This is a genomic window from Chryseobacterium barbadense (genome assembly GCF_042849955.1).
Classification (GTDB): domain Bacteria; phylum Bacteroidota; class Bacteroidia; order Flavobacteriales; family Weeksellaceae; genus Chryseobacterium.
This window is the reverse complement of sequence record NZ_BAAFHL010000010.1, coordinates 1-57,671: the sequence shown is the minus strand read 5'-3', so window position 1 is coordinate 57,671 and position 57,671 is coordinate 1. Positions and strand designations below refer to the sequence as shown.

The window sequence follows — 57,671 nt, the reverse complement described above, 5'->3', positions numbered from 1 at the left end:
CATTGAAATTTCCTTCCAGTTACCGTAATCTGTATCAATTGCTGTAAATCCTTTATGTTGAAGATTACGAATAACAGATGTCTTTCCGGTTCCTGACATTCCCGTTAAGTAAATACGCTTCATTCTGAATCTGTTTTTTTAAATATAAGAATAAAAATGGGTCACAAATGATCATCCCGTAATAATTATTATATTTTACATTGATACATTGGAAATTTTCTATATCTTTGCACTCTTAAATATTTAACCGGGACGAGTTCCCCTAAAATTCAAACATTATGTCAGTAAAAATCAGATTACAAAGACACGGTAAAAAAGGTAAGCCTTTCTTCCACATCGTGGTTGCAGATTCTAGAGCTAGAAGAGATGGTAGATTCATCGAAAAACTAGGAACTTACAACCCAATTACTAACCCTGCAACTATCGAGTTGAACGTTGATTCTGCTGTACAGTGGTTAAACAACGGTGCTCAGCCGACTGATACTGCCAGAGCTATCCTTTCCTACAAAGGAGCCCTTTACAAAAAACACTTACAAGGTGGTGTTGCTAAAGGTGCTTTTGATGAGGCTGAAGCTGAGAAAAGATTCAATGCTTGGTTAGAAGCTAAAGAATCAAAAGTTCAAGGTAAAGTGGACGGTTTAGCTAAAGCTCAGGCTGATGCTAAAAAAGCGGCTCTTGAAGCTGAAGCTAAAGTAAACGAAGCTAGAATTGCTGCTGCTGCACAAGCTGAAGCTGATGCTAAAGCTGCTGAAGAAGCTGCCAACGCACCTGCTGAAGAAGTTGCTGAGGCTACAGAAGAAGCTCCGGAAGGAGAAGCTCCTGCTGCTGAAACTGAAGAAAACACTGAAGCTTAAGAATTAACCTGTATGCGTAAAGAGGATTGCTACTTTTTAGGTAAAATCACACGCAGACATGGTCTTTCGGGAAATGTTATTCTGAAACTGGATACAGACCAACCCGAGCTTTACAATAAACTGGAATCAATATTCGTTGAAATCAACGGATTATTGGTTCCTTTTTTTATTGAAAAATCATCATGGAGCAAATCTGATGCTCTGAACATTTTCTTTAAGAATTCCTCTGAGGCCATGGTAGATCAGGTTTTAGGGAAAAATGTTTATTTACCGCTTGCCACATTACCTAAACTTTCCGGGAAACAGTTTTATTATCACGAGGTGATCGGTTTCACGATTCTTGATGAAGAAAATAATAACTGTGGTGAAATTGAGTCTGTAAACGATCAGACGGCCCAGCATTACTTCCTATCCAGATTAAACGGAAAAGAAATTGTGGTTCCGATCATTAAAGACTGGATCCTTGAAGTGAACAGAGAAGAACAATTCATCAAAATGCAGCTTCCTGAAGGCTTGATGGATGTATTTTTAGTTCCTTCCAAAAAAGACGAATAAATATTCTTTTTTACTGTTCACCAATTGCGGGTAACAAATATTCCTGTACAATTGTATCCACTTGTGAATGCGCATAAGGCTTATTATATGCTTTTGCTGTGATGACCATCACGAGAGGTATTTGGGTAAATACAATAATTTTATTTCCTCCGTTTCCGCTTGACTGATACGTTTCAAAAGTCTTGTTTTCTACAGTATACACTTTTCTCCAAAACAAATATCCATATCCGTCAAAGTCTTTTTTATCCGCAAAATAATTGGTAAATGTTTTTTTTATCCAACCCTTATCGAGAATGTTGACATCATTCCAGATTCCATTATTTTTATACAGCTGTCCGAATTTTGCAAAATCCAAAGCGCGCATACGTAAACCACCTGCTAATGAAGGCTTTTGCTGAGGTGTATATTGCCATTTATAACGAGTAATACCCAATGGATGAAACAATTTTTTATAGGCAAATCTTTCTAAGCCTTCAGGAACGGATTGGTCAAGAATATCTCCGGTGACAACTACTCCGGCTGTAAAATAATTCCAGTTTTTTCCGATTTTATCTTGTGTCATGGGCAGATCTAATGCAAATTTTACCCAATTATCGGTAGGGTACATATTTTCTTCATTTCCGGGAGAATCATTGTTATTGTCGTTACCATCAAAGCCAGAACTCATTGTCAACAGGCTTTTGATAGTAACACTATCTTTTTTGAAAGAATAATTTTTGAATTGTTTTAAATTATAAAATTCCTTCAGGATTTGATTTTCATTGTTGAGATAACCTTCTTTTATGGCAATTCCTATGAGAGCCGAAGAAAAAGATTTGCCTACAGATCGTGTATCCTGCAAAGTGTCTCTTCCGGAATGATTAAAATATTCTTCCAGAATTAGTTTGCCGTTTTTTATTACAACAATTCCTGTAATATCACGGAATCTGTTTTCTGCAATTTTTTTATTTAAAAGTCTTATCTTTTTTTGGTCAAATTTATCTTTAGAAACCTTCCATCCACTGTTTGGCTTTATCTTTTGAATGGCAATTTGTTGCTCGGAAATATTTTTTTGCGGGACGATTAATCGGATTTCTCCCTCTGCAATGACGTTCCCGGTTTTTAAAACTGTTGTTTTTAAATAAGGCCTGATTTCAATTCTCAGAATATGATTTCCTGCTTCTAAAGCATCAATCCCACCATTGGCAAGATAGAAACGCATCCATAAATATCTTCCCCATGAATCTTCATTAGCAGTACTGATAAAAGGAACCCTAAAACTGGTCTTAAACTTTTTATTCTCCGCATTTCCCGCACCTGGGTTTACATTTTCTGTATATATTAACTTTCCATCAACGTAAAAATTGAACTGGTAATTTCCTTTTTTAAGAAGTTCGTCGGTAGTTAAAGTAGTATCCAGCTGATGTAAATAATTGACCAAAGAGTTGTCCAGAAAAATACGGATATCAAAATCTCTATCTTCTCTGAAGGTCATGGTGTCTAAAAGATCAGACTCTTTTAAATTTTCCAGCGGAATAGAATTATTTAAAAAAACAATCTTCCGCAAATGGTTTTTCTGAACAGGATTTTCTATTTCCTCAGGAGTAAGAATGTTTTGACCTGAAGAAAAAACAGAAATTAACATCAAAGCAATAAGTAAAATAGATTTCATTTCAAATTTGATCTAAACAAAAATAAAAAGCTATTTCCAGAAAAAATAGAATGAAATTAACATTTTACCTGCCTCTTAGAATTTGTCGGTATTTCAATGGTGTTAAACCCATATTTTCTTTAAAACAGCGGATAAAATGACTTTGATCAGCGAAACCGCACTCAATGGCAATATGAGTCAGGGATTTGTCTGTGTTGAGAAGCGTCAAAGACTTTTCAATTTTCAGTTTTCGGATATAAGTTCCCAAATTACAATTGAAATACTTTTGAAAATCTCTGCTCAAATGCATCGGATGAATATCCAGAGTTTGGGAAAGATCTAATAAATTCAGTTTTTCCGTAGCATTTTCATGCAGGATTTCTTCAATCTGTTTTGCCCATGCCGGTTTCTTTTCCCGGAGCCCGTTTTGATCTGAAAATTGACTGAAAACATATAATAAAAGCTGATTAAGAGATATTTCTAAAGAATTTCCACTCATTTTTGCTTCCCGGAAAAGCTGGTAAAACAATAACTTTACATCTGGATTTTTGATAGTAAAGCTACCTTCTTTATACTTTGTGATTTTAAATTTCTCAAACCATTGCTCTGAAATTTCAATATGAAATCCTCGTGTAAAAATATCAGGTTTTATGTTGTAATGCGCATCTTGCCAATGATGGTAAAGAAGACTTCCGGCGGAACAATCATAAACTTCTTTTTTATTTCCTTCGGTCATATTTCCCTGGAGCAGAAATGTGAAGTAAGCATTCTCATGGTAATGCCAGTCGACATAAGGATGAGTGTATTCAGTATCCGTAATGGTAAGGCCGTCCAAACAGATGGTTTCATTGGTTTGTCCGAAAAATTCACCATTACGAAGATTTTTCATTGTATTTTTTGTTTTAAATTTTCAATCTGTATATACATTCTGTTGAAGAATTTTTTCCTGTCCCTGTTTCCGGCGGTGTTTAGAGATTTGCAATTTTTTATTTGATGTTCAAAGTAGCTGAGTGTTTCCCTACAGGTTCTGGCATCGTTGATCAGGATATATCCAAACATATTGGAAGGTAAAGCGAAAAGTGACTGTTTCGGATGATGAAAAAAGATATCATTGGAAAGGTGCATCAGCTCGTTTTCATACAAATGAAACTTTGGATTATTTTCGGTTTTCTCTTCCATATATTCTATCAATTCTTTTACTTCTTCCAGAATAATATTAGCCTCATTTTTCAATAAAAGCCCGGTTTCATAATAAAATAAAATCTGCTGCAAAATACTGGAAACCGTCATGTCATTCCACAATTCCACAACATGTTGTGCTTCATATTTTTCCCTTAGTTTTTTGGTGTTGAGTTCAAAATTGGGAGGAGAGAATTGCAAAAAAGGGATAAAAACCTGCTTTGCATTAAGCAAATTCATCCAGACATAAATCTTGAAACGGGAAAGTAACGTATCTGAAAGTGTATAAAAAAACGGAATATCTTTCGCGGAATAATAAATAGTCATTCCATCAGAAAGAGGCAGATTTTCGAATACACTAAGATTGTTTTGAAAAAAAGATTGTAAATCTTCCACATGGGTTACAGCGCTGGTTTTTTGAACTAAAATCTGATGGTCTGATGTGATAAACTGATTGAGCGAGATCTGGTAATATTTTGCCAGTTCCAACGCTTCCTCAAAACTGAACTTTGCCTTCAGAGAAGTTCTTCTATGAGCTGCATCATAGCTTATATTAAGAATATTAGCAATTTCGTCATTCAAAGATTTTTCCCCGATTCTTCTCCGGATCTCTTTAAGCAGAAGTTCCTGATGCATGTTTTGTGATTTTCACAAATTTACTCAAATATTTTAATTTTTTTCCGCATTCGGATTTGTGTTTTCTACAGATACTTTTGAAAAAGAATTTTTAAAATAGTAAGCTATGAAAACAAAATTTTTATTCATCATCGGTCTTTTATCCAGCTTCTTAGTGTTTGGACAAGACAGTTTGCAGATGGCCCGACAAAAAACGCAATTTATTGCTTTTACCCCTTTAAAAAATGAAATAGAAAAAGTAAATGGACTGACGGTAGGGCTAGGTTTTGATCCAAAATATTCTCCTAATACCCAACCCAATTTTCAAAAGGTAAATGGACTGAATCTGGATATAAATCCCTTGGGGTTTTTAATCTGGATGTTTTATGATCCTTCAAGAATTGCCTTTAAAGAAGCCTATTTACAGGTTAATGGAATTAACATTTCCGCTGCAGGATATGTAAGAGGGGTTAATCATAACGGAGTCAGCCTTTCCATGTACAATTATGGAAATACAATGAACGGTATATTGGTTTCTGCCATTACAACGGATATAGAAAAAGGAAACGGAGTTTTAATTTCCGGATTAGGGATTTCGGCAAAAGAATTGAAAGGATTGAGCATTTCTATATTCAATGATGTCAATATCCTAAAAGGGATGCAAATTGGTTTTCATAATAAAGCAACAACGGGAAAGGGATTACAGATTGGAATTGTAAACAAATCGGACAAGCTTAGAGGGTTACAGATCGGATTTTGGAACAAAAATGGAAAACGCACTTTGCCTTTCGTTAATTTTTAGATTATGAAATCAGTTATTGCACTACTGCTGTTTTGTGTAAGCTTATCTGCACAGGACGCAAAAAAAAGGAAAAATACTGAAAGTTCTCTTATAGAAGCAGGTGGTTATCTCAATTTCAATGATTTTAAAAAGCAACGGAATCCGGGATTTTTTGCAGGATATTGGTACAGATATCCTACTGATGAAACTGGAACGCATCTGGAAATTGGTGGAACCTTTGGGTATAGTAAAAGCCTTTATGATTTCAATTATGGTAAAGATGGGCAGTTCTACCCTGTGCGTTCAGAAGAATTTATCCTTAATCTGGGAACACGTTTGGTAAAAGAATATTCATGGAAAAAATATAAAGTTGAATGGGTAAATGAGCTCAGTTTTCATAATCTATTCTTCAGTGATAAAGGAATTCCCGAGGATGAGCCTGTAAGAGAGGAAGATGATAATACCATTTATATTGATACCCATTCCACCAGCGTAGCTTCATTGAAAATAGGAGAGGGAATACGTTTCTGGAAAAATAATATAGGACTTGGAGTTCAGGCTTCATATATGCCGTACCGCCTTTGGTATAAGCAAACGGTACCGGAAAGATTCAATTCTTTTTCAATAGAAGTAAACCTGAATATTAAGTTTTAGATTAAATAGTTGATGCATAATTTTAAAACGACAGCGTAATTTCATCATTGCGCTGTTTTTTTGTAACTTTGCGGACATTAATTTTTACACAAAAATTTATCATCAACACATGAAAAAGCGAACCATTAAAGAAATCCTACAGGATTACAAGAAAGTATTACATCATGACATTACGGTTTACGGTTGGGCAAGAACATTCCGTGCCAATCGTTTTATAGCACTTAATGATGGTTCTACGATTAATAATTTGCAGATCGTTGTTGATTTCGAAAATTTTGACGAAGAGATGATCAATAAAATAAGCACGGCTTCTTCTCTTAAAGTCGTGGGTGAAGTGGTGGAAAGCCAGGGAGCCGGACAAACCGTAGAAATCGTAGCTAAGAAAATTACGATTTTAGGAGATAACTTTACGGATGAGCTGCAAAGTACCATTCTCCAGCCTAAAAAACATAGTTTGGAAAAGCTTCGTGAGCAGGCGCACTTAAGATTCAGAACGAACTTGTTCGGGGCTGTTTTCAGAGTACGTCATGCCGTTAGTTTTGCCATCCACTCATTCTTCAACCAAAGACAGTTCTTCTACATCAATACTCCGATTATTACGGGGGCAGATGCGGAAGGAGCAGGAGAAATGTTCGGAGTTACGAACTTTGACCTGGATCATATGCCAAGAACTAAAGAAGGCGCAATTGATTTTACGCAGGATTTTTTCGGAAAGAAAACCAACTTAACGGTTTCCGGACAGCTTGAAGGAGAAACTGCAGCAATGGGATTAGGAAGAATTTATACATTCGGTCCTACATTCCGTGCGGAAAATTCCAATACCACCCGTCACCTTGCTGAATTCTGGATGGTTGAGCCGGAAGTGGCCTTCAATAATCTTGAAGATAACATCGATCTGGCGGAAGATTTCCTGAAATATGTAATTCAGTATGTTTTGGACCACTGTAAAGATGATTTGGATTTCTTAGACAAGCGTTTTGCAGAAGAGCAAAAATCTAAACCTGAAAAAGAAAGAGCTAAAGAAGGCCTTATTGAAAAGCTTCAGAATGTAGTGGCAAAACGTTTCATGCGTGTAAGCTATACGGAAGCCATTGAAATCTTACTAAATTCTAAGGAAAATAAAAAAGGGAAGTTCCAATACCCTGTCGAAAAGTGGGGTGCTGATCTTCAGTCTGAACACGAAAGATATCTTGTGGAAAAACATTTCGAAAGCCCGGTAGTGCTGTTTGATTATCCTAAAGAGATCAAAGCATTCTATATGAAGCTTAATGAGGATAACAAAACGGTTGCGGCTATGGATGTACTTTTCCCTGGAATCGGAGAAATTATCGGGGGTTCCGAAAGAGAAGCAAGATTAGATGTATTGAAGCAGAAAATGGCAGAAATGCATGTAGATGAGCACGAACTATGGTGGTATCTTGATACCCGAAGATTTGGTTCTGTACCACATGCAGGTTTCGGTTTGGGACTAGAAAGGCTGGTTCTTTTCGTAACGGGAATGACGAACATCAGAGATGTGATCCCTTTCCCGAGAACACCTAAAAATGCTGAATTTTAAACCATAAAAAAAGCCTTAAAACATTGTTTAAGGCTTTTTTTGTTTATTTTCCAATAGTTTATTACTATATAGAAGAAAGCAAAAATCATGCTAAAAGTTATTTTTCTCGAATAAATTTATTAAATTCGTAGAATATGTTATGTTAAAAACGCAAATAGGGATATGCTTAAACAACACTTACAACTCAAATTAGGACAGAAGCTGGCGCCTCAGCAAATCCAGTTGATGAAGCTTATTCAGCTTCATACCCTGGAATTTGAAGAGGAATTGGAAAGAGAGTTAGAGGAAAACCCTGCTTTGGAAATTGTAAAGGAAGATTCTAAAGAGGACGACTATTCTTCCCTTGAAGATGCCTATCAGGACGAAGGAACAGAAAGCATTGAAACTGATTTTGATGTAAACGAATATTTGTATGATGATGAGCCGAGCTATAAAACGGCATCCAGCAACTATTCTCCTGATGACGAAGAATTTGATAATGAAAGCCTTTTAACTGAAGGCCAGTCTCTGTATGATTATCTGATGGAACAGATCCATCTCGTAAATATCAGTGAAGAAGATCTTAAAATTGCCGAATATCTTATCGGAAACCTTGATACTGACGGATATTTAAGAAGGGAGATCAAATCTATCGTTGATGATCTGGCTTTTTCACAGGGGGTGTATACCACTAAGGAAAAAGTTGAGGATATATTGGAAAATTATGTACAGAAACTTGATCCTGCAGGAGTAGGAGCAAGAGGTTTGCAGGAATGTTTGTTGCTGCAGATAGAGAAAAAAGTAAGCTCGGATAAAGCTATTTCTCTTGCTGCCAATATTCTCAGACATCAGTTTGATGCTTTAACGAATAAGCATTATAATAAAATCATCCAGAAATATGACATTGAAGAAGATGATCTTAAGGATGCCCTGGATGAAATTTCAAAATTGTCTCCAAAAGTAGGCGGTAATTTTGATACTCAGACGATTACCATCAACCAGGAAATTATCCCCGATTTTGTTATTCAGGTGAAAGACGGGCAGGTAGTTCCCTTGCTGAACAGTAAAAATGCACCGACTTTGAGAGTTTCAGAAGAGTATAAAGATATTTTATCAACGTATTCTCATGATAAAAACTCTGCGGAACACAAGCAGGCCGCCTTATTTATCAAGCAAAAACTGGATGCGGCCAAATGGTATATTGATGCCATTAATCAGCGCCAGAATACCTTATTGCAGACTATTACCGCTATTGTTAAGTTTCAGAAAGACTATTTTATTACCGGTGACGAGAAATCCTTAAAACCAATGATCTTAAAAGATGTTGCGGATATCACAGGATTTGATATTTCTACAATTTCAAGAGTGGTAAAAAGTAAATATGCAGATACCCCTAACGGAATTGTTTACCTGAAAGATCTATTCTCAGATAGTTTGACCAATGATGATGGAGAAGAAGTTTCTACAAAAGAGATTAAAACCCATCTTCAGGAAGTCATCAATAAAGAAAATAAGAGAAAGCCCCTTACAGATGACGCATTGGTAGTGATCCTGAAAGAACAGGGATATAATATTGCCCGAAGAACAATTGCCAAATACAGGGAACAGCTTAATATTCCGGTAGCGAGGCTTAGAAAAGAACTCTAATCATCATAAAAAAAGCATTTCAACCGAAATGCTTTTTTTATTTATCTAATTTTGAAGAGTATCTATTTCCTTAAGCTGCTTCAGATTCTTATCAAGCTTTCTAAGAATAATTCCGTAGACTAACCTGTAATACACCCAAACCAAAACAACGCTTAATCCGGTGCTCACCACAACCAGAATCAGAAAACGGGAAAGTGTTGAATTGGTCAGTTCAATATTCTGTGCATTCAAAACGTAAAAAACAAATGACACCAGAATGGTTGTAAATGCAATAAGCAAAATGATATTGGTGAAAATAAAAGCATTGACCGTTTTTTTGAATCGTATGATGTTGATGATAAATTTCTTAAGGTTTTCTTCAATCTTGATAGACTTATAATTCTGGTAAAATTTATAGACAAAATAAGCCGTTACGGATAAGCTTAAAATTTTTAAAGCTACAGATATGTCATTAAAAGTCTGCTCCAGCTCCGGAGTATTTTGGGCGCCCAGTTTTTTTAAAATACTTAAAAAGCTGTTGGAGTCTTTATCCTGTATAAGATAGAATAACCCTACAACAGTAAAGAATAAAAATTCTGCAACACTGATCCAGAAAATATATTTTACATAGTTGCGCGATTTCCGGTTCAGCATCTGTAGAATTTCATTGTCATCGTACTTCTGCTGAACAGGCTGTTCCTGCCACGTTTTCTTAAAGCTGTCTAAATCAAATTCAGGCATATTTTTCCATCTGTTCTTTAAGGGTTTTCTTTAATCTGTTCATTTTCACACGTGCATTTACTTCGGTGATTCCGAGGTTTTCTGCGATATCCTTGTAAGGCAAATCATCCAGATACATCATTACGATAGCTCTTTCCACATTAGGGAGCGTTTTGATCACGGTATATAATAAAGAGATCTGCTGTTGCTTCTCATCATCATCTTCCACAAAATCTTTATGGTTAATATCGAGTTCATTTGTTGGAAGGCTCTTGCTTTTTTTTCTGAAAAGAGTAATGGCTGTATTAAGGGCTACACGATACATCCATGTAGAAATTTTTGAATTTCCTTTGAAAGAATCATAGCTTCTCCAAAGCTGTAAGACAATTTCCTGGAAAAGATCTTCCTCATCTTCCAGGGAATTGGTATACAAACGCGATACTTTAATAATCAGTCCCTGATTATCCTTAATAAGCTGCGCAAATTCTTTTTCTCTAGAAATCAATATGGATGTATAATAATTGCACGAAGATAATAAATTAGTCGATATGGTGTTGTGATAATTTAATGATGTGTTGATAGATGAATGGTCAAATGTGCAAATCACGGTATGATTACATCCCATATCACCACATCATCATATTGCTATATTGCCAAAATTAAATCGTATCTTTGCACCCGCGAGAAAATCGGCTTGTTGATTCCTGTTTCGGCAGGGGTAGGAAAGTCCGGACACCATAGAGCAGCAAAGCGGATAACATCCGTCACCCGTGAGGGTAGGACAAGTGCAACAGAAAGCAAGTACAGTTCGGCTGTAGTGAAACCAGGTAAACTCTTTGTGGTGCAATGATAAGTATATCGGTTCTTTTCAGCAATGAAAATAGGAGCTGCTCGCTCTGAAAGCCGAGGGGTAATCAGCTCAAGTTTTGCAGCAATGTAAAACGCAGATAAATAACAGGCGCTTCCTTCATGGAAGTACAGAATCCGGCTTACAGATTTTCTCGTATTTTTTAAGCAAAAAGTCAGAAGCTGGATGCTGAAGGTTCAATGGCATAATATAACTTCCGACATCCAACTTCCAGATTCCAATAATACTATTCACTTTCCAATTGCTGCTTAGCCTTCTGTAAATCCTGTTTGTCCTGACTGGAGAGCTGAGGATATTTCAGATTCATTTTTTCTAAAGTATCAATAATGATCTGAATGGCGGCAACTCTGGCAAACCATTTATTATCTGCAGGAAGAATATACCAGGGAGCATATTCTTTGGATGTTTCGTTAATGGCGGTTTCATATGCTTCCATATACTTATCAAACAAAGCTCTTTCCGGTAGATCACCCATGGAAAACTTCCAGTTTTTTTTCTGTTCATTGATTCTGTCTAAAAACCTTTGTTTCTGCTCCTTTTTGGAAACATGTAAAAATATCTTTACTATGGTTGTACCATTTTGGGAAAGGTGCTTTTCAAAATTCCTGATGCTTTCGTATCTGTTTTCCCAGAACTGATTGTCGAAATCCTTTACGGAATCCCATGTTTTTTCACTTAAATTATATTCGGGATGAACCTTACAGACCAAAACACTTTCATAATGGGATCTGTTAAAAATACCAATCATCCCTTTCTGAGGTAAAGCCAGATAATGCCTCCATAAAAAATCATGGGAATATTCTTTGGTGCTCGGAGCTTTAAAGCTTGTCACGTTACATCCTTGCGGGTTTACTCCACCAAAAACGTGTTCGATAAGACTGTCTTTCCCTGCCGCATCCATAGCCTGCAGAACAACCAGAAGAGACTGGCTCCCGTCAGCATACAGCTTTTCCTGCAGTTCACGTAGCTTTTCTTTTTCCCGGATCAGTAATTCTTCTCCTTCTTCTTTAGTAAGCCTACCTTCATATTCTGTGGAGGTTTTGCCTATTGAAATTTTTCCCTTTACCAGGAAGTCATCAGAAAAGTTAGTATCCATATTTTATTTATTTGAATAAATGTAATAAAAAACCGGCTCTCCTGAGCCGGTTTTTTTATTTTTTCAAAAAGTAGAGCTTATTTTGCGGCAGCTACTTTTTTAGCTTGTTTGGCAGCTTTCTTTTCAGCCTTGGTAGCAGCCTTTTGCTCTGCAGGAGTTAGTGGCTTAGGTTCAGGAGCATTAGCATCTACAGTACCTTTAATGTAGATTACGCTTCTGTTGTTGGCCGGGTCGTTAGAGAAAACTTCTATCATTTTATTGAATCCTCCGTTGATAGCCGTGTTATATCCAACTTTGATCTTAGCAGACTTTCCTGGCATAATAGGATCTTGGCTGAATTCAGGAGTTGTACATCCGCAAGATGGTTTTACATTGGAAATAATAAGAGGCTTATCACCAGTATTCGTTACGGTAAAAAATCTTGTTCCATCAGCATTAGGCTTGATAGTACCATAATCATAAGTGGTTTTATCAAAAGTGATGGTTTGTGCAGATGCAATAGCAAATGTCCCAAATAGTGCAATTCCTGCAATTAATTTTTTCATATTCTTGAATGTTAATATGTTTGTTAGATAAATTTTGAAAAACAAAGTTAAAAATTATTTTAATTCATACTTGAAATTTTTTTTCTTTAAGTATTTTTGCAAATTGTAAGCCAAAGAATTAGAATTTATGCAGATTTCAGAAAAGTACAATCCACAGGAAACTGAACAAAAATGGTATAACTACTGGTTGGAGAATAAGTATTTCCATTCAGAGCCAAACGACAAACCGCCATATACCGTTGTAATTCCTCCGCCAAACGTTACGGGGATCTTACATATGGGGCATATGCTGAACAATACCATTCAGGATGTTCTGGTCCGCCGTGCAAGAATGCAGGGCTTTAATGCCTGTTGGGTTCCGGGCACAGATCACGCTTCCATTGCTACTGAAGCTAAGGTGGTTGCCAAACTGAAATCAGAAGGAGTCAACAAATCGGATATTACCCGTGAAGAGTTTTTAAAACATGCATGGGAATGGACGGATAAATACGGAGGAACCATTCTTGAACAGTTGAAAAAGTTAGGCTGTTCGTGCGACTGGGACAGAACCCGTTTTACCATGGAGGATAAACTTTCCGAGCAGGTAATTAAAAGCTTTGTTGATCTATATAACAAAGGTCTTATCTACAGAGGATACAGAATGGTTAACTGGGATCCTGAAGCCAAAACCAATATTTCTGATGAAGAAGTAATATTTAAAGAACAGAACGGGAAATTATATTTCCTTAAATATAAAATTGAAGGTTCCGAAGAATTCCTTTCGGTGGCAACTACGCGTCCGGAAACGATTTTCGGGGATACTGCCGTTTGTATCAACCCGAATGATGAACGATATGCTCACCTGAAAGGTAAAAATGTAATTGTACCTATTGTGAACAGACTGGTTCCGATTATTGAAGACGAATATGTGGATATAGAATTCGGAACGGGAGCTTTAAAAATTACTCCGGCACACGATACTAATGACTATGAGATCGGGCAAAAGCATCAGTTAAAAATGATTGATGCTCTGGATGATGATGCCAACCTTAACGAACACGGATTACATTATGCAGGAAAAAACAGATTCGAGGTTAGAAAACTGATCGCAAAAGAGCTGGAGGAAAAAGACCTTTTACTAAAAGCTGAAGATTATGTAAATAAAGTAGGAACTTCAGAAAGAACAGGAGCAGTCATTGAGCCTAAAATTTCCGTTCAGTGGTTCCTGAAAATGTCTGAAATTGCTAAACCTGCGTTGGACGTGGTAATGGATGATGAGGTGAAATTCTATCCGGAGAAGTTTAAAAACATCTATAAACACTGGATGGAAAACATCCGTGACTGGAATATTTCCCGCCAGCTTTGGTGGGGACAGCAAATTCCTGCCTATTATTATGGAAGTGGAGATGAAGATTTTGTTGTAGCTGAAACTAGAGAAGAAGCTTTAGATTTAGCTAAAGAAAAAACAGGAAACCAGCAACTGACAATCGACAACCTGAAACAAGACCAAGATGCTCTTGATACCTGGTTCTCTTCATGGTTATGGCCAATGTCTGTTTTCGATGGATTACTTAATCCTGAAAATAAAGAGATTAATTATTACTACCCGACTTCTGACCTGGTAACCGCCCCGGATATTATCTTTTTCTGGGTAGCCAGAATGATCATGGCAGGATTGGAATACAGAAAAGAGGTTCCTTTCAAAAATGTTTACTTCACAGGAATTGTAAGAGATAAGCAGAGAAGAAAGATGTCCAAATCCTTAGGGAATTCACCGGATCCATTGGAATTGATGGAGAAATACGGAGCGGATGGAGTTCGTGTAGGAATCTTATTGAGTTCTGCGGCAGGAAACGATCTTCTTTTTGATGAAGAGCTTATGCTTCAGGGAAGAAATTTCATGACGAAGATCTGGAATGCTTTCCGCTTGATCAACATGTGGAACCATGAAGATAAGTCTGCTAATTCAGCAGAAATACAAACTATTGAATGGTTTGAAAATCAATTGAACAAATCAATTACTGAAATCAACGATCAGTTTGATAAGTTCAGAATTTCCGATGCATTACATTTAATTCAGAAATTAGTTAAGGACGATTTCTGTGGTCTATATCTTGAGGCGATTAAACCCAATTATGGAGAAGGCATTTCTAAAGAAGTTTATAACAGAACAATTATTTTCTTTGAAGAATTAATGAAGCTGCTTCATCCATTTATGCCTTTCTTAACGGAAGAATTATGGCAATTGATCGCTGAGAGAAGTACAGACAATGCATTAGTGATAGCTCAACAGAAAAAAGCTGGGGAATTCAGTGAAGCAATTATTAAAAACTTTGAAACCGCAGAGGAACTGATTTCAGGAGTTAGAAATTACCGTCAGACCAAAGGTATCTCGCCAAGGGAAGCGGTTGAAATTTATACCAGTGCTTCAGAATTTGCCAATGAGGCAGTTATCAGAAAGCTGGCCAACGTTTCTGAAATTCATTTTAGTGAAAAAACAGATAAGCCAAGCTTCACGTTCCTTGTGGGATCAACTGAAATATCCATTCCTTTAAGTGAAAATTTGGATTTAGGAGAGGAAAAGCAAAAAACAGAGGAAGAATTAAAATATTTGAAAGGTTTCCTGATTTCTGTTGAAAAGAAGCTTTCCAATGAAAAGTTCGTGGCCAACGCAAAACCTGAAATTGTAGAAACAGAGCGTAAAAAACAAAAGGATGCTCAGGATAAAATTGCCATTTTGGAGGAGAAACTGAAAACTTTGTAAATAATAATTTTTTGTCGGAATGTCAGGCTGAGCGGAGTCGAAGCCTTTTTGAATAATGAATCAATATTTTGTATACATGTTTAAATGTTCCGATAAGTTTTATTATACTGGTATTACCAATGATATTGAAGCCTTTTTCAACATCAGTCTGGAAAGTTTCCTGAAAGTTATACATACAAAAGAAGACCGGTTGAGCGAGTCTTCTTTTGTGAATTTAATAATGTAACTCAGGCTATTTCATTTGAAAGACAATTGAAAGCCGGAGCAGAAATAAAAAAGAAGCTATTTTTAATGACAACCGGGATAAACTAAAAGATAATTCAGTTTGTCAAAACAAAAGTCAATTCAGTAATTTTGAACAAGATAAAAATAAAAAGGCTTCGACTCCGCTCAGCCTGACAACAAAAAAGACTCATCAATCTCAATGACACACATAGAAAACATAAAGAAACTATTTTCCAAAAATTTTGTAGAAAGTCCGTTACTGGAAAGTTTTGAAGTAGGGAAAATCTATCTTTCCAGTGGAAATCTGGTGGCCTGTGATCCTTTGATCACCAATGATATGAAACCCTTTTCTACATCATTTCCAAAAGGGGATTTTCCTGTTTTATTGCACAAGGAGAGAGAAAGTAATTGTGTAGCATATGCCGAAATCATTTTCAGCAATACTGAAATTGCTGAATGGAAATTAGCCACTACAGAAGGGCAGAATACGAAAGATCTGGTAGAAGGAGAGGTATTTGGATACCCTGTAGAGAGCGGAATGGGGTGTTTCATGGATGCGGATACTCAAAATAGTCTCAATGAGCTTGAAAAAAAGCTGTATCATCGTAAAGGAGTTGACTTTATGGGGATTTATGAAGAGTTTTTCCATGACTATTTTTTTGACGAGAACGGAGCCATTGATCAGTATGCCTTTTTAAAGCCTGCAAAGGACCATCCGGGAACTATTTTTGCTTTTGAAACCGGATATGGTGAAGGTTTTTATGCAAGCTATATCGGGTATGATAAAAATGCTGCACCAGTAAAAGTAGTGACTGAATTTATTGAAATTAGTTAATTAAAGTTAATTTTTTTTGAAAATATGTTCTGTTTTTTAAATTTGATAAACATTAAAACACAATGAATTTCTCATCGGAACAACCCAAAATTATTGTTGTAGGCAGCTCTTCTATTGATCTGGTTCTGGAAACAAATAAACTCCCGTCACCTAATGAAACGGTTTTAGCGTCAAGCTCGGAAAGCTATTTTGGAGGTAAAGGAGCCAATCAGGCTGTAGGAACGGCCAGACTTGGAGCGAGTGTGTATTTTATCGGGTGTGTGGGAATGGATCCCCTGGGACAACAGATTATGAGAAATCTGGTGAATGAAAACGTGAATGTGGGATTTATCTATGAAACAGATAAAGAAGCTACGGGAACCGCTTATGTAACAGCTTTTAACGGAGATGCCGTAATAGTAGTTGTTCCGGCAGCCAATAAATGTTTAACAACAGACCATATAGAATCTGCAGATAAGTATTTTCAAACATCTGATCTTGTTCTGGTTCAGTTAGAGGTATCTTTGGATGTTGTGGAATATACCATAAAGAAGGCTAAAAAATATGGTAAAAAAGTAGGGCTTTATGCCTCACCTGCTGTAAGGCTTACTGCTGAAATTCTGGATAACGTGGATTTTGTCGTAGCCAAAAGTACAGAACTATATACTATTTTCGGAGAAGAGCAGAGAGAGGACGTTTTAAGAAAATATTTCAATAAAGTATTTGTAAGAGATGACACAAATTCCACCATTTATTTTGATGGGACAGAAATGAAATATTTTAGAAATGACAGCGATAAAGCTGTATATAAAATGGGAATGGGAGATGCCTTTACATCCGGATTTGCAGTGGCTTTGTGTCATGATAATTCCTTGGAAGAATGTGTGAAATTCGGAAATGAAGTATCGGCAAGAGTTTCTGTGAAAAAAGGATCCCAGACAGGTCTTCCAAGACTGTCGGATTTCTTTTCTTAAGCTATTTAATACATATCGAAAATCGAAAAGTTAACCTAAAAATAGAAGTAAAATTTCCACTTTTATAGTGGATTTTTCTTTTCTTACTATGGAAAAACTTATTCTTACTACTCAGGATCATGTTTCCTTGGCTGCACATCTCTTTCCGCCGAAAATTGACCATGAGAAAATATTACTCATCAATTCCGCAACGGGAGTGAAGCAGCAGGTGTATTTTTCGTTTGCGAAATTTTTTGCAGAGAAAGGATTCACGGTTATCACCTATGATTATAGGGGAATAGGACTTTCAAAACCGGAACAGATGAAAGGCTTTAATGCCTCTATGAGAATTTGGGGATCGGAAGATTACAAAACATTAACCCAATACATCAGAACCCGTTTTCCAACACATAAAAAGTATTGTTTAGGGCATTCTGTAGGAGCTCTGATCTTAGGAATGAATGAAGATTCCAAAATGTTCGATGAATTTGTTTTTGTAGGAACCCAGAATGCATTTGTGGGAAATTTGAAGTGGAAAACAAAAATTGAAGCCTACCTGGGTTTTGGATTAGCCCAGCCTTTAGCTACCCAATTATTGGGGTATTTTCCCTCGCACTGGTTTGGTTTAGGAGAAAGTCTTCCAAAAAATTGTGCCTATGACTGGAGAACCTTAATTTTGAATAAGAAATCTACCAACGGCTTACTGGAAAAAATTGATGATTATTCCAAGGATCTCACTCAGAAAGCATTCGTGATCAGAGCTGAAGATGATGCATGGTTAACTGAAAAAGGAGTGAAGAGCCTGCTTAATGATACTTATCCCAATTTAAAGCCAACTTACAGGCTGGTTCGGGTTTCAGAATCAGAAAAAGGAGAAATCGGACACGTTAATTTTTTCAGGAGCTATAATAAAAAACTTTGGGATATTATTTTAAATGAATTGATACAATGAAGAATTTGATTGATAACACCGTAGAATTTGTAAAAGAAAAATTAGAAGGAGCAGAAGCGGGGCACGACTGGTTTCATATTGAAAGAGTATGGAAGCTCTCTCAAAAAATCGCCGTGACTGAAAGCTGTAATCTGGAAGTAGTGGAACTTTCCGCATTGCTTCATGATATTGCTGACCCAAAGTTTCATGGAGGTGATGAAACCGTTGCCTTAAAAGTATCCCGTGAATTCCTCGAAAGCCAGAACGCTTCTGAAGACAGTATTGAACAGGTTTTGTTTATCATCAAAAATATTTCATTTAAAAATAGAAGCGAAGCGCCTCAAAACCGTCCTATAGAGCTTCAAATTGTTCAGGACGCAGATCGCCTGGACGCGATTGGAGCCATTGGTGTTGCAAGGACCTTTAATTTTGGAGGTTTTAAAAACAACCTGATGTATCACCCTGATATTGAACCGAAGCTCAATATGTCCAAAGAAGAATATAAAAAGTCCAATGGAACAACCATTAATCATTTTTATGAAAAGCTCCTTCTGCTAAAGGATTTAATGAATACAGAAAAAGGAAAAGAAATGGCAGAAGACAGACACCGTTTTATGCTGAATTTCCTGGATCAGTTCTACAAAGAATGGAATGTTGACTAGCCATTCCTCGAAAAGCTGCCAAATCAGTATATTTGCACTATGGGATTAATTGTTTTTGCTCTATTTCTGTCGTTAGCTTTCTCTCTTCTTTTATCAAAAGTAAAACCGGGAAGAGGCGCTAATTGGGCAAAATTATTTCGCATTGCTTCCGTGATCGTATCTATTTCAGTTTTCACGTATTGGTTTATCAAGAAAAGTGCAGAGGGAGTTGTCAATAACGCGGTAGGTTTACAGGTGATTAATACACTTCCCCAAACACTCGATTTTTACGTCATTACCATTAATGATCAGGACAGCAGTGGGATTTTGGATGTCAAACATATCGGGAAAATTCGTCCGGAGCATTACAGGGTTGAATATCTTAAAATGGATACCTCGGATGAATACTGGATTTCAGGTTACCTGGGTAAGAAAAACCTGGTGTATTTTTCTCAGCATTCCGTTCCTAATAAAAATATAGATCAGATTGTTGAGGTTCAAAACTATATCAATCAAAGCGCTAAATTATCAGATAAAGCAAAGAAACAGGTTGAAACCTATAATAATCAGAACATTAAACTTGGGGTTTGGGTCACTTTAGACTTTTTGTTGCTGTTTCTCAATGTGGTTTTATTGCTGAGAAGGAAAAAATAGGCTATCCGTTAAGATAGCCTTTTATAATAGGAATGCACTTTAAAATAGAGTTCCGGTACCTCCAGGAGCCATCTCCGGAACTTTCAGATCGGTTTTCCACTCTTCGTTCATCTTTTGAATAAAATGGGCGGACAACAAAGGAGACGCTTTTTCAATATTTTGATGTACAAAGAAATACAGGTTCTGAAGCCCTTCTTTTTTCCATTGTGTTAAACGCTCCAGCCAATCATTCAACCTGTCATAGTCACTTTCTGCATTAGCGCCTACGTAGCGGATAAAGGCGTTGGGGGTGGTGAGGCGCATATGAAGCATATCTCTTCTCCCTGCCGTATCTACTATAATATTGGTAATATTATTAGCTTCAAAAAGTTTACATGTTGTATTGAAAATATCTTCATCGGTAAACCATTCCGTATTTCTGAGTTCTATGGCCAGAGGGATTTCTTTAGGCCAGTCTGTTACAAACTTTTCCAGCCTGTCATAATCCTTAGGTTTAAAATTATCATGAAGCTGAAGGAAGACCATTCCCAGTTTATCTCCGAAATTCATAACGGAAGTCGAAAACTGGGTTACCGGTTCCGTAACGTCAATCAACCTTCTGAAATGAGAAACCGTATTGGTGATTTTTGGGAAAAATTTAAAATTATCAGGAGTTTTTTCTGTCCAGGTTACCACTTGTTCAGGAGTTGGCATTCCGTAGAATGTAGCGTTTAATTCAATTGAATTGAACTGTGTGGCATAATAGGTTAATTCGTCTTTGGTTCCTTTAGGGTAAAATCCTTTTAGATCGGTCTTATTCCATTTGGCGCACCCGATGGAAATATTTTCCAGTCCCTTTTTATTCCGGCTGAGAATCTTTTTCGTTTCGGAATGGTCTTTAGGTAATGTAAAATCTATTTGAGAGGGATCTTCTACTTGTCCGAATTTCATATGTCAAGGATTAAGAATTAAACTGTTTAACAAATATAAAACAAAAACCATAGAAATTTCTATGGTTTTGTAGTTTAAACATGAATTCAATAGTAGAACAATTAAAAAATTATTTAACTGTCGGAGTGATCATTTTATTGGAAACTACAGCATATACGCATCCGGTGGTTTTAAGGTTCACCGTAATGGTAGCCGGAATAGATCTGTAAGCGGTATCACCGTATGGTTCAACGATTTTTCCGCTTGAATCAGTTACTGTTCTTCCTTTCACGGAATACGTCATGGTTGCAGTTCCTGTAAATCCGCTGGACGGAGTAAAAGTAACAATCCCTGTATTCGTGTTGAAAGTCCAGGTTCCCTGTGGAGTAACTTTTTTGCGGTATAAAGTCAGGTCTGTTTCGCTGTTTTTCGCAAAACTGAATGTTTTATAGTCAATATTGTTTTTGCTTCCAGTAGGTGGTGTTGTAATACTGATCGGGCCTTTGTAAGCAATATCATTATCAAGAACAGAGATATGAACCGGCTGATTTTTACAGGTTGATGCTACATCATCATTAGAAACAGCGGAGTAAGGCAACGTTAGTTTTACATTTCTGATGATGTGCTGTTGAAAAGAAGCACCAGTTGCTGCCGCAAAACCTAATTTCAGCACAGAAGGAACTGTAGCATTTAAAGTTTGCGCAGTAGGAGCTCCTTCTACATCGGAATTATTGAAATCGGTAATCTGAGGATTAGCATTTTCAGTATAAGGAACCGATGTTTTATAATGATAATAATTGATAATATTTATAGGAGTTCCATTAACTGTGGTCTGCATATCTACTTTAACATCAAAGCCATCCGTAGTTGTGGGAGTCACAAAGTGCGGAATCAGGTCTAAAAATACTTTTCTGAATTCACCGCTTCCGTTTCTAAGATCGAAAGTTGAAGATAGAGTATTGGTGGTATTGGCATAAGTCCTGTCCGACTGAAGCACTCTTCCTACTGTTCCCGTATTGCTTAACGTGGAGCGGGTAACTAGAACGGGATACCCTGTGTAGCCTAATCCTAATCCTATGGAGCTGTTGATATTGGCTCCCATAGCCCCTCGTAATGTTATATAGCTGGTTGACGTAGTCCATGAACCTGCAATTCCATTAATTCTTGATTCTCCTTGAAAACGTTTGGATTTGAAGTTACCGAACTCATCCAGGGCAATTCCAAGATAGGCACCTGTTAAACCCGTTTTTCTAGAGCTTGAATACAGATCTTTCGCCCTGTTATAAGAATATCCTAAACCTGCTCCCGGTGCACCAATGACAGGATTCGCAACGGCTCCATCATATAAGAAAAATGATAATCCATCTCCATAAATGCCACCTAGCGGTGTTCCTCCTTTCATATCATATTCAAATTCTACGTGTAGTCCGTTAACAGAAGTGAATGTTCTACCGTTAATAAATAATCCTCCGAACTGGGACAAGCTTGCAGGTGTAAGTTGAACTCCTGTAGCTGTATGAGATGCATTACCCTGAAGAGTAAGTTCCGGTGCCCCAGAAGCATTCATCAATGAATTTGAGTAAGAATAAAATCCATAAATACTGGCTACCTCCGTACTGTCAGTCTGGGCTTTGAAGCCATTAGAAAGTAGCATCAATAACAGGCTTATCAGTGATAGCCCTTTATAATTCGTTTTCATACTCCTTCTATTTTACGACAAAGACGATGTTGATAAATGAAGCTGGAGTAGCGTTAGAAAGGACATCATAATTCAATACCCCTGTATCACTAATACTATTAATTTTAAATACCGTTGAATCATAACCTGTTACATAATAATATAGATCTGATGCATTAGGAAAGAAGGGGATTGCAGCCGGGGCTGAGGTACTTCTTGCATTAGCCGGAACATTCGCAAACTGGTTTTTATACAGAGTATATAAATCTTTTGTTTGCCCGGCACTTATCGTTGAAGTGTCAAAAACTACACTCGGCATATAGAAAAACTTAGCCACATAAGGAGAAAGGCAAGACCAGTTCGGAGCTGCCGGAGTACCTATGTTCTGACTAATACATTTTCTATTGGTATCGAAGATAACTAATCCTGTTGCCGGATTGCTTACAGAAGCTAAATTGCTTATTCTAGGGAGTAATACCCCTTTTGATGTACTGGAAACATCTAAAATTGCACTCGTGTCAGGGGTGGTTGTGTTAATACCTACCTGAGCGGTAATAACATGCGAAGTTATTACCAAAATTAATACAATAATTTTGTTCATCCGAAATAATTTTTTGTTGTGTGTGCAGGATACTTAACAAAATTTTTGCCAAATTCTGAAAGTATTCCTTTGTGTTCTTTGTGTATGCAAAGGTATGAAAAATTGTATTTTAATATTTATCTGAATTTTGTAAAGTATTGATCATTAGAAGAGCGGGAATGTTCTTTTTGTAGTGTTCATAATGGTTTAGTGAGGAATATACAGTTTTAAATAAGGAACCATAACTTAAAAAATAGAAAAAAATCTATAAATTTTTCATGTATTTGTAAGTAGGACGTTAAAAAAAGGCCACAAGACTGCAGCCTTTTTTACTATTTATTCTTAATTATTGCCCCAAATAGACAAAAATATAGGCAGATAAATATTGAGGCTCTAGATTTATTGGGGTGTTTGATCCTCCTGTAGAAACTGAGAAGCTGTGGATATGTGAACCACTACTGCTGGTAGTTGAAGTCTCAGAATCATTGTCTACAACTGTTCTATTGCTTCCTCCTTCCACACTAGTGGTTATACCACTTGCTCGGTCATTATAAGTATGGCTGTGATTACCTGAAACAGATGTTGTTGCATTATAGGTAATATTAGGAAGATTGGCCTGAGTAAGAGCAACTGATGTACTACCGCCATTGTTGCCTAATACCTCAGAGCCTGTTTTGGCTTTTAAGTATCGGTCTGCGCTATTAGGCAATGATGTTGAAAACCCTAAAGAAGCAGCTGCGGTTTGAGCAGTTGCAGGTAAGCTGGATAAAGCCCTTCCATTCAAAAGATACCATCCGTCATGATCTGTAGCAATGCTGCTGTATTTAATATCTCCCGGATCAGGAAGCTGTACTTCCAGTCTGTTCCAGGATGTTCCGTCATTATAATAGAGCCCCGGAGTAACGCCTGTTAGAGGAGTAGCTGATGAAGTTGCCGTATTATATACTGTCATGCCTGCGATATGGCTTGGTAAAGGGCTTGCGTTATTGGTTGCTGTAAGCGCTACTTTAGGCATTAAGAGTCCCTTATTCTGATTTTGGGATTGCAATTCTAAAATAGCCTGTGTATTGGGGGTAGGAGACGACTGGGCTCCATCAATGATCATTACTTGTGCTTTTCCCCAGATGCATAAGGCAAATAGAAAGAAAATATAATGTGTTTTTTTCATTTTTTGATGTTTTTATTTTCCTAAATAAATGAAGTATTGTACTACCATATGTTTTGGATATTGTGAAATTGGGGCATTGCTCCCTCCGCTGGAAACAGAGAAAGTATGACTGTGGTCACCTGCAGCCTGGGTGGTTCTGGTTTCCGTACTAATCGTTCTTGTACTGGTTAAAGCCCCTGCATTATAGTTCCAGTAATTTGCTCCTCTGTTGGTATATGTATGGGTGTGTGCACCGTTAGAAGAAGTATTTCCGGTAAATGTCAGGTTGGGTAAATTAGTTTGGGAAATAGAATAAGAGTTGACTCCGCCCGTTGCTGCAAAAGATTCCGAGGTATTTTTTCCCTTTATCATTCTGTCGCTGGAATTAGGGAGATTGGTGCCAAGACCAATACTGGCCGCATTAGCCTGAGCTGTCGCCGATAGCGTTGAGATGCTTCTTCCGTTTAATATATACCATCCGTCGTGGTCTGCATTGATCACACTTGATTTTATATCACCGGTTCTCGGAAGATCATTATTAATAGACATTAAAACCCACTTTATACCGTCATTATAGTATAATCCGGGAGTTACATTATTGGGAGACGTTCCTGCTGTTGCAGTATTATAAACCCACATCCCTTCCACATGACTGGTGAATGGAGCAGGGGATGTTATAGAAGTAAGAGCGACTTTGTTCATTAATAAGCCCTTATTATTGCTGTTTATTTCAAGCACAGCTGAGGCAGATGGAGCAGTTGTTCCTATACCTACTTGCGATTTCAATGCCGTAAAACATAATAGCCCGGCACATATAGATAAAAATTTTGATTTCATAACCTAACTTCCTAAATAAATGAATACGTTTGTAATGATGTGATTAGGCTCGAAGCTCACAGGTGAGCTGCTTCCGCCTAAAGAAAAACTAAGCGTATGGGTGTGTGCACCCGTATTGCTCGTAGTGTCATTCACGTTGGCTGCATTGGATATAGGATTATTGACTCCGCTGGCTGCAGCAGTGGTAGTAGTAGGGTTATCCGTATAATTATGCGTATGGCTGCCGGTAGTGTTTGTCGTTCCTGAAAACGTTACATTAGGCAAGTTGGCTTGTACAAGAGTAAAAGTATCTGCACCTGAGGAAGTTCCTATATTATCAGTTCCGTTAGTAGTCTTTAAAAACCTGTCAGAAGCATCAGGCAGATTGGTCGTAAACCCTAAGGCTGTTGCTCTGCTTCTCGGATGGGTCGCTAAAGTAGTTATTGCCCGGCCGTTTAAAAGGTACCAACCGTTGTGATCAGTGTTTTGAAAGCCGTTTTTAATATCCCCTATTTTAGGGGTTTTGGTTGTTAGCTTCACCCATGATGTCCCGTTATTATAATAAAGACCAGGAGTAACCCTATTAGCAGCTGTACCCGCTGTTGCAGTGTTGTAAACTATCATTCCTGCTACATGAGCAGATAACGGATTAGACAGGTTTGTTGCTTGAAGAGCAATTCTGGTAAGTAGAAAACCTTTGTCATTACCGGAACTTTCCAAATGTAAAATACTTTGTGGATTAACGGTTCCCGAAGAATTGGAGACCCTGACCTGAGCATTTGCTGAAAAAAAGGATGTGAATAAAACCAATGCCATGATTTTATCACCGTTAATGAACTTTTTCATAACGTTGTTCGAAATATTTTTTTTGTGTTGTGCAAGGCAAATGTATAAAAAAATTATATTAAAAACATAATCTCCGATTGATAAAATACTGGTACGTACTGATTTGTGGGTGAAAAAGTTTTTGTTTTTTTCTCTGTATCCATAATGGATTGATGAAAAATAAACTATTATAGATGAAAAATTAAAATTTTATTAAAAAGCTTAATTCATGAAGAATTTTATGTTTTTTTGAAGAATGCAAATGATATAGATCAAAGAAAATAAAGAAACCTGCAACATATTTGCAGGTTTCTCTTGTATATAATTAGTTTATTATTTTATGCCTCACAGCTTGAACAAGAAACAAAGTTCACCATCAGTTCTTTAGATACAGAGGAACTTCTCTGGTAATACAATGTCTTAACTCCTTTTTTCCAAGCTTCGATGTAAAGGTAATTCACATCTTTTACAGGCATCGTTGATGGAATTTGTAAGTTCAAAGATTGTGCCTGATCAATATATTGCTGTCTTTGGGCAGCCTGGGAAATAATTTCCATTGGCGAAATCTCTTTGAACGTTTTGAATACTGCTTTTTCCTCGTCAGTAAGTTCGGTTAAATGCTGAACGGAACCATGATTCAGCATGATTGTTCTCCATGTTTCTTCATTATCAAGCCCCTTTTCTTCCAATAATTTAGCTAAGTACTTATTCTTGCGCATAAAGTTTCCTTTAGCCAAGCCTGCTTTATAGTAATTGGACGCAAAAGGCTCAATTCCCGGAGAAGTTTGCCCTAAAATAGCGGAACTTGAAGTGGTAGGAGCGATAGCCATGGTAGTGGTGTTTCTTAATCCGTATCCTTTCAATAATTCAGGTTCACCATAAATATTGGCCAGCTCTCTTGAAGCCTGCTCAGCCTGTTCTTTGATATGTCTGAAAGCTCTTGCGTTGAACTGGGTTGCTTCAAAACTTTCAAAAGGGATCATATTTTTCTGTAGATAAGAATGATATCCTAAAACTCCTAATCCAAGCGCTCTGTGACGCATTGCGAAATTTCTTGCACCTTGTAGGTAATAATTTCCTTCTGTTTTATCAATAAATTCAGATAAAACAGCATCCAGGAAGTAAATGGCTAGTTTTACCGCGTTGGTATCCTTCCACTCATCGTATAGTTCAAGGTTCATGGAGGATAAGCAGCAGATAAATGATTCTTCCATAGAAGAAGGCAGCATAATTTCCGAACAAAGGTTACTTGCGTTTACAGGCAATCCTAAGTCTTTATAAACCTGTGGCTTATTTCTGTTCACATTATCGGTAAAGAAAATATAAGGAAGACCTTTTTGCTGGCGGCTTTCCAATACTCTTGCCCAAACTTTACGTTTTTCCATATCGCCATCTATCATATCCTGCATCCAGTAGTCCGGAACGCAAATTCCTGTAAACAGGTTTTGGATTGGGCTTCCGATATCTTTGATAGATAAGAATTCTTCAATATCTCCATGGTCAATATCCAGATAAGCAGCAAAAGCACCTCTTCTTACTCCTCCTTGTGAAACCACGTCCATTGCCGTGTCAAACAGTTTCATGAAAGAAACTGCTCCTGAAGACTTTCCGTTATCCGTTACGGCAGTTCCTCTGTTACGAAGTTCCCCAAAATATCCTGAAGTTCCCCCTCCGATCTTTGTCTGCATGATGACTTCACCCATTTTGTGGGTAATGCCTTCAATGCTGTCCGGAATATGAACGTTGAAACAAGAAATGGGTAGTCCTCTTTGAGTTCCCATATTCGCCCAAACCGGAGATGAGAAGCTGATCCATCCTTTGGTGATCATTTCTTTGAAAGCCGGTTGTAATTCGGGCTTGTATAATCTTTTGGCAGCTGCGGTTGTAATTCTGTCGATAGCTCCTTCCACCGTTTCTCCTTTCAACAGATATCCTCTGTTCAGCATTTGCTCAGACTCTTCATTGAGCCACCATATATTTGTGTTTTGCTCTTCCATAGTTGTTTATATTTTCGAATTCCTGAATGTGTTGTTACCCAAGAATTTTGTTTTTATATTGATTGTAAAATTTCTACTTTGTGGGAACCGTTTAATCCGCTTTCGTCTCTTAATCTCTGAAATTCTTTAAAAGACGGGACATTCAGAACCTCATGTTGAACCTCTTCATTGATGTAGTTGGAATAATGTAAAAAAGTAACACCATCTTCCTTCAGATAAACCTTATATTCAAAAGTAGACTGATCCAGTTTTTCAAAATCGTCCAGGAACTTCTGAATATTGACTTTGTTTTCTGAAACGAATTCAGGGTTTACGGTGTATGTTACCACTACATTAATCATATGATCTTTTTATCTTGGTTGAATTGTCATTCCGGGGAACGATGAATCTCTCTTTAAGTATTTAGATTCTTCACTTCATTTTATTTCGTTCAGAATGACATTCTGCTAATACTGTCTGCTTTGACGCTCGCTTCGCTCGCGCCCTTTATCCATTAAAACAAATCGTTTGCTGTAATACTCTTATCGTGCTTCGTATAATCTACAGGTCTTTTGGCAAAGAAATCATCCAAAGAGTTAGCAAAAACTTCCTCCTCAAACCAAACCATTGGACGGTATTGCTCCGGAGAAACGTTATAACGAGTTCTCATGTTGATTTTCTTCAAGCTGTCATCAACACGGTATTTCATGAAGTTTAATAAATCTTCTTTTGAGAAAACGCTTAATTCTCCTAATTCGAAGATCCAGTCAAGGATTTCTCCCTCTAATTCCACGGACTGATCTACTAAAGTATAGATATCTTCGATATCAGAATCAGTTAAAAGGTCAGGTTGCTCTTCACGGATCTTGTTGATCAGATAAATTCCTGCATTGGCGTGGATTTGCTCATCTACAGACGTCCATGCAATAATGTTAGACACATTTTTCATGTATCCTTTAAATCTTGTGAAAGAAAGGATAATGGCGAATTGTGAGAAGAGGGATACGTTTTCAATCAGGATACTGAATAATAAAAGAGAAGAAACATATTCTTTAGGTGTTGCAGAATTCGCATGTTTAAGAACATTTGAGAGGAAGTCAATTCTCTTTTTTACGGCAGGAATTTCCACCACGTTCAGGAATTCTTCGTTATATCCTAGAACTTCTAATAAACGGGAATACGCTTCAGAGTGACGGAATTCGCATTCCGCAAAAGTAGCGCCTAATCCATTGAATTCAGGCTTTGGAAGATGATTGTATAAATTCCCCCAGAATGTCTTTACAGACACCTCAATCTGTGCAATGGCTAAAAGGGCATTTTTCACAGCATGTTTTTCATGGGGTTCCAGCTGTGAATGAAAATCCTGAACATCTGCAGTAAAATCCACTTCCGAATGTACCCAGAACGATTTATTGATCGCTTCTACAAATTGAAGAACCTCAGGATATTCAAATGGCTTGTAACTTACTCTTTTATCAAAAATTCCCATACTAAACGTGTCTTTAAAATTAAATAATTAGATCAATGTGGATAACGTTCAAAAAATAATTAACAATTTGATTTGTTGTAACTTATGTGTGGAAGTTTTTCACAAGAAAGTGTTTTTATTTTTTGTTGCGTGCAAGCACAAAGTTAGAAAACCAGAACTGATTTTGAAAGAGCTAAACACTAAATGGTTGAGTTTTAACCGTAAAAGTTTTCCACATTTACATGAAACTTGCTCTGACATGGACTTACGCATCATTATGGGACAAAAATAAATAAAAATGATGAGTTAGAGTTAAACGATATTGTATAAAATGCTATAAACAAAAGGATAATTTATTAAACACTAAATTGATTAAAGAAATTTTTATTCTTCGTAACAAATTGAAAATATTTTCTACTTATATGGATATAAAAACATACATCACTTAATGTTAGTAATTCAAGATTTACATAAATCATACGATACGGGTAAAAGTAAGCTGCACGTTCTCAAAGGAATTAATCTTAATATTTCAGAGGGAGAGTTTGTTTCTATTATGGGAAGTTCCGGTTCCGGAAAATCAACTCTTCTTAATATTATCGGGATCCTGGATGAAAAAGATTCAGGAACGTATGAACTGGATGGCGTTCCTATCGAACATTTATCCGAAGTGAAAGCAGCGGAATACAGAAGCCAGTTTTTGGGTTTCATTTTCCAGTCGTTTAATCTGATCGGATATAAAACGGCGTTGGATAATGTTGCGCTTCCTTTATACTATCAGAATGTACCCCGGAAAGAGCGTAACCAGAAAGCGATGGAATACCTGGAAAAAGTAGGACTCGCTCAATGGGCGAATCACCTTCCGAATGAGCTTTCCGGAGGCCAGAAACAAAGAGTAGCCATTGCAAGAGCTTTGATCACGAATCCAAAAGTGGTTTTAGCCGATGAACCTACAGGAGCATTGGACTCTAAAACGACTCATGATATTATGAAGCTTCTTCAGCAGATTAATAACGAAGGAAAAACAATCATTGTGGTAACCCACGAACCTGATGTTGCAGCACAAACCAAGAGAAATGTTGTTTTAAAAGATGGTATCATTGAAAGTGATGAGTTTATCAAGCAGGTAGTTTTGTAAGAATTTGAAAAATTTGATAATGTGTTAATTTGAAAATTTAAAGCTTTACTTCATGAATGTTTTAATCTTTGAATTTTTCAATCATTTAATAATATAAATTATGTTTGACCTTGATCGTTGGCAGGAAATATTCAGTTCTATCCGCAGTAATGTATTGCGGACGGTGCTTTCAGGGTTTACGGTAGCTTTAGGATTATTTATCTTTATTGTCCTTTTCGGTATCGGAAAAGGATTGCAGAATGCATTTACCGAAGGCTTTGCCAGAGACGCCCAAAACCTGATCTCCATTTTTACGGGAAGAACTACACTGGCCTATAACGGGCTTCAAAGTGACAGGGTAGTTACCATGGATAACGACGATTATGATTTTCTGGTGGGAATGGATAAGGAAAAAGTAGGGTATTCCTCTCCAAGATACCAGGCGAGCTTACTCGTGAAATATGGAAAAGAAAGCGGAACTTATCAAATCAATGGAGCAGATACAGAGGAAAAGTTTATTGAAAACAGAAAGCTTCTTGAAGGACGCTATCTTACCCCCACAGATTTAGAAAGAAAACAGAATGTTGCGGTTATCGGCAGAATGGTGCAGCGGGATTTGATTAAAAACGGAAGTCCGGTAGGGAAAGATCTGGATATTAACGGGACCATGTTTAAAGTGGTAGGTGTATTCTCTGATGATGGAGGAGACTGGGATGAAAGACATATCACCGTTCCGATTACCACTTTGCAGCAAATGAAAAAAGGTTCAGACACGGTGAGTACGGTATATATCGCTTATAACGAAAATATGACCCCTCAAGAAGCTATAAAATATGGAGACGAGCTTAAAAACAGGCTGAAATCCAGAAAAAATGTTTCTCCGGATGATGAAAATGGTGTAAGAGTGTGGAATAACGCACAGAATATGAATGACACATTTATGTTTCTGGCTGTCATCACTGCTATTGTGACATTCATCGGACTTGGAACTTTATTGGCGGGAATTATCGGGATCAGCAACATCATGGTATATATCGTTAAAGAAAGAACGCAGGAAATTGGGGTGAGAAAGGCAATTGGTGCAAAACCTAAGAGTATTGTTGCTTTAATTGTCCAGGAAAGTGTTCTGATAACAGTAATTTCAGGATTTGTAGGAGTAGGTCTGGGAGTGTTAGCATTGAATTTAATAGGAGACAGTCTTGAAGAGTTTTTCATCAAAGATCCCAATGTAGGCTGGGGGACGATCTTCGCTGCTTTTATAGCTTTGGTTTTCTCCGGATTGATTGCGGGATTTGTTCCGGCATACAGAGCTTCAAAGATTAAACCGATAGAAGCTTTAAGAGTAGAGTAAATTGGAAATGTGGAAATGAGATAATTTGAAAATTGAACTAAGAATTGATGACAGTTCGCCATTCACAATCACTCATCATTTATAACTTATAACTTAGAAAAGTGAACATTATATTCAAAAAAGATACATGGCAGGAAATTTATTATTCATTGAGGAATAATAAACTCCGTACATTCCTGACGATGATCGGAGTGGGATGGGGAATGTTCTTATATGTAAGTCTATTGGGGGCCGCGAAAGGAATGGAAAACGGTTTTGATAAATTGTTTTCGGGATTTGCCACCAACTCTATTTTCCTTTGGGCGCAGAATACGTCCATTCCTTATGAAGGGTTTCCAAAAGGCAGACAGATGCACCTGCATTTATCCGATATGGAAATGCTGAAAAGAAAAGTTCCTGAAATAGATTATATTTCTCCACAGAATGCAAGAGGAAGCTTTACGGGAACTCCGGGAGAAGCCATGTCCAGAAATGGAAAAAACGGAACGTATTCCTTAAGCGGAGATTATCCCGTAGGAAACAAAATTTCAGAAAAGAAGCTGATTTTCGGACGCTATATCAATGATGCGGATGTTTCAGGAAATAAGAATGTAGCCGTTATCGGGGAAGAAGTATATAAAAATTTCTTTGATGCTAAAAAGAAAGAAAGCCCACTTGGGAAATCCATTAATATTAAAGGAATCTTCTTCAATGTCATCGGAGTTTTCAGAGTGAAGAAAGGAGGAGGCTTTGAAAATGATCAAACCGTATTCATTCCACTTTCCACTTATACCAAAATGTATAATGCGGGAGACCAGATCGATATGTTTGCTATTGTAAGTAAACCCAATGCCAATGTAGACAATGTGGAAGAAACTGTAAAGCTGTCATTAAAATCGAAGAATAAAGTTTCCCCGGAAGATACCAATGCTTTTGGAAGTTTTAATTTGGGAAAAGAATTTAAAAAATTAACCGGATTTTTAACAGGAATGCAGCTTCTGACCATTATTGTGGGAACCTTAACGATTCTTGCGGGGGTTATTGCCATTTCCAATATCCTTTTGATCACAGTAAAAGAAAGAACCAAAGAAATAGGGATCAGAAGAGCGTTAGGCGCCAAACCTGCAGAAGTGAGAAACCAGATTTTGCTGGAGAGCGTTGTGATTACACTCTCCTCCGGATTGCTCGGATTTATCTTCGGGATTTTTGTTCTCATGATTTTAAGTGCACTTACTCAAAACCAGGATTCATTTCCATTCTATAACCCTACCGTAAATTATGCAAACGTATTTGCTGCCATGGCGGTGATGGTGGTCTTGGGGTTGATTATCGGGATGATTCCGGCGCAAAGAGCCGTTAAAATAAGACCTATTGAAGCATTAAGAACAGAATAATTAGATAATTAAAGACTGAATGACAATAATCTTTTAATCTTTTAATTTTAAATCATTTAAATAAATAAACTAGATATATGAAAAAGAAATTCACTTGGAAAAAAGCCATTTATATCCTCTTAGGGCTTTTATTTGTAGTGGCATTATTCTCAGGAATCGGATATCTGATTAAATCCAATTCCAAAGAGAGTGAGGCTTTCCTTACCCGTAAACCTACCATTCAGAATATGGATGATAAGGTAATGGCTACAGGAAAAATTATCCCCAAAGAAGAAATCGAAATAAAGCCCAATATTGCAGGGATCATAGATAAAATTTTAGTGGATGAAGGAGATAAAGTGACGGCAGGACAGCTGATTGCAACAGTAAGAATCATTCCTAATATTGCTGATGTCAACAATGCACAGCAGGAAGTTCAGAATGCCCAGCTTCAAATCAGCAACGCCAGAATGAATGTAGGCAATATGCAGAAGCAATTTGAGATGCAGCAAAAACTATACACTCAAGGGGTTATTTCCAAGCAGGAATATCTGAACTCTCAGCAGCAGCTTTTTTCCCAGCAGCAGTCTTTGAAAAACGCCAATCAGCAATTGCTTACCGCACAAAAAAGATTACAGATCGTAAAAACCGGAGCTACCCCTGAATTACAGGGATTAGCAACCACTCAGATACGCTCCAAAGCTTCCGGAACCGTTCTTGAAGTGCCTGTGAAAGTAGGAAGCCAGGTCATTGAGGCTAACTCTTTCAATGCAGGAACTACTATTTGTTCCATTGCAGATTTGAATTCATTGATTTTCCAGGGGGAAATTGATGAAGCTCAGGCAGGAAAATTAAAGCAGGGGATGGATATGAACATTGTGATCGGAGCCTTACAAAACAAAAACTTTCCCGGAAAGTTAACGATGATTGCTCCCAAAGGAAAAGATAATAACGGAACCATCAAATTTCCTGTGGAAGGAACCGTTTTCAATCCTAATAATGAATACATCAGAGCAGGATTCTCTGCTAACGGGGAAATTGTTTTAAGCTCTAAGAAAAATGCTTTATTGCTTGATGAATCTCTTGTTCAGTATGAAAAGAAAAATGGTAAAGACGTTCCTTTCGTGGAAGTGAAGCAGAAAGACGGTAAATTCAAAAAAGTATATGTGAAGCTTGGAGCCAGCGACGGAATTAATGTACAAATACTTCCTGGTTCCGGAATTGATAAAAATTCTGAGGTGAAAGTATGGAACCCATCCGATAAGGATAAAGAAGAATTGAAAGAAAAGAAAAAATAGTAAACTAACACTATACATTCAAATTTAAATCCCGGGAATTTTTCTTGGGATTTTTTTATTTTTAATCCTGAAATTAATGACCATGAAAAAAAGTGCAACCCTCTTATTCCTCTTTATTATTGCAAAATTCGTTTTGCAATATTCCCTGATCAGCCCTGAGTATGAACTTCATCGTGATGAATACCTGCATATTGACCAGGGCAATCATTTAGCTTGGGGATATCTGTCGGTTCCTCCTCTAAATTCCTGGTTCGCCTGGATCATTATTAAATTGGGCGGTTCCGAATTTTGGGTGAAATTTTTCCCGGCTTTGTTCGGAGCTTTAACAATTGTAGTCGTCTGGAAGATCATTGAAGAATTAAAAGGAAATCTGTACGCTCAGATCTTAGCCGCAACCGGAATTTTATTTTCAGTGCTTCTCCGTCTCAATATGCTCTTTCAGCCCACCTCATTTGAGGTTTTGTGCTGGACATTCATTTACTATTCACTTGTCAAATACTTCAATACCGAAAAAGTAACATGGTTGTACATAGGAGCTGCAGTTTTCGGATTCGGTTTTTTGAATAAATATAATATTGCCTTTTTACCTTTAGGATTGATTCCGGCTCTTTTGTTGACGAAGCAGAGAAAAATATTTTTACAGCCTCACCTTTATGGAGCCATATTGATTGCTTTCATGATCATTTTGCTTAATCTGGTATGGCAATATAACAACGGTTTTCCGGTAATCCGCCACATGAAAGAGCTTTCAGAAAGACAATTGGTAAATGTTAACAGGCTGGACTTCATGAAATCACAGATTTTGTTTTTCTTAGGCGTTGTTTTTGTAATTATTGCCGGTTTTTATGCCCTCGTTTTTTACAAGCCGTTTGGTAAATTCCGGTTTCTGTTTCTCGGATATGTTTTTACCATAGCTTTGTTCTTATTTTTTCAGGCTAAAGATTATTACGCCATAGGATTATATCCTGTATATATTGCTTTTGGAGCAGTGTATCTGGCCTGCCTTCTTGAAAAAGAAAAAATGAAAATCTTAGAACCGGTCAGTATTTTAATTCCTATCCTGTTGTTTTTACCTTTGTATAGTGTTGCTTTCCCCAACAAAAGCCCTGAATACATTTTCAACCATCAGGAAAAATATAAAAAGTTGGGATTACTACGTTGGGAAGATGGAAAAGACCATTCTCTGCCACAGGATTTTGCTGATATGCAGGGATGGAAAGAGCTGGCTCAAAAAGTAGATCAGGAATATTCCCGGTTTCCCGTTTCTGAAAATACACTGGTGCTTTGTGATAATTACGGGCAGGCCGGAGCTATTAATTACTATTCTACCAAAGGAATAAAAGCGGTATCCTTCAACGCAGACTATATCGATTGGTTTGACTTAAGTAAAAAGTACATCAATCTGATCAGGGTAAAAGAATACTCCGAAGAAGAAGAAGAATTAAAAGAAACAGGACCTTTCTTCGAAAATGCTAAAATTGCAGATTCCATTATCCATTCATTTGCAAGGGAAAAAGGAACGGTGATTTTCAGCTTTGCTCAAGCTAAAATTGATATCAGAAAAAGACTTCAGGAAGAAATTGATGAAGTGAAAGGTAGACATTAACACTTTATTAACTCTCCAGGTTCGTGATTTATTCTGATTAATTTTTACATTCGCTCCAAAGAAAGTACTACTTATGAAGATGCTATCACGAATCCTGTTTGTATGTTGTATAATGCTTATAGTAAGCTGATTATACTATAAAGCTGTTCAGGAACAACTAGGAGCAGGTAGAACAATAACCTGAAATAAAGCCGTTAAAATTTACGGATTGATAATCTTTTGGGAGTTTTATTTCTATCTCGTTTGGTAAACATTCAATTTTTCCACATTGTAGACACCTGAAATGGAAATGGTTGTGTTTGTGAACTTTTTCAGAACAATTGATACAAAAGGCAAAATAGAACTTTCCGTCATCGCTCAAAATTTTATGAACAATCCCGTCATCACAGAAACCGTTTAAAACACGATAAATCGTAGCTCTGTCTACTGAATCTCCCAATTCTTTCTGCAGCATTTCCTGGCTGACAGCCGATTTTGTTTTCTTTAAAGACTCCAGGATTAGCTGTTTGGCTTTCGTATTTCTCTTAATCATAAGGCAAATATAAAAATTATTATTGCGATATAATCGCATTAATAAAGAAATGTTTTATCTTTGTCGGTAACTTATTAAAAATTCATCATGGAAAACAACTTTGAAGTAATTATAATAGGAGGCAGCTATGCAGGACTTTCAGCCGGAATGGCGTTAGGGAGATCTTTAAGAAATACGCTGATCATTGATAATGGAAAGCCATGCAACAGACAGACTCCGCATTCGCACAACTTTCTAACCCAAGACGGGAAACCTCCGAAAGAAATCAGCACCATGGCCAGAAAACAGGTTGAAGCATACGATACTGTGAAGTTTCATGATGATGCAGTCATAAAAATGGCTAAAACTTCTGAAGGTTTTGAAGTGGAAACAGCATCGGGAGAAAAGTTTAATACTAAAAAACTCATTATTGCTGCGGGAGTAAAGGATATACGGCCGGATATTCCGGGATTTGATAAATGTTGGGGGATTTCGGTTATTCATTGCCCGTATTGTCACGGATACGAAGTGAAAAATGAAACCACGGGAATTCTGGCCAATGGAGAAATCGCTTTTGAATTTTCAAAAATGATCTTGAACTGGACGAAGGATTTAACGCTGTTTACTAATGGAAAATCATCTCTTACCAACAAGCAGACAGAAAAATTAAGGCGACATCAGGTGAATATTAATGAAGATGAGGTGGCTGAAATACAGCATGAAAAAGGTCAGATTCAGCAGATTATTTTTAAAAATGGTGCAATAATTCCTTTGAAAGCCCTATACGCCAAAATTCCGGTTGAGCAGAACCTGAATGTTTCCGAAGATCTGGATTGCGAGTTAACGGAACACGGGCTGATAAAAATAAATGAGCACCAAAAGACTACAGTTCCTGGAGTTTTTGCCTGTGGAGACAGCACTACCATGATGCGGTCAGTTGCTAATGCTGTTGCCCAGGGGAATTTGGCAGGTGCAATGGTCAATAAGGAACTTGTGGATGAAGAATTCAACTAGATGATAATTATATTCCTTGTTATTTATGCAAGGAATTTTTATTTCAAATTGGTAATTTAAATTAATTATCGTAATATTGCGATATGAAATAAACCAGATTAAATGGGGGCAACAAAAACAGACTTCTTTAACAAAGAGCAAAATAAGCTCGCAACGATTGCAAAAGCATTGGGCCATCCTGCAAGAATTGCCATCATTGAGTATTTGCTTAAAGTGAATGAATGCATTTGTGGAGATATTGTGAATGAACTGCCACTGGCACAACCTACTGTTTCACAACATTTGAAAGAATTGAAGAACGCAGGATTAATCAAGGGAAATATTGAAGGAAACACCATTTGCTATTGTATTGATGAAAAGGCTTTTGAGATTGTAAATCTTTTCTTTTCTGACGTTATTTCTAAAGTGAGAAAGCAAAAATGCTGCTAAAAATTTTTATCTAACCGTATCGTAATATTGCATTATAACATTTAAAAATCAAACCTATGAAATTATCTGAAATCAAAAATATTCTGCCTGCATTAGAAAATGTAGAATTTCAATTGGAAAACGGAACATTTGTTCCCGAACATTTTCATGTCACGGAAATTGGAATAATCAGCAAAAATTTTATTGACTGTGGCGGAAATATCAGAAAAGAGAATAAAGTAAACTTCCAGCTTTGGAATGCCAATGATTTCGAACATCGTTTAAAGCCGGGAAAATTATTACATATCATTAATCTTTCCGAAGAAAAGCTGGGAATTGGAGATTTTGAAATAGAAGTAGAGTATCAGAATGAGACCATCGGAAAATATGACTTGGATTTTAACGGTAAAAACTTTGTATTGCAAAACCGAATGACAGCTTGTTTGGCGAATGAGGCTTGCGGTGTACCGCCACAAAAACAAAAAACAGCCTTAAGAGAGCTTACGAATAAGCAAGAATCATGCTGTACTCCCAATTCAGGATGCTGTTAATTCCTATGAAAGAAAAACTGATCAAATATAAAAGTCTATTGCCGCTTCAGTGATTGTTTTACAGCTGATCTTTTCGATCTTAAATTTTGTATCATTAATCTCATTTGGTTATTCGTTTAAATAAATATGAAAAAGAAAATATTAGTACTTTGCACGGGAAACAGTTGCAGAAGCCAGATTGCAGAAGGGTATTTGAGACATTTTGCCCAAGATAAAGCAGACGTTTACAGTGCCGGAATTGAAACCCATGGCGTTAATCCGAAAGCTATTGCCATCATGAAAGAGGATGGAATTGACATATCCGGACAAACCTCAAATAACGTAAATGAATACCAGAATATAGATTTTGATTTTGTTATTACAGTTTGTGATAATGCGAAAGAAAACTGTCCGTGTTTTCCAACCAAGGCTCGAAAATATCATTACAATTTTCAGGATCCTGCAAAAGCTACCGGAACAGAAGATGAAATCATGAATGAATTCAGAACTGTTCGTGAACTGATTAAAAATTATAGCAGGAAATTCGTTCAGGAAAATATAATATAGATAAACGGTTGGATTTTGATCAAAACTTAATTCTAAAAATCATATTTTTCAGTACCGAAATCTAGAGGGAAATTCCGTACATTTGGGGTGGAAAATCTTTAAAATTATAATTAGATGGACATTATTTTCGACCTTATTGAAAAAGAAAGACAAAGACAATCCCATGGTTTAGAGCTGATTGCATCAGAAAACTTTGTTTCTGAAAATGTAATGAAGGCTATGGGAAGCGTATTGACAAATAAATATGCAGAAGGATACCCTGGAAAAAGATATTACGGAGGGTGTGAAGTAGTAGATGAGGTTGAAACTTTAGCCATTAACAGAGCCAAAGAGCTTTTCGGGGTAGATTATGCCAATGTACAACCGCACTCCGGTTCTCAGGCGAATGCTGCTATTTATCTTGCCGTTTTGAAGCCGGGAGATAAGATTATGGGAATGGACCTTTCCATGGGAGGGCACCTTACCCACGGTTCTGCGGTTAACTTTTCGGGAATCCAGTATGATGTGGTTTCTTATGGAGTACAGCAGGAAACTGGCTTAATTGACTATGATCAAATGAGAGAAGTTGCTCTGAGAGAAAAACCGAAAATGATTATTGCAGGATTTTCTGCGTATTCAAGAGATTTGGAATATGCCAAATTCAGAGAAGTTGCCGATGAAGTAGGAGCTACGCTTTGGGCGGATATTGCTCATCCTGCAGGTCTGGTTGCGAAAGGATTACTAAACTCACCGTTTGACCATTGTCATGTAGTAACGACAACCACTCACAAAACATTAAGAGGTCCAAGAGGAGGAATGATCCTGATGGGCAAAGATTTCGAAAATACTTACGGCCATAAAACCCCGAAAGGAGAAATCAAAATGATGAGTCAGGTTTTGGACGGAGCTGTTTTCCCTGGAATCCAGGGAGGTCCTTTGGAGCACGTGATTGCAGCTAAAGCAGTTGCTTTCGGAGAAGCGTTGGATCCTCAGTTTGAAACCTATGCGAAGCAAGTCCGTTCTAATGCTCAAGCTTTATCAAAAGCAATGATCAGCAGAGGATTTGATATTGTAAGCGGCGGAACAGATAACCACTTGATGCTTGTAGACCTTAGAAATAAAGGTGTAAACGGAAAAGAAACTGAAAAAGCTTTAGTTCTTGCCGATATTACCTGTAATAAAAATATGGTTCCTTTCGATGATAAATCTCCATTTACGACTTCCGGTATCAGATTGGGAACAGCTGCCATTACCACAAGGGGATTAAAAGAGCAGGATATGGAAACTATTGCTGAGCTGATTTCTGAAGTAGTGGATAATCTTAAGAGCGAGGAAGTGATTGCTTCTGTAAGAAAAAGAGTTAATGAGCTAATGGAAGGTAAAGCATTATTCAATTATTAATCTTTACTAAAATTAATATATGAAGAATGGGCGCAGGCTCATTCTTTTTTTGTCATTATGGAGAAAAAATCTTTCACTTTCGAAGAAATTAAACAAAAGCTGGTCAACTATTGCGTGTATCAGGATCGATGTCATGCCGAAGTAGAACAGAAAATGAAAGAGTTTTTGCTAATCCCCGAAGCAAAAGAAGAAATTCTTCTCTATCTGATACAGGAAAACTATCTGAATGAAGAAAGATTTACAAGGAGCTACATAAGAGGAAAATTCTATATCAAACATTGGGGGCGAAACAAGATCCGTATCAATCTGAAGCAAAAACAGATTTCAGAAAAACTGATAGAAAAATGTTTTGATGAAATTGATGACAGGGATTATGAGAAAGTTTTAAGAAAAACCTTTGAAGATTATTATTCAAAGCAGATGGGGCTGAAGGAATATCAGAAGAAATCCAGGACTATAAAATATTTGATGGGTAAAGGTTTTGAATATGAGAAAATAAATGATATTTTTGAATGACAGAATGATGTAAATAACAACAAAAGGATTGGAAGAAAAAAAAATATGGCTTTCGCCTCCGCATATGGGAGGCAGTGAGCTGGGATATATACAAAATGCTTTTGATACTAACTGGATCTCACAGTTTGGCCCTCATATCAATAAATTTGAAAATTACCTTGAGAATTATCTGGGAGAGAACTCTTTTGTAACTGCTGTATCTTCGGGAACAGCGGCAATTCATTTAGCCTTGAAATTATTGCATATCCAGTCTGGAGATATTGTCCTTTGCCAGTCGTTCACCTTTGTAGCTTCAGCAAATCCCATCTTATATGAAAAAGCTGTTCCTGTATTTATAGACAGCGAACCAGATACTTGGAATATATGTCCCAATGCTTTGGAAGATGCTATACAACATTATATTCAAAAAGGGAAAAAACCAAAAGCAATTCTAACAGTTTCCTTATACGGAATGCCTTTTAAAGTAGATGAAATACTTGAAATCTCAAGGAAATATGAAATTCCCGTTATTGAAGATAGTGCTGAAGCATTAGGAAGTCGATATAAAAATCAGCTTTGTGGAACTTTTGGAGATTTGTCAATTTTCAGTTTTAATGGCAATAAAATTATCACGACTTCCGGGGGTGGAGTATTGATTTCAAGAACTGAAGACAATAAGAAAAGAACTTTTTACCTAGCAACACAGGCAAAAGAAGATAAGGAATATTATAGTCATTCGGAAATAGGCTATAATTATAGGATGAGCAATATTTCAGCAGGGATAGGGATTGGGCAAATGGAAGTTTTGGATGAAAGAATAAAACAAAGAAGATTAAATCACGAATTTTATCATGAGAATCTAAAGCATTTTGAAAATATAGAATTATCCTCTGAGCCCAATGAAGATTTTTATTCCAATTACTGGTTAAACACTATTCAAATCAAAAAATCACATAATTTATCTAAAGAAATGCTGAAAAATATATTTGCAAAGAGTAATATAGAAACCAGGTATTTATGGAAGCCAATGCATCTGCAACCTTTATATAAAGGGTATGATTTTTTTGGAAGTAATATTTGTGGTACAATTTTTGACAATGGTCTGTGCTTGCCTTCAGGTACGAATCTTACGGACGAATGCAGAGAAAGAATTTTAAAAGTTCTAAACATAGTGAACTAATTTGGATTTTTATTTTAATTTTGCATGGGTTATTTGATTAAAACTGGCTTGATGTTATTAGGTATAAACATAAATAAAGACAATGTACGATTCTCTTAGGAAAAAAATATTTGGTGGAGATAATGTTGTCAACCTCTCGGATGTAAGATATCTTCCCAGATGGATAATACTTGTGATAGATATTATTATTCTGGTAATATCACTCTTCCTTTCTACCTATATTATAGAAAAAATTACTAAACAGGAATTTATTTATCATGAAGACAAAAGTGTAGTTTTTGCTTTTATTATTCTGATCAATACTGTGTTTATGTATATTTTTAAGACCTACGCAGGGATTATAAGGCATTCAACATTTATCGATTTATTTAAACTATTGATTTCTTGTTTCTGTACAATGATTGTTGTAGGAACAATCAATATTACCTATTTCTGGATTACGGGGGGCAAATTCATATTAACCCCATATTTAATACTGTATTTTATCATTTCCTTTATGGGATTATTTCTTTTCAGGCTTTATGTGAAAGAATTTTTTCATATCGTTAGGGAATATAGGAGGAGTGCCTTAAAAAAGAGAATTTTGGTATTAGGAATTGATGAACAATCTATAGCTATCGCAAGAGCTGTTCTTGATAATCCAAGCCTGCCTTATCAAGTCGTAGGTTTTCTAACCCAGAGAACAGATTCCAAAAGGGCCTCTTTGCTGGGTAAACCAATCTATGAAAAGAAAAAGATTGAAGAAACAACAAAAGAAGATCTTGTAATAGATGGTGTGATCATTATCAAAGAAATGATGTCTAAAGATGAGATGAACTCATGGGTGAATTTGTTTTTAGAGAAGGACCTTCATATTTTCAAGGCACCCTCAGTACAAAAGCTAAGAGATAGCGATCTGGGCGGGTCTATCAGAAACCTTCAGATTGAAGATTTGCTAAACAGAAAACCTATCAAAATTGAAAATGAGGAAGTTAAAAAAAGGCATTTTAATAAAACGGTATTGGTTACAGGGGGAGCAGGATCAATCGGAAGTGAGATCGTTAGACAAGTTGCTCAGTTTGATCCCTCATTAATAGTTGTTTTAGATCAAGCAGAAACACCATTGTATGATGTTGAACTTGAGATGAAAGAAAAGTTCCCCCATATCAGATTCAAATTTGTTTTAGCGGATGTTTCAAATAAGCATAGGATAGAGCCATTATTTCAAACCTATAATTTCTCAATGGTATATCATGCAGCTGCCTATAAGCATGTTCCATTGGTAGAAGAAAATCCTCATGAGGCGATATTGGTAAATGTCTTGGGTTCAAAAAATATTGCTACCCTTTCCAGTAAATATAAAGTTAACAGGTTTGTAATGGTATCTACGGATAAGGCAGTAAATCCTACCAATGTAATGGGAGCATCCAAAAGAGCCGCAGAATTATTTGTACAATCCTTACAAGGTGTTGAAGGGAATACAACCAAATTTATAACCACAAGATTTGGAAATGTTTTAGGCTCCAATGGTTCGGTAATTCCACATTTTAAAAGACAGATTGAAGCTGGCGGACCTATCACAATTACCCATCCTGATATTGTAAGGTATTTTATGACGATTCCTGAAGCATGTGAATTGGTTTTACAAGCCGGAACAATGGGACAGGGTGGAGAAATCTTTGTTTTTGACATGGGAGAACCAGTGAAAATATTAGATCTTGCGAAAAGAATGATAAAATTATCAGGATTTGAACCTAATATAGATATTAAAATTATTTATACAGGATTAAGGCCGGGTGAAAAACTATATGAAGAACTACTAAGTGATAATGCCAAAACACTTCCTACTCATAATGAAAAAATTATGATTTCGAAAGACCCGATTATGGAGTTTTTTGAAATAGAATCTTTGGTGAATTTAATTACTAAAGCCTCCATAAGAAAAGATAAAGTAGAAGTGGTGCGAATTTTGAAGACTATTGTGCCGGAGTTTAGAAGCAATAATTCTATCTACGAAGTACTGGATAAGTAAAAGAATATAAATGTATATTTGTACAATTTTTAAATATGAAGAATAAAATATGGGCAATATTTCTTGTGTACATGTTAGTTTCATGTAAGACTAACCCACAAGCCCCCAATGATCTGAACTATATGCAGAATATAGAAAAGGTTGCCATAGAATCATCAACGAAGAACTCTAATTCTACAATACAAGTAGGAGATCAGCTGATTATTTTAATTACTGCAAAAGATATGGACGTAGTAAAACCATTTAATCAGAACTATTCTTCTTCAGAATTAATACAAACAAATACTCTGGCAGGTGGTAATACTCCGAACCAAGGCACGACATCACTTACGGGACCGACATATATTGTGGATGCCGAAGGAAATATAGATTTTCCTATTTTAGGAAAATTGAATACCATAGGTAAAACTTTGGTAGAATTTAAAAATGATTTAAGAGACAGGGTGACACGTTATGTAATCAATCCGACAGTAAACGTAAGATTAGCTAATTTTAAAGTTACGGTACTGGGAGAAGTCAACAGGCAAGGAGATTATACAATAGCTAATGGACAAGCCACTATTCTTAATGCTTTAGGGCTTGCGGGAGATTTAACGATATATGGTAAAAGAGAGGATGTACTTGTTATAAGAAATGAAAACGGGGCCATTACCCATGGGAGAGTTAATTTACAAGACGCCAACCTTATCAATTCCCCCTATTATAATCTAAGACAAGGAGATGCTATTATCGTTTCTTCCAATAATAACAGAGATCTTGCAGCTAAACAAAATCCCAATACAGGTCTATACTTAACGGCAGCATCGATAGCCATTACAGCTGTAGCAGTAATAGTAAGTTTATTTAAGTAATAAAAACATTAATGGACAACCAACAATCACCACAATTTTCGGAAGTAGATAATACAAGTATAGATATCAATGAAATAATTAAGCCTTATCTTCGAAGATGGCCTTGGTTTCTTTTAAGCGCTATTATAGCTTTAATCATAGGATATATTTCTTTGAAGTTTATGACACCTGTGTATAATGTACAGACAACGGTACTTATAAAAGATGCAAAAAGTTCATCTTCTCCTGTAGCGAATGACTTGGGTGTTTTGCCTGATTTGTCAGGTTTTGGAGGATTAAAAACAAATAGTATTGCCAACGAGATAGAGATTTTGAAGTCAAAAAAATTAATGAAAGAAGTTGTCATTAATGAGAATCTTCAGATCAATATAATAGCAAAAGGGAAGTTGTCAAGTGTTGAGTTATACAAAGAAACATCACCTATAGAAATTAAAATAATTAACGAAAAACCAGACATTGCCGTAAGCAATGTAGTTAATCTTAAGATTGATGGGAATAAGCTTGTTTTAAATTCAGATAAATTAAACAAAGAGATTACCACTTCTTATGGAAAAACCATAAGTCTTCCTTTTGCTAATATTATTATTACTAAAAATAATCAATTCAATGTAAAAACATCTAAAGGAATAGATACTGAAAATTTAGAATTACATATCTCATCTTTAGAAGCTAAAGTAAATGATCTTCAATCTGGTTTAGGCGTTAATTTAGTTAGTAAAGAAGCAACAGTGCTTAAACTGAACATGAATTATCCGGAAATTTCAAAAGCAAAAGATATTCTTAATAATTTAATTGTTGTTTATAATAATGATGCAATCTTAGATAAAAACTCTGAGTCTAAAAAAACATTGGATTTTATAGAAGACAGAATTAAAAAACTTTCAGTTGAGTTAGGGCAGGTTGAAGATCAAAAGGAAATTTTTAAATCAAAAAATAATTTAACGGACCTTGAGACCGAGGCTAAAATAAATCTTGAAAGTTCAGCAGCAGCTAAAGCAAAACAACTGGATATTGATGCCCAGTTGGAGTTAACCAATGCACTAATAGGATATGTTTCAAGACAAGGTCAATACCAGGTTTTACCTTCTAATGTTGGTTTAAATAACGCTGATGCAACTGCGGGGATTTCTACGTATAATCAATTGATATTACAGAGGAACAGATTGTTGGAATCGGCTACTACCGAAAATCCTGCTGTTGTTGATGTTACCAAGCAGATTAATTCAATGCGTTCCTCCATTATGCAAAGCCTACAAAGAAATAAAACAGGACTTGAGCTAACAAGAAACGAATATTTGAGTGAGCAAAATAAGGTTTCGGGAAAAATTTCTAAACTCCCATCTATTGAAAAAATATTTAGAGGTATTGAAAGACAGCAACAAATAAAAGAAAATCTTTACCTTCTTCTTCTTCAGAAAAGAGAAGAGACAGCAATAGCTCAATCTATCACGGCTCCTAAAGCCAGGGTAATAGATATGGCATATGCATTACCGCTGCCGATATCTCCTAAAAGAAATGTAATCCTTCTAATATCTTTATTTTTAGGCCTCTTATTGCCATTTATTATTATATATCTGTCACAGTTATTTAATAACAAGATTGTTACTAAGCATGATTTGGAAAAGATTGTTCATGCACCAGTAATTGCTGAATTACCGAGTCTTGAAAAAGGAGATTCTGAGCTGGTTCAGATGAATGATCTCACTCCAAAGGCAGAAGCGTTTAGGATTCTTATTACCAATATGAATTTTATGCTTCCCAAGAATAAGGACATAGGGAAAGTTATTTTTGTAACTTCAACGGTTAAAGGGGAAGGAAAAACCTTTACATCAGTTAATTTAGCTTTAACCTTAGCTACTCCGTTAAGAAAAACAATTATTATCGGTTCCGATATCAGAAATCCACAATTACAAAGATATAATCCTAGTAGAAAAGGATTGATAGGCCTTACAGAATATCTCTATTCTGATCAGACAAAAGTAGAAGACATAATTTATCCTTCATCTTTTAATCCTCATCTGGATGTCATTTATTCAGGAATGATTCCACCAAACCCTACAGAGTTACTTTCTAATGGCAGATACGAAAATCTACTGGATGAACTGAAATCGAAGTATGAGTATATTATTTTAGATACAGCACCTTTACTTCTTGTAACAGATACATTCCTTATTGCTGAATTATCAGATATTACAATTTATGTTTCAAGATCTAAATACACTGAGAAATCGTTAATAGAATTTGCCAACAGTAACATTGATCAAAATAAGATTAAAAATGTAGGATTTGTTTTAAATGATGTAAATAGAGATAACCTAGGATATAGCAATAAGTATGGTTATGGATATAATAATCAAAAAGAACAAACATGGTTCGAAAAAATCAAAAATAAACTTAGTTAATGATGAAAACATACAAAATAGCCGTTATCGGGCAGGGTTATGTAGGCTTACCTTTATCTTTGGAATTTGCTAATCATTATCCTGTTTTAGGATTTGATATTAATGCACAAAGAGTTAATCAGTTAAATGAGGGTGTAGATATAACCCTTGAAGCTGATATTGAAAAACTGAATGATGGCTTAAAAAAATATACAGAATCTAAAGGTGATATTGGATATAAAGCGACCAGTGAATTGAATGATATTGCTCAAGCCAATATTTATATTGTAACGGTTCCAACTCCTATTGATAAATATAATGCTCCGGATTTAAAACCATTGATTTCAGCCTCAAAAATGCTAGGTGAAATAATTAAAAAAGGAGACATAGTTATATATGAATCTACAGTTTTTCCAGGCTGTACAGAAGAAGAATGCGTTCCTATTCTGGAAAAATATTCAGGCTTAAAATTCAATGAGGACTTCTTTGTAGGGTATTCGCCGGAAAGGATTAATCCTGGCGATAAAGTAAATACTCTGACAAGTGTTAAAAAAGTTACTTCCGGATCTACAGAAAACATTGCTGAAGAAGTAGATAACTTATATAAAAAAATTATTACAGCCGGTACTCACAAGGCACCTAGTATTAAAGTGGCAGAAGCTTCAAAAGCCATAGAAAATGCTCAAAGAGATGTTAATATTTCTTTTGTTAATGAATTAGCTTTAATCTTTGATAGAGTCGGCATCGATACTAATGATGTTCTTGAAGCAGCTGGAACAAAATATAACTTCCTTAAATATAAACCCGGATTAGTTGGAGGACACTGTATTTCAGTAGATCCGTATTATTTAGCCCATAAAGCAGAGCAATTAGGATATCATCCAGATGTAATTCTGTCCGGACGTCGCGTAAATGATTCTATTGCTAAGTTCGTTGCATCCAAAGTAGTAAAGCTTCTTATTGCTAAAGGAGGAGTTATTAAAGACTCCAACGCATTAATATTAGGAGTTACTTTCAAAGAAAATTGTCCTGATGTTAGAAACACCAAGGTAGTGGATATTTATACGGAGCTTTTGGATTATGGAGTGAATGTAGATATTTATGATCCGTGGGCAAGCAAAGAAGAAGTGGCACATGAATACGGAATTGATATTCTTGACACTTTAACAGAAGGGAAAAGATATGATTCCATTATCATTGCAGTATCCCATAATGAATTCCTTCAGATGAATCTTGACGAGTTGAAAAAAGAAAATGCAGTAGTTTTTGATACTAAGGCATGTTTAGATAGAAACCTGGTAGACGGAAGATTATAATTTTACCATGAACTATGACATCGTTATTATTGGTGCGGGTTTAGTAGGATTAGCAACTGCTTACCAAACCAAACTGAAAAATCCTGATTCTAAGATTTTGGTTTTAGAAAAAGAATCTGACGTTTCCCTGCACCAATCCGGACATAATAGTGGAGTAATTCATAGTGGAATTTACTATAAACCGGGAAGTCTTAAAGCCAGAAATTGCATAGAAGGTTATAAATCTGTTATCGATTTTGCTGAAAGATATGGTATAAGATATGACCTTTGCGGTAAAATAATTGTAGCGACGTCGAAAGAAGAACTCCCGTTGTTAGATAATATTTATAAAAGAGGAGTAGAAAATGGACTTGAAAATCTGAAATATCTTTCCAGAGAAGAATTCCGTGAAATTGAGCCCCATTGTGAAGGGGTAAAAGCAATCAAAGTTCCGCAGACAGGTATCATTGATTATCCAGGAATCGCTAAAAAAATAAAAGAGTTATTTGAAGAATTAGGAGGAGAGGTAAAATTTAATAATGAAGTTAAAAACATCATTAATAAAGGTTCAGAAATTATTGTCAAAACAAATTTTTCCGAATTTAAAGCTAAAAAACTGATCTCCTGTGCCGGATTATATTCGGATAAAGTGACCAAAATGACCAATGAGGAAAATGATGTGATCATTATTCCATTCCGTGGCGAATATTATAAGATAAAAGATGAGAAAAAACATTTGGTTAAGCATCTTATTTATCCAGTTCCCGATCCTAACTTTCCATTTTTAGGAGTGCATTTTACCAGAATGATCGATGGGAATATTGAAGCCGGTCCGAATGCAGTTTTAGCTTTTAAAAAAGAAGGGTACAAATTTTTTGATTTCGATTTTAGAGAAACCATGCAAACCCTTACATGGCCTGGATTTAGAAAAATTGTTGCCAAATATGGTAAGACAGGAATGGGGGAAGTTCATCGTTCCCTTTCTAAAGCTGCCTTTACAAAAGCATTACAGAAACTTTTACCAGAAATACAGGAAAACGATCTTGTTCCGGGAGGTTCTGGAGTAAGAGCTCAAGCATGTGATAGAAACGGTATTTTAATTGATGATTTTGATATTGTGAAAAATGGGAGCATCATCCATGTAAGAAATGCACCCTCACCAGCTGCAACCTCATGTCTCTCCATCGGAAATAAAATCAGTGAGCTTATAACAAATTAATTTCCCGTAAAATAATACGGCATCTATAAATAATTATATATGAAAATTCAAATGGTTGACTTAAAAGGTCAATATGAAAAAATAAAAGAAGAAGTTAATGCAGGAATTCAAAACTGTATAGATAATACAGCATTTATTAATGGACCTGCGGTAAAGGAATTTCAACTGGATTTTGAAAAATATCTAAATGTAAAACATGTAATTCCATGTGCCAATGGAACTGATGCACTGCAGATCGCTATGATGGCTTTAGACTTGCAACCAGGCGACGAGGTAATATGTCCGGCTTTTACGTATGTGGCTACTGCAGAGGTAATCGGACTTTTAGGATTAAAACCCATAATGGTGGATGTTGACGAAAACACTTTCAATATTGAACTTGAAGGGTTGGAAAAATATATAACACCTAACACTAAAGCTATTGTCCCTGTTCATTTATATGGACAAGGTGCAGATATGGAGAAAATTCTTGAATTTGCGAAAAAACATAATCTGTTTGTCATTGAGGATAATGCACAGGCGATAGGCTCAGACTATACATTTTCTGATGGAACTGTGAAGAAAACAGGAACAATAGGACATATTGGCTGTACTTCATTCTTCCCTTCAAAAAATCTTGGCTGCTATGGAGATGGTGGTGCAATAATGACTAATGATGATGATCTGGCTGCAAAAATCAGAATGATTGCTAATCATGGTCAGGAGAAAAAATATTATCATAAAGTTTTAGGATGTAACTCAAGATTAGATACTATACAGGCAGCGGTTTTGAAAGTAAAACTGAAACATCTGGATGGGTACTCAAAGGCCAGAAATAATATGGCTGATTATTATGATACAAATCTTGTCAATATTGCTGACCTTCAGGTTCCTTCAAGAGCAAAAAACTCAACCCATGTATTTCACCAGTATACTTTACGAGTGAAAAATGGTAAAAGAGATGAACTGCAAAAGTATCTTGCAGAGAAGAATATTCCAAGTATGATTTATTATCCGCTTCCACTATATAAACAGGAAGCTTTTCAACAGTATGTAGAGAAAGATTTCAGTCTTCCTGTTACAGAGAAACTTTGTTCAGAAGTTATTTCACTTCCGGTTCATACAGAATTTAATCAGGAAGCTTCGGATTATATTATCTCAGAAATTAAAAACTTTTTTAATAACCAATTATAAAAATATTATGTCGGATTTTTTTGCACATGAAACTGCAGTAATAGATGAAGGCTGCGAAATAGGAGCCGGAACTAAAATTTGGCACTTTTCTCATATCATGCCTGGGTGTATTTTAGGTGAGAAATGTAACATTGGCCAGAATGTAGTGGTTTCTCCTAAAGTTGTTTTAGGAAAGAATGTGAAAGTTCAGAACAATGTCTCCATATATGAGGGGGTAACTTGCGACGATGATGTCTTTCTTGGCCCTTCAATGGTTTTTACCAATGTAATCAATCCGAGAAGCGCAGTGAACAGAAAGAATGAGTATTTGAGAACTCACGTCGGAAAAGGAGCTTCCATTGGAGCCAATGCTACAATAGTTTGTGGACATAATATCGGAAAATATGCATTTATTGGAGCAGGTGCTGTAGTTACAAAAGAAGTTCCGGATTATGCGTTAGTAGTAGGAAATCCGGCCAGACAAATGGGTTGGATGAGTGAATACGGACACCGTCTTCATTTTAATGAAGAAGGAATTGCAGTTTGTGAGGAAAGTGGAGAAGAATATAAACTTGAAAATAATAAAGTTTCAAAAATTTAAAAAGAAAACAAATGTCTGAGAAAATAAAATTTGCAGTTATCGGTTGTGGACATATCGGGAAAAGACATGCCGAAATGGTTTCCAGAAATTCAGAATGTGAACTGGTAGCTTTAATCGATGTAAAAGATAAATCAGCTTTAGGAATTGAAAATTATGATGTTCCATTTTTCAAATCATTAGATGATTTTTTAAGTTCAGGAATTGAGGTGGATGTTATTAACATCGCATCACCAAACGGATTCCATTTTGAGCAGGCCCATAAAGTTATTGATGCCGGTAAACATGTGGTTGTAGAAAAACCAATGGCTCTTAATAAACTGGATGCTGAAAAGCTTATTTTTCAGGCACTTCATAAACATAAACAGGTTTTTGCAGTAATGCAAAACCGATATTCACCACCTTCAGCTTGGATCAAGGAAATGGTTGAGAGCGGGAAGTTAGGTGAAATATATATGGTTCAGCTTAATTGCTATTGGAACCGTGACGAAAGATATTATAAACCCGAGTCATGGCACGGTAAAAAAGACCTGGATGGCGGTACATTGTTTACTCAGTTTTCGCATTTTATTGATATCATGTATTGGCTATTTGGAGACATTACGAATATTCAGGCAAAGTTTGCGGATTTCAATCACGAAAAACTGACAGATTTCGAAGATTCAGGTTTTGTAAGCTTTGATTTTGTAGAAGGCGGAATGGGATCGTTAAATTATTCAACTTCGGTGTGGAACCAAAACCTTGAAAGTTCCATGACGATTATTGCAGAAAACGGAGCTGTAAAAATAGGTGGGCAATATATGGATAAGGTAGAAGTATGTAATGTAAAAGATTATATAATGCCTGAACTTCCTCCAACCAATCCCGGGAATGATTATGGTGCTTACAAAGGATCTGCAGCAAACCATCATTACATCATTGAGAATGTTGTTGACGTATTAAAAGGCAGAAATACCATTACTACCAATGCGTTGGAAGGATTAAAAGTAGTAGACATTATTGAAAGGATATATGCTTTAAAATAAAAACATATAGTATGAAAAAAATTGTAACAATAATAGGAGCAAGACCTCAGTTTATTAAAGCTGCTCCATTCAGCAGAATGATAAGGTCTGATAAATATAATACAAAATTTCAGGAGATATTAGTTCATACAGGGCAGCATTATGATGCCAATATGTCGGATGTTTTTTTCGAGGAAATGGAAATTCCGAAGCCGGATTATCATCTGAGTGTAGGAGGTGGACTTCATGGCGAAATGACAGGGAATATGATCATTAAAATAGAAGAGATATTGATCAAAGAAAAACCGGATGTGCTTCTTATTTATGGTGACACCAATTCTACGCTTGCCGGAGCAGTTGCTGCCGGAAAATTGCATATTCCAATAGCGCATGTTGAAGCTGGATTAAGAAGTTTCTGGAAAAGAATGCCGGAGGAACAGAACAGGATAATGTCCGATCATATCAGTACCTATTTGTATAGCCCTACACAAACAGCAATAGATAACCTTAAGAATGAAGGGATTGATTATGCCGAAAATGTAGGAGATATAATGCTGGACGCTTATATTTATTATTCACAGCTTTTAGCGAAAAAAGAGGAAAGAGAAATCAATAATATGCTTTCAAAAATAGGATTCCCCGAAGAATTAAAAAATAAGGAATTTGCATTATTAACAATACATAGAGCAGAAAATGTTGATTCCCTGGAAAATTTGAAAAGTATATTTAAAGGGATCGGAGATTCCGGTAAACCCGTTATATTTCCAATACATCCAAGAACGCTTAATAAAGTAAAAGGGGATAATGTTGAAATTCCGTCGAATGTTCATACAATAGATCCTGTAGGATATTTTGAGATATTACTGCTTCAAAGTTTATGCTCATTAATCATTACTGATTCAGGAGGAATGCAGAAAGAAGCCTTTTTTGCTAAAAAACCATGCATTACTTTAAGAAATCAGACAGAATGGGTAGAAACAGTAAGTTCAGGATGGAATATAATTGTTGGAAATGATTCCGAAAAAATAAGTCAGACAATAAAAGAATGTCAGGTTTTAGAAAATCAACCTGAACTTTATGGCAAAGGAAATTCAGCTGAATTGATTTTGAACTCACTTGAAAAGGGTTTATCTAACTAAGCTGTAATGATCAAAAAAATAAAAGAAAAGCTTTTAGGAATTTCAAAGACCAAAAAAAATATTTTGGTTCTTACATCAGGATCTGTTATTGGGCAAGGTTTAGTAATTGCGGTAAGTCCGATTTTAGGAAGATTATATACGCAGGAAGCTTTTGGTCTTCTGGCATTATATACAAGTTTTGCTACCATATTTGCTTCACTATTCACAGGAAAATATGAGCAGGCCATTTTTCATCCCAAAGACGATTCCAAAGCTTTAAACTTATTATTCTTTACCATATCGTTAAGTGGTGTTTTTTCATTTCTTTTATTAATAGGATTACTTTTAATACATTATTGTCATATTGAAATAAAATCTCTTGCCACTTTCGGGAAATTTGTTTTTTTGATTCCGATAAGCACTTTCAGTATTGGATTTTATTCATGCTTTCAGCTTTGGTTCCAAAGAAAAGAAGAATATAAAATGACATCTTTGGCTTCTATTATTCAATCTTTAATTGTAATCATAGGAAATTTTCTGTTCTTTTTTATTGGGTATAAAGTGAACGGACTTTTAATGGGGTATTTTTTCTCATTAATTTTGCCCATTATATTTTTACTGTATTTCTTTTACAAAAATAATTATATTAAAAATGAATATGGGAAGATAAATATTTCAAATGCTTTAGTTGTAGCAAAGGAATATATTAATTTTCCTAAATATATCCTAGCTTCAGAATTTGTACTTACACTTTCCCAGCAGTTTTTTCCAATACTTATAGCAACACTTTATTCTTCATCTATTGTAGGGCTCTATTCATTTTCAAATAGAATCCTGAGAATACCTTCCATCCTGATTTCAAATTCTGTATGGGGAGTATATAGAAATGAAGCGGTAAAAGTTTTAATGAACAAACAGGAACGTGTTAATTTATATTTAAAAACATTGAAAAATCTCTTTCTTTGGGGGATTGGTCCTTTTTTGTTTTTAGTTATATTCGGGAAATATTTGTTTATTTTTGTATTTGGAAACAGTTGGGAAAAGTCAGGCTTATATGCACAAATTATGGCTTTATATTTATTTTCGGAGTTTATTTCATATCCATTATCAAGCACATTTGTGATATTTAATAAGCAAAGAATAAATATGTGGATACAGATTTGCACATTCTCTCTCTGTGTTTTTGGAATTTATTTAGGGAAAGTAATAGGGGGTGATGTTACTTCCATACTATTATTTTCATTATTTGGAATGATCTGTAATTTGATGTCCATATTTTTTTCCTACAAAATAGTAATTAATGAATGAGATAGTTGTATATGTAGCTTTAATAATAGTCTGGGTAGTGTATTTTCTGTATCATATTAAGAAGGTAAATATTTCATGGCTTTTTTCCATTTTATTTTTGCTGATATATGGATACGGATATGTAAGCTATCAGATAGATATGGAGAATATAGAACAGGAACATATAAAAACACTTACAGTTCTCCTAACATGTTTCGTTATCTTCTTCAATATAGGGAATAAACTCTTTTTTTTGCATAAGAATAATGATAATCTGAATTATATGACTTGGATGCAACAGGAAGAAAAGCCTGTTTATTTCCAGAAAAAAATGATGTATGTAGTTTCATTGATTGCAGTAGTCGTTATCCTTATGGGGCTATTTTTTTATAACGGGATCAATGCTCTTAAAACGGTCTTCACCTCGCCTCTTATCTCGCCGGAGGATTTTAATGAGTTGAGGGAAGATGCGGGAGTGGAAGGTTGGATCGCTCCTATATATGCATATATGATCACAGCTATCGGTAGATTTTTTGCATTTCTGGGATTGGCTTATGCTATAAAAACAAAGAATAAAATAGCGCTTGTATTTTTTGGGTTTTATAATTTAACTATTCTGGTAGGACTTCTTGGAAATTTATCAAAAAGTGCGGCCTTCATATTTCTATTCCAGCTCATTTTCTTATTTACATTAATAAAGAACTATACTCTGAATTTTAAAAAAATATTAATATTTTTTGGATCGTTTTTAGTGCTTCTTATCTCGATCTATATCTTTACAACTGGTGTAGAGGATAGTTCAGCGGCATTAGACCTGATCAAATATAGGATCTTTAGTGAACCCAACAGGGTATTAAGCTTATATACTGAATATTACCCCAAATATTATTCTCATACAAATGGAATGAACATAAGACTTATCCATGGATTGTTTGGACATGGGGATTATGTTTCATCAGACGTAAAATTAGCTAATTTTAAAGGAACGGTAAATGCTTTCTTTATCGGAGATGCATGGGTAGATTTTTCCTATATTGGTGTGATTATAGAGTCACTTTTTTTAGGCATATATCTTGCATTTCTGGATAGTTACATTTTTAAACAGAAAAGTTTAGTTACCCAGGTAATTTTTGCATGCATTTTATTAGGTGTCTTATCACTGCCTAGTTTACCGATGCTTCCATGTATGATTACGTTCGGGTTGCTAAGTGTCGTTTTATTATCAAAATTTATAAGATTAAAAATAGTATTTAAATAATGAAAATTCTTCATATAACTCAATTCTTTCACCCGTCAAAAGGATATCAGGAAAATAGCCTCTCTTTGGAACAGCGTAAGGATAATCATGACATTACGATAATTTCTTCCGATGATTTACATTATTGGGCAACAAAAGAAGAAGAAGTTAAAAAAATCTTTCAGCAAGATCAGGAACTTTCGGATAATCATAAAATTAAAATCAAAAGAATTAAAAAAAAGAAGCTCATAAGCGGAAGAATAGTTCCTGAAGGATTTTATGACTTATTTAAAAATGAAAATCCGGATATCGTATTTCTTCATGGGGTTTCTACACCCATGTCTATTCTATCATTATATTATATTAAGAAACTGAAAAAAGACAATATAAAAGTAATCATAGACGATCACATGGTAGAAGCAGGAAGCTTTAATAAATTTTCTTCTGCTTTTTATTCTTTTTTTAAAGTCTTTTACAAAACATATCTTAACATTTTAAATATAAAAGTAGATAAATGGGTAGGCGTAAGTAAAGAAACCGTGTCCTTTATGAAGAAAAATTACGGAATAAAAGAGGATATTCAGATGATTCCTTTAGGTTTTAATAGTGATCACTGTTTCAGGGATGAAGAAGGAGGTGCGGAATGGCTGAAAGATAGTAACCTGTCGGAAGGCAAATATGTTCTGTATATAGGTAAATGTGACGAGTTTAAAAAGCCGATTGATTTATTAGAACCTTTTGCCAGATTTTCTGAAAAAAAACCGGATTATTCATTACTCATCGTAGGAGAAGGAACCGATGATTATTTTAAAAGAATACATCAAAAAGCATCTGAATTGAATATTTCAGATAAAATATATATAAGGCCTTCCGTAAAAAATGTAGACATTCGAAAAGTCTTTTCGGTGGCATCATTTACAATTTGGCCGCATGGTTCATCAATGTCGATGCTGGAAGCAATGGTTTGCCGTTGTCCGGTAATTGCAGGAGATATTGATGTAAATAAAGAAAGACTGGATGATGACAGAGGGATTTTATTCCAGAAAGATAATTTTGATGATTTATATGAAAAAATGCTTTTAGTTGACTCTCAAAGAGATATAGTTGTCAAAAATGCAGAGGTCTGGATAAAAGATTATAAATGGGAAAATATTAATAAAGCATTTTTAAATTAAAATAAATAATTATGTGTGGAATCGCAGGTATTGTAAAGTTTGATCAGCGAGCAAATGTTCAGAGCGGTGAAATCAAGCAAATGACAGATCAGATGGTACATCGCGGACCGGACGGAGATGGTGTTTTCTGTGAAAAAAATATAGGTTTAGGGCATAGAAGACTGGCGATTATTGATTTATCTGATGATGGAAAACAGCCGATGCAGTATGATGAAAAGTATGTCATTACTTTCAATGGCGAGATATACAATTATATAGAAGTTCGGGAAAGCCTTAAACAAAAAGGATATGTTTTTAAAACGAAAACCGATACAGAGGTTATTTTAGCAGCCTATGATTGTTATGGGGAATCCTGCGTAGATCACTTTAACGGGATGTGGGCCTTTGCCATTTATGATAAGATCAAAAATATTCTTTTTTGCTCAAGGGACAGATTTGGTGTTAAACCATTTTATTACTCGCTTGTGGATAATAAATTTACATTCAGCTCTGAAATCAAGCCTATTATTAAAGG

Annotated in this window: 55 protein-coding genes and 1 other RNA gene (1 of these 56 running past the window's edge); 38 read left to right on the top strand and 18 right to left on the bottom strand. The window is 35.9% G+C overall.

Annotation, left to right across the window (positions count from 1 at the left end):
• Positions 1-123: the start of an AAA family ATPase gene (locus ACGHIN_RS06670; RefSeq protein ID WP_390451976.1), read on the bottom strand. Its footprint begins 354 nt before the window's first position; only the first 123 of its 477 coding nucleotides appear in the window; the start codon lies at positions 121-123; its stop codon lies beyond the left edge, outside the window.
• A gap of 155 nt (positions 124-278) precedes the next feature.
• Between ACGHIN_RS06670 and ACGHIN_RS06665 the strand changes: the two genes are divergently transcribed.
• Positions 279-854: a 30S ribosomal protein S16 gene (locus ACGHIN_RS06665; protein WP_390451975.1), complete on the top strand. Its 576-nt coding sequence runs from the start codon at positions 279-281 to the stop codon at positions 852-854.
• 12 nt (positions 855-866) lie between these two features.
• The gene (rimM, locus tag ACGHIN_RS06660) at positions 867-1,409 is read left to right on the top strand and encodes a ribosome maturation factor RimM (protein WP_390451974.1); all 543 of its coding nucleotides are present in this window, start codon (positions 867-869) and stop codon (positions 1,407-1,409) included.
• 10 nt (positions 1,410-1,419) lie between these two features.
• Here rimM and ACGHIN_RS06655 read toward each other — a convergent pair whose 3' ends face one another.
• The 3 genes from ACGHIN_RS06655 to ACGHIN_RS06645 form a co-directional block, all read right to left on the bottom strand.
• Positions 1,420-3,060 (bottom strand): serine hydrolase domain-containing protein, encoded by a 1,641-nt coding sequence (locus ACGHIN_RS06655; protein WP_390451973.1) that lies wholly within the window; start codon positions 3,058-3,060, stop codon positions 1,420-1,422.
• A gap of 64 nt (positions 3,061-3,124) precedes the next feature.
• Entirely contained in the window at positions 3,125-3,928 is an 804-nt protein-coding gene (locus ACGHIN_RS06650) for a helix-turn-helix transcriptional regulator (RefSeq protein WP_390451971.1), read from the bottom strand.
• Positions 3,925-4,854, bottom strand: a complete 930-nt coding sequence (locus ACGHIN_RS06645; protein WP_390451970.1) for a helix-turn-helix domain-containing protein — start codon at positions 4,852-4,854, stop codon at positions 3,925-3,927. Before ACGHIN_RS06645 ends, ACGHIN_RS06650 begins: the two co-directional genes overlap by 4 nt.
• A 106-nt stretch (positions 4,855-4,960) precedes the next feature.
• Here ACGHIN_RS06645 and ACGHIN_RS06640 point away from each other — a divergent pair, with 106 nt between their 5' ends.
• From ACGHIN_RS06640 to rpoN, 4 genes are all read left to right on the top strand, one after another.
• A complete protein-coding gene (locus tag ACGHIN_RS06640; protein WP_390451968.1) occupies positions 4,961-5,635 on the top strand; it encodes an LA_2272 family surface repeat-containing protein in 675 nt (224 codons plus the stop codon).
• Between the two features lie 3 nt (positions 5,636-5,638).
• Positions 5,639-6,268: a hypothetical protein gene (locus ACGHIN_RS06635; RefSeq protein WP_390451967.1), complete on the top strand. Its 630-nt coding sequence runs from the start codon at positions 5,639-5,641 to the stop codon at positions 6,266-6,268.
• 109 nt (positions 6,269-6,377) lie between these two features.
• Positions 6,378-7,826, top strand: a complete 1,449-nt coding sequence (gene asnS / locus ACGHIN_RS06630) for an asparagine--tRNA ligase (RefSeq protein ID WP_390451966.1) — start codon at positions 6,378-6,380, stop codon at positions 7,824-7,826.
• A gap of 162 nt (positions 7,827-7,988) precedes the next feature.
• Positions 7,989-9,452, top strand: coding sequence for an RNA polymerase factor sigma-54 (gene rpoN, locus ACGHIN_RS06625; protein ID WP_390451964.1), 1,464 nt, complete (start codon positions 7,989-7,991; stop codon positions 9,450-9,452).
• 45 nt (positions 9,453-9,497) lie between these two features.
• On the opposite strand, the gene ACGHIN_RS06620 is transcribed toward rpoN, so the two are convergent.
• Positions 9,498-10,172: a beta-carotene 15,15'-monooxygenase gene (locus ACGHIN_RS06620; protein ID WP_390451962.1), complete on the bottom strand. Its 675-nt coding sequence runs from the start codon at positions 10,170-10,172 to the stop codon at positions 9,498-9,500.
• Positions 10,165-10,656, bottom strand: coding sequence for an RNA polymerase sigma factor (locus tag ACGHIN_RS06615; protein ID WP_121460222.1), 492 nt, complete (start codon positions 10,654-10,656; stop codon positions 10,165-10,167). Before ACGHIN_RS06615 ends, ACGHIN_RS06620 begins: the two co-directional genes overlap by 8 nt.
• A gap of 176 nt (positions 10,657-10,832) precedes the next feature.
• Between ACGHIN_RS06615 and rnpB the strand changes: the two genes are divergently transcribed.
• Positions 10,833-11,159, top strand: an RNA gene (gene rnpB / locus ACGHIN_RS06610) — RNase P RNA component class A.
• Between the two features lie 86 nt (positions 11,160-11,245).
• Here the strand turns inward: rnpB and ACGHIN_RS06605 are convergent.
• Complete coding sequence (locus ACGHIN_RS06605) at positions 11,246-12,115, bottom strand: polyphosphate kinase 2 family protein (RefSeq protein WP_390451960.1); 870 nt, start codon at positions 12,113-12,115, stop codon at positions 11,246-11,248.
• Between the two features lie 77 nt (positions 12,116-12,192).
• Positions 12,193-12,660, bottom strand: a complete 468-nt coding sequence (locus tag ACGHIN_RS06600) for a DUF1573 domain-containing protein (RefSeq protein ID WP_390451958.1) — start codon at positions 12,658-12,660, stop codon at positions 12,193-12,195.
• Between the two features lie 127 nt (positions 12,661-12,787).
• On the opposite strand from ACGHIN_RS06600, the gene ACGHIN_RS06595 reads away from it, so the two are divergent.
• The 6 genes from ACGHIN_RS06595 (at position 12,788) to ACGHIN_RS06570 (ending at position 19,621) form a co-directional block, all read left to right on the top strand.
• Positions 12,788-15,403, top strand: coding sequence for a valine--tRNA ligase (locus tag ACGHIN_RS06595; protein WP_390451957.1), 2,616 nt, complete (start codon positions 12,788-12,790; stop codon positions 15,401-15,403).
• Positions 15,404-15,827: 424 nt separating this feature from the next.
• Complete coding sequence (locus ACGHIN_RS06590) at positions 15,828-16,463, top strand: DUF4241 domain-containing protein (protein WP_390451955.1); 636 nt, start codon at positions 15,828-15,830, stop codon at positions 16,461-16,463.
• A 62-nt stretch (positions 16,464-16,525) separates the two neighbouring features.
• Positions 16,526-17,416 carry a ribokinase gene (locus tag ACGHIN_RS06585; protein ID WP_390451953.1) on the top strand — a complete coding sequence of 297 codons (891 nt, stop codon included), beginning with the start codon at positions 16,526-16,528 and terminating at the stop codon, positions 17,414-17,416.
• A gap of 88 nt (positions 17,417-17,504) precedes the next feature.
• Positions 17,505-18,347: an alpha/beta hydrolase family protein gene (locus ACGHIN_RS06580; RefSeq protein WP_390451951.1), complete on the top strand. Its 843-nt coding sequence runs from the start codon at positions 17,505-17,507 to the stop codon at positions 18,345-18,347.
• Complete coding sequence (locus ACGHIN_RS06575) at positions 18,344-18,988, top strand: HD domain-containing protein (RefSeq protein WP_390451950.1); 645 nt, start codon at positions 18,344-18,346, stop codon at positions 18,986-18,988. The genes ACGHIN_RS06580 and ACGHIN_RS06575 overlap by 4 nt, the downstream gene beginning before the upstream one ends.
• Before the next feature lie 39 nt (positions 18,989-19,027).
• Positions 19,028-19,621 carry a hypothetical protein gene (locus tag ACGHIN_RS06570; RefSeq protein WP_390451948.1) on the top strand — a complete coding sequence of 198 codons (594 nt, stop codon included), beginning with the start codon at positions 19,028-19,030 and terminating at the stop codon, positions 19,619-19,621.
• Between the two features lie 39 nt (positions 19,622-19,660).
• Here the strand turns inward: ACGHIN_RS06570 and ACGHIN_RS06565 are convergent, their stop codons facing one another.
• The 9 genes from ACGHIN_RS06565 to ACGHIN_RS06525 all read right to left on the bottom strand — a co-directional run bounded on the left by ACGHIN_RS06565 (position 19,661) and on the right by ACGHIN_RS06525 (position 29,041).
• The gene (locus tag ACGHIN_RS06565; RefSeq protein WP_390451946.1) at positions 19,661-20,551 is read right to left on the bottom strand and encodes a DUF72 domain-containing protein; all 891 of its coding nucleotides are present in this window, start codon (positions 20,549-20,551) and stop codon (positions 19,661-19,663) included.
• A gap of 109 nt (positions 20,552-20,660) precedes the next feature.
• Complete coding sequence (locus ACGHIN_RS06560; protein WP_390451944.1) at positions 20,661-22,229, bottom strand: Ig-like domain-containing protein; 1,569 nt, start codon at positions 22,227-22,229, stop codon at positions 20,661-20,663.
• A 7-nt stretch (positions 22,230-22,236) separates the two neighbouring features.
• Positions 22,237-22,809 carry a hypothetical protein gene (locus ACGHIN_RS06555; protein WP_390451943.1) on the bottom strand — a complete coding sequence of 191 codons (573 nt, stop codon included), beginning with the start codon at positions 22,807-22,809 and terminating at the stop codon, positions 22,237-22,239.
• A 325-nt stretch (positions 22,810-23,134) separates the two neighbouring features.
• Entirely contained in the window at positions 23,135-23,956 is an 822-nt protein-coding gene (locus tag ACGHIN_RS06550; protein WP_390451941.1) for a hypothetical protein, read from the bottom strand.
• A gap of 12 nt (positions 23,957-23,968) precedes the next feature.
• Positions 23,969-24,772, bottom strand: a complete 804-nt coding sequence (locus ACGHIN_RS06545; RefSeq protein ID WP_390451940.1) for a hypothetical protein — start codon at positions 24,770-24,772, stop codon at positions 23,969-23,971.
• A gap of 3 nt (positions 24,773-24,775) precedes the next feature.
• On the bottom strand, positions 24,776-25,597 hold the full coding sequence (locus ACGHIN_RS06540; protein ID WP_390451938.1) for a hypothetical protein: 822 nt from the start codon (positions 25,595-25,597) through the stop codon (positions 24,776-24,778).
• A 317-nt stretch (positions 25,598-25,914) separates the two neighbouring features.
• On the bottom strand, positions 25,915-27,573 hold the full coding sequence (locus ACGHIN_RS06535; protein WP_390451937.1) for a ribonucleoside-diphosphate reductase subunit alpha: 1,659 nt from the start codon (positions 27,571-27,573) through the stop codon (positions 25,915-25,917).
• Positions 27,574-27,626: 53 nt separating this feature from the next.
• Positions 27,627-27,914, bottom strand: coding sequence for a hypothetical protein (locus tag ACGHIN_RS06530; protein WP_390451935.1), 288 nt, complete (start codon positions 27,912-27,914; stop codon positions 27,627-27,629).
• A 152-nt stretch (positions 27,915-28,066) separates the two neighbouring features.
• The gene (locus tag ACGHIN_RS06525) at positions 28,067-29,041 is read right to left on the bottom strand and encodes a ribonucleotide-diphosphate reductase subunit beta (protein ID WP_390451934.1); all 975 of its coding nucleotides are present in this window, start codon (positions 29,039-29,041) and stop codon (positions 28,067-28,069) included.
• A 427-nt stretch (positions 29,042-29,468) separates the two neighbouring features.
• On the opposite strand from ACGHIN_RS06525, the gene ACGHIN_RS06520 reads away from it, so the two are divergent.
• The 5 genes from ACGHIN_RS06520 to ACGHIN_RS06500 all read left to right on the top strand — a co-directional run bounded on the left by ACGHIN_RS06520 (position 29,469) and on the right by ACGHIN_RS06500 (position 35,744).
• On the top strand, positions 29,469-30,158 hold the full coding sequence (locus tag ACGHIN_RS06520; RefSeq protein ID WP_121460236.1) for an ABC transporter ATP-binding protein: 690 nt from the start codon (positions 29,469-29,471) through the stop codon (positions 30,156-30,158).
• Positions 30,159-30,258: 100 nt separating this feature from the next.
• Positions 30,259-31,488 (top strand): ABC transporter permease, encoded by a 1,230-nt coding sequence (locus ACGHIN_RS06515; protein WP_390451932.1) that lies wholly within the window; start codon positions 30,259-30,261, stop codon positions 31,486-31,488.
• Between the two features lie 101 nt (positions 31,489-31,589).
• Positions 31,590-32,861, top strand: a complete 1,272-nt coding sequence (locus ACGHIN_RS06510) for an ABC transporter permease (RefSeq protein ID WP_390451930.1) — start codon at positions 31,590-31,592, stop codon at positions 32,859-32,861.
• 77 nt (positions 32,862-32,938) lie between these two features.
• Positions 32,939-34,138 carry an efflux RND transporter periplasmic adaptor subunit gene (locus ACGHIN_RS06505; protein ID WP_390451928.1) on the top strand — a complete coding sequence of 400 codons (1,200 nt, stop codon included), beginning with the start codon at positions 32,939-32,941 and terminating at the stop codon, positions 34,136-34,138.
• A gap of 82 nt (positions 34,139-34,220) precedes the next feature.
• A complete protein-coding gene (locus ACGHIN_RS06500; RefSeq protein ID WP_390451927.1) occupies positions 34,221-35,744 on the top strand; it encodes a glycosyltransferase family 39 protein in 1,524 nt (507 codons plus the stop codon).
• Between the two features lie 157 nt (positions 35,745-35,901).
• Here the strand turns inward: ACGHIN_RS06500 and ACGHIN_RS06495 are convergent, their stop codons facing one another.
• Entirely contained in the window at positions 35,902-36,276 is a 375-nt protein-coding gene (locus ACGHIN_RS06495; protein WP_390451925.1) for a Fur family transcriptional regulator, read from the bottom strand.
• Between the two features lie 87 nt (positions 36,277-36,363).
• On the opposite strand from ACGHIN_RS06495, the gene ACGHIN_RS06490 reads away from it, so the two are divergent.
• The 20 genes from ACGHIN_RS06490 to ACGHIN_RS06395 all read left to right on the top strand — a co-directional run.
• Positions 36,364-37,269 carry an NAD(P)/FAD-dependent oxidoreductase gene (locus ACGHIN_RS06490; RefSeq protein WP_390451923.1) on the top strand — a complete coding sequence of 302 codons (906 nt, stop codon included), beginning with the start codon at positions 36,364-36,366 and terminating at the stop codon, positions 37,267-37,269.
• Between the two features lie 102 nt (positions 37,270-37,371).
• A complete protein-coding gene (locus ACGHIN_RS06485) occupies positions 37,372-37,698 on the top strand; it encodes an ArsR/SmtB family transcription factor (RefSeq protein ID WP_390451922.1) in 327 nt (108 codons plus the stop codon).
• 56 nt (positions 37,699-37,754) lie between these two features.
• Complete coding sequence (locus ACGHIN_RS06480) at positions 37,755-38,228, top strand: DUF6428 family protein (RefSeq protein ID WP_390451920.1); 474 nt, start codon at positions 37,755-37,757, stop codon at positions 38,226-38,228.
• A gap of 126 nt (positions 38,229-38,354) precedes the next feature.
• Positions 38,355-38,774 (top strand): arsenate reductase ArsC, encoded by a 420-nt coding sequence (locus ACGHIN_RS06475; RefSeq protein WP_390451918.1) that lies wholly within the window; start codon positions 38,355-38,357, stop codon positions 38,772-38,774.
• 114 nt (positions 38,775-38,888) lie between these two features.
• Entirely contained in the window at positions 38,889-40,154 is a 1,266-nt protein-coding gene (gene glyA, locus ACGHIN_RS06470) for a serine hydroxymethyltransferase (RefSeq protein WP_390451916.1), read from the top strand.
• A gap of 57 nt (positions 40,155-40,211) precedes the next feature.
• Positions 40,212-40,670: a regulatory protein RecX gene (locus ACGHIN_RS06465; RefSeq protein ID WP_390451914.1), complete on the top strand. Its 459-nt coding sequence runs from the start codon at positions 40,212-40,214 to the stop codon at positions 40,668-40,670.
• Positions 40,671-40,698: 28 nt separating this feature from the next.
• Complete coding sequence (locus ACGHIN_RS06460; RefSeq protein ID WP_390451912.1) at positions 40,699-41,829, top strand: aminotransferase class I/II-fold pyridoxal phosphate-dependent enzyme; 1,131 nt, start codon at positions 40,699-40,701, stop codon at positions 41,827-41,829.
• An 82-nt stretch (positions 41,830-41,911) separates the two neighbouring features.
• Positions 41,912-43,840, top strand: coding sequence for a polysaccharide biosynthesis protein (locus ACGHIN_RS06455; RefSeq protein WP_390451910.1), 1,929 nt, complete (start codon positions 41,912-41,914; stop codon positions 43,838-43,840).
• 35 nt (positions 43,841-43,875) lie between these two features.
• Complete coding sequence (locus ACGHIN_RS06450; RefSeq protein ID WP_390451908.1) at positions 43,876-44,691, top strand: polysaccharide biosynthesis/export family protein; 816 nt, start codon at positions 43,876-43,878, stop codon at positions 44,689-44,691.
• Positions 44,692-44,702: 11 nt separating this feature from the next.
• A complete protein-coding gene (locus tag ACGHIN_RS06445; protein WP_390451906.1) occupies positions 44,703-47,093 on the top strand; it encodes a GumC family protein in 2,391 nt (796 codons plus the stop codon).
• Complete coding sequence (locus tag ACGHIN_RS06440) at positions 47,093-48,388, top strand: nucleotide sugar dehydrogenase (protein WP_390451904.1); 1,296 nt, start codon at positions 47,093-47,095, stop codon at positions 48,386-48,388. The genes ACGHIN_RS06445 and ACGHIN_RS06440 overlap by 1 nt, the downstream gene beginning before the upstream one ends.
• 7 nt (positions 48,389-48,395) lie before the next feature.
• Complete coding sequence (lhgO, locus tag ACGHIN_RS06435) at positions 48,396-49,586, top strand: L-2-hydroxyglutarate oxidase (protein ID WP_390451903.1); 1,191 nt, start codon at positions 48,396-48,398, stop codon at positions 49,584-49,586.
• A 39-nt stretch (positions 49,587-49,625) separates the two neighbouring features.
• On the top strand, positions 49,626-50,759 hold the full coding sequence (locus ACGHIN_RS06430; RefSeq protein ID WP_390451902.1) for a DegT/DnrJ/EryC1/StrS family aminotransferase: 1,134 nt from the start codon (positions 49,626-49,628) through the stop codon (positions 50,757-50,759).
• 7 nt (positions 50,760-50,766) lie between these two features.
• The gene (locus ACGHIN_RS06425) at positions 50,767-51,339 is read left to right on the top strand and encodes an acyltransferase (RefSeq protein ID WP_390451901.1); all 573 of its coding nucleotides are present in this window, start codon (positions 50,767-50,769) and stop codon (positions 51,337-51,339) included.
• 11 nt (positions 51,340-51,350) lie between these two features.
• Positions 51,351-52,361, top strand: a complete 1,011-nt coding sequence (locus ACGHIN_RS06420) for a Gfo/Idh/MocA family protein (protein WP_390451900.1) — start codon at positions 51,351-51,353, stop codon at positions 52,359-52,361.
• 11 nt (positions 52,362-52,372) lie between these two features.
• On the top strand, positions 52,373-53,479 hold the full coding sequence (gene wecB / locus ACGHIN_RS06415) for a non-hydrolyzing UDP-N-acetylglucosamine 2-epimerase (protein WP_390451898.1): 1,107 nt from the start codon (positions 52,373-52,375) through the stop codon (positions 53,477-53,479).
• 6 nt (positions 53,480-53,485) lie between these two features.
• Positions 53,486-54,766 (top strand): lipopolysaccharide biosynthesis protein, encoded by a 1,281-nt coding sequence (locus tag ACGHIN_RS06410; RefSeq protein WP_390451896.1) that lies wholly within the window; start codon positions 53,486-53,488, stop codon positions 54,764-54,766.
• A complete protein-coding gene (locus tag ACGHIN_RS06405) occupies positions 54,759-56,003 on the top strand; it encodes an O-antigen polymerase (protein WP_390451894.1) in 1,245 nt (414 codons plus the stop codon). Before ACGHIN_RS06410 ends, ACGHIN_RS06405 begins: the two co-directional genes overlap by 8 nt.
• Positions 56,003-57,157 carry a glycosyltransferase family 4 protein gene (locus ACGHIN_RS06400; RefSeq protein ID WP_390451892.1) on the top strand — a complete coding sequence of 385 codons (1,155 nt, stop codon included), beginning with the start codon at positions 56,003-56,005 and terminating at the stop codon, positions 57,155-57,157. Before ACGHIN_RS06405 ends, ACGHIN_RS06400 begins: the two co-directional genes overlap by 1 nt.
• Before the next feature lie 11 nt (positions 57,158-57,168).
• On the top strand, positions 57,169-57,671 hold a 503-nt coding region (locus tag ACGHIN_RS06395), incomplete at its 3' end, for an asparagine synthetase B family protein (protein WP_390451891.1).

Excerpts from the sequence above, each read along its gene's own strand:
- ACGHIN_RS06465 (WP_390451914.1), top strand. The coding sequence starts at position 40,212 with ATGGAGAAAAAATCTTTCACTTTCGAAGAAATTAAACAAAAGCTGGTC.
- ACGHIN_RS06400 (WP_390451892.1), top strand. The coding sequence starts at position 56,003 with ATGAAAATTCTTCATATAACTCAATTCTTTCACCCGTCAAAAGGATAT.
- ACGHIN_RS06550 (WP_390451941.1), bottom strand. The coding sequence starts at position 23,956 with ATGAAAAAAACACATTATATTTTCTTTCTATTTGCCTTATGCATCTGG.
- ACGHIN_RS06530 (WP_390451935.1), bottom strand. The coding sequence starts at position 27,914 with ATGATTAATGTAGTGGTAACATACACCGTAAACCCTGAATTCGTTTCA.
- ACGHIN_RS06595 (WP_390451957.1), top strand. The coding sequence starts at position 12,788 with ATGCAGATTTCAGAAAAGTACAATCCACAGGAAACTGAACAAAAATGG.
- ACGHIN_RS06645 (WP_390451970.1), bottom strand. The coding sequence starts at position 4,854 with ATGCATCAGGAACTTCTGCTTAAAGAGATCCGGAGAAGAATCGGGGAA.
- ACGHIN_RS06575 (WP_390451950.1), top strand. The coding sequence starts at position 18,344 with ATGAAGAATTTGATTGATAACACCGTAGAATTTGTAAAAGAAAAATTA.
- ACGHIN_RS06505 (WP_390451928.1), top strand. The coding sequence starts at position 32,939 with ATGAAAAAGAAATTCACTTGGAAAAAAGCCATTTATATCCTCTTAGGG.
- ACGHIN_RS06555 (WP_390451943.1), bottom strand. The coding sequence starts at position 22,809 with ATGAACAAAATTATTGTATTAATTTTGGTAATAACTTCGCATGTTATT.
- lhgO (WP_390451903.1), top strand. The coding sequence starts at position 48,396 with ATGAACTATGACATCGTTATTATTGGTGCGGGTTTAGTAGGATTAGCA.
- ACGHIN_RS06420 (WP_390451900.1), top strand. The coding sequence starts at position 51,351 with ATGTCTGAGAAAATAAAATTTGCAGTTATCGGTTGTGGACATATCGGG.
- ACGHIN_RS06620 (WP_390451962.1), bottom strand. The coding sequence starts at position 10,172 with ATGCCTGAATTTGATTTAGACAGCTTTAAGAAAACGTGGCAGGAACAG.
- ACGHIN_RS06650 (WP_390451971.1), bottom strand. The coding sequence starts at position 3,928 with ATGAAAAATCTTCGTAATGGTGAATTTTTCGGACAAACCAATGAAACC.
- ACGHIN_RS06485 (WP_390451922.1), top strand. The coding sequence starts at position 37,372 with ATGGGGGCAACAAAAACAGACTTCTTTAACAAAGAGCAAAATAAGCTC.
- rimM (WP_390451974.1), top strand. The coding sequence starts at position 867 with ATGCGTAAAGAGGATTGCTACTTTTTAGGTAAAATCACACGCAGACAT.
- ACGHIN_RS06440 (WP_390451904.1), top strand. The coding sequence starts at position 47,093 with ATGATGAAAACATACAAAATAGCCGTTATCGGGCAGGGTTATGTAGGC.
- ACGHIN_RS06565 (WP_390451946.1), bottom strand. The coding sequence starts at position 20,551 with ATGAAATTCGGACAAGTAGAAGATCCCTCTCAAATAGATTTTACATTA.
- asnS (WP_390451966.1), top strand. The coding sequence starts at position 6,378 with ATGAAAAAGCGAACCATTAAAGAAATCCTACAGGATTACAAGAAAGTA.
- ACGHIN_RS06430 (WP_390451902.1), top strand. The coding sequence starts at position 49,626 with ATGAAAATTCAAATGGTTGACTTAAAAGGTCAATATGAAAAAATAAAA.
- ACGHIN_RS06405 (WP_390451894.1), top strand. The coding sequence starts at position 54,759 with ATGAATGAGATAGTTGTATATGTAGCTTTAATAATAGTCTGGGTAGTG.
- ACGHIN_RS06540 (WP_390451938.1), bottom strand. The coding sequence starts at position 25,597 with ATGAAAAAGTTCATTAACGGTGATAAAATCATGGCATTGGTTTTATTC.
- ACGHIN_RS06410 (WP_390451896.1), top strand. The coding sequence starts at position 53,486 with ATGATCAAAAAAATAAAAGAAAAGCTTTTAGGAATTTCAAAGACCAAA.
- ACGHIN_RS06665 (WP_390451975.1), top strand. The coding sequence starts at position 279 with ATGTCAGTAAAAATCAGATTACAAAGACACGGTAAAAAAGGTAAGCCT.
- ACGHIN_RS06590 (WP_390451955.1), top strand. The coding sequence starts at position 15,828 with ATGACACACATAGAAAACATAAAGAAACTATTTTCCAAAAATTTTGTA.
- ACGHIN_RS06515 (WP_390451932.1), top strand. The coding sequence starts at position 30,259 with ATGTTTGACCTTGATCGTTGGCAGGAAATATTCAGTTCTATCCGCAGT.
- ACGHIN_RS06495 (WP_390451925.1), bottom strand. The coding sequence starts at position 36,276 with ATGATTAAGAGAAATACGAAAGCCAAACAGCTAATCCTGGAGTCTTTA.
- rpoN (WP_390451964.1), top strand. The coding sequence starts at position 7,989 with ATGCTTAAACAACACTTACAACTCAAATTAGGACAGAAGCTGGCGCCT.
- ACGHIN_RS06525 (WP_390451934.1), bottom strand. The coding sequence starts at position 29,041 with ATGGGAATTTTTGATAAAAGAGTAAGTTACAAGCCATTTGAATATCCT.
- ACGHIN_RS06545 (WP_390451940.1), bottom strand. The coding sequence starts at position 24,772 with ATGAAATCAAAATTTTTATCTATATGTGCCGGGCTATTATGTTTTACG.
- ACGHIN_RS06535 (WP_390451937.1), bottom strand. The coding sequence starts at position 27,573 with ATGGAAGAGCAAAACACAAATATATGGTGGCTCAATGAAGAGTCTGAG.
- ACGHIN_RS06490 (WP_390451923.1), top strand. The coding sequence starts at position 36,364 with ATGGAAAACAACTTTGAAGTAATTATAATAGGAGGCAGCTATGCAGGA.
- ACGHIN_RS06425 (WP_390451901.1), top strand. The coding sequence starts at position 50,767 with ATGTCGGATTTTTTTGCACATGAAACTGCAGTAATAGATGAAGGCTGC.
- ACGHIN_RS06570 (WP_390451948.1), top strand. The coding sequence starts at position 19,028 with ATGGGATTAATTGTTTTTGCTCTATTTCTGTCGTTAGCTTTCTCTCTT.
- ACGHIN_RS06580 (WP_390451951.1), top strand. The coding sequence starts at position 17,505 with ATGGAAAAACTTATTCTTACTACTCAGGATCATGTTTCCTTGGCTGCA.
- ACGHIN_RS06445 (WP_390451906.1), top strand. The coding sequence starts at position 44,703 with ATGGACAACCAACAATCACCACAATTTTCGGAAGTAGATAATACAAGT.
- ACGHIN_RS06640 (WP_390451968.1), top strand. The coding sequence starts at position 4,961 with ATGAAAACAAAATTTTTATTCATCATCGGTCTTTTATCCAGCTTCTTA.
- ACGHIN_RS06605 (WP_390451960.1), bottom strand. The coding sequence starts at position 12,115 with ATGGATACTAACTTTTCTGATGACTTCCTGGTAAAGGGAAAAATTTCA.
- ACGHIN_RS06455 (WP_390451910.1), top strand. The coding sequence starts at position 41,912 with ATGTACGATTCTCTTAGGAAAAAAATATTTGGTGGAGATAATGTTGTC.
- glyA (WP_390451916.1), top strand. The coding sequence starts at position 38,889 with ATGGACATTATTTTCGACCTTATTGAAAAAGAAAGACAAAGACAATCC.
- ACGHIN_RS06475 (WP_390451918.1), top strand. The coding sequence starts at position 38,355 with ATGAAAAAGAAAATATTAGTACTTTGCACGGGAAACAGTTGCAGAAGC.
- ACGHIN_RS06520 (WP_121460236.1), top strand. The coding sequence starts at position 29,469 with ATGTTAGTAATTCAAGATTTACATAAATCATACGATACGGGTAAAAGT.
- ACGHIN_RS06635 (WP_390451967.1), top strand. The coding sequence starts at position 5,639 with ATGAAATCAGTTATTGCACTACTGCTGTTTTGTGTAAGCTTATCTGCA.
- ACGHIN_RS06500 (WP_390451927.1), top strand. The coding sequence starts at position 34,221 with ATGAAAAAAAGTGCAACCCTCTTATTCCTCTTTATTATTGCAAAATTC.
- ACGHIN_RS06450 (WP_390451908.1), top strand. The coding sequence starts at position 43,876 with ATGAAGAATAAAATATGGGCAATATTTCTTGTGTACATGTTAGTTTCA.
- ACGHIN_RS06585 (WP_390451953.1), top strand. The coding sequence starts at position 16,526 with ATGAATTTCTCATCGGAACAACCCAAAATTATTGTTGTAGGCAGCTCT.
- ACGHIN_RS06480 (WP_390451920.1), top strand. The coding sequence starts at position 37,755 with ATGAAATTATCTGAAATCAAAAATATTCTGCCTGCATTAGAAAATGTA.
- ACGHIN_RS06600 (WP_390451958.1), bottom strand. The coding sequence starts at position 12,660 with ATGAAAAAATTAATTGCAGGAATTGCACTATTTGGGACATTTGCTATT.
- ACGHIN_RS06655 (WP_390451973.1), bottom strand. The coding sequence starts at position 3,060 with ATGAAATCTATTTTACTTATTGCTTTGATGTTAATTTCTGTTTTTTCT.
- wecB (WP_390451898.1), top strand. The coding sequence starts at position 52,373 with ATGAAAAAAATTGTAACAATAATAGGAGCAAGACCTCAGTTTATTAAA.
- ACGHIN_RS06560 (WP_390451944.1), bottom strand. The coding sequence starts at position 22,229 with ATGAAAACGAATTATAAAGGGCTATCACTGATAAGCCTGTTATTGATG.